At 52.3% G+C, this 57,671-nt stretch carries 50 protein-coding genes and 4 tRNA genes (2 of these 54 cut by a window edge); 24 read left to right on the top strand and 30 right to left on the bottom strand.

All coding sequences use genetic code 11. The features are described 5' to 3' along the window. The 9 genes from IAD09_07215 to dnaB form a co-directional block, all read right to left on the bottom strand. Nucleotides 1-225: the beginning of a sigma-70 family RNA polymerase sigma factor gene (locus tag IAD09_07215; GenBank protein ID HIT82008.1), read on the bottom strand. 300 nt of this gene lie to the left of the window's left edge; only the first 225 of its 525 coding nucleotides appear in the window; it begins with the start codon at nucleotides 223-225; its stop codon lies beyond the left edge, outside the window. A 131-nt stretch (nucleotides 226-356) separates the two neighbouring features. After that, nucleotides 357-1,601: a DUF1015 domain-containing protein gene (locus IAD09_07210; protein HIT82007.1), complete on the bottom strand. Its 1,245-nt coding sequence runs from the start codon at nucleotides 1,599-1,601 to the stop codon at nucleotides 357-359. 83 nt (nucleotides 1,602-1,684) lie between these two features. Next, nucleotides 1,685-2,605 carry a 3-phosphoglycerate dehydrogenase gene (locus tag IAD09_07205; protein ID HIT82006.1) on the bottom strand — a complete coding sequence of 307 codons (921 nt, stop codon included), beginning with the start codon at nucleotides 2,603-2,605 and terminating at the stop codon, nucleotides 1,685-1,687. Nucleotides 2,606-2,617: 12 nt separating this feature from the next. Then, nucleotides 2,618-3,685 carry a 3-phosphoserine/phosphohydroxythreonine transaminase gene (gene serC / locus IAD09_07200; protein ID HIT82005.1) on the bottom strand — a complete coding sequence of 356 codons (1,068 nt, stop codon included), beginning with the start codon at nucleotides 3,683-3,685 and terminating at the stop codon, nucleotides 2,618-2,620. A 209-nt stretch (nucleotides 3,686-3,894) separates the two neighbouring features. Next, nucleotides 3,895-5,166 carry a replication-associated recombination protein A gene (locus IAD09_07195; protein ID HIT82004.1) on the bottom strand — a complete coding sequence of 424 codons (1,272 nt, stop codon included), beginning with the start codon at nucleotides 5,164-5,166 and terminating at the stop codon, nucleotides 3,895-3,897. Between the two features lie 42 nt (nucleotides 5,167-5,208). Next, nucleotides 5,209-6,486 carry an adenylosuccinate synthase gene (locus IAD09_07190; GenBank protein HIT82003.1) on the bottom strand — a complete coding sequence of 426 codons (1,278 nt, stop codon included), beginning with the start codon at nucleotides 6,484-6,486 and terminating at the stop codon, nucleotides 5,209-5,211. Nucleotides 6,487-6,505: 19 nt separating this feature from the next. Continuing rightward, nucleotides 6,506-7,003 (bottom strand): transcriptional repressor, encoded by a 498-nt coding sequence (locus tag IAD09_07185; GenBank protein ID HIT82002.1) that lies wholly within the window; start codon nucleotides 7,001-7,003, stop codon nucleotides 6,506-6,508. A 154-nt stretch (nucleotides 7,004-7,157) separates the two neighbouring features. Beyond that, a complete protein-coding gene (locus IAD09_07180) occupies nucleotides 7,158-7,832 on the bottom strand; it encodes a DNA alkylation repair protein (GenBank protein ID HIT82001.1) in 675 nt (224 codons plus the stop codon). Nucleotides 7,833-7,841: 9 nt separating this feature from the next. Next, nucleotides 7,842-9,374: a replicative DNA helicase gene (gene dnaB / locus IAD09_07175; GenBank protein ID HIT82000.1), complete on the bottom strand. Its 1,533-nt coding sequence runs from the start codon at nucleotides 9,372-9,374 to the stop codon at nucleotides 7,842-7,844. Nucleotides 9,375-9,614: 240 nt separating this feature from the next. Between dnaB and IAD09_07170 the strand changes: the two genes are divergently transcribed. The 3 genes from IAD09_07170 to dnaJ all read left to right on the top strand — a co-directional run bounded on the left by IAD09_07170 (nucleotide 9,615) and on the right by dnaJ (nucleotide 12,368). Then, the gene (locus IAD09_07170) at nucleotides 9,615-10,442 is read left to right on the top strand and encodes a 4-(cytidine 5'-diphospho)-2-C-methyl-D-erythritol kinase (protein ID HIT81999.1); all 828 of its coding nucleotides are present in this window, start codon (nucleotides 9,615-9,617) and stop codon (nucleotides 10,440-10,442) included. Nucleotides 10,443-10,602: 160 nt separating this feature from the next. Next, complete coding sequence (gene grpE / locus IAD09_07165) at nucleotides 10,603-11,175, top strand: nucleotide exchange factor GrpE (GenBank protein ID HIT81998.1); 573 nt, start codon at nucleotides 10,603-10,605, stop codon at nucleotides 11,173-11,175. 38 nt (nucleotides 11,176-11,213) lie between these two features. Then, nucleotides 11,214-12,368: a molecular chaperone DnaJ gene (dnaJ, locus tag IAD09_07160; GenBank protein HIT81997.1), complete on the top strand. Its 1,155-nt coding sequence runs from the start codon at nucleotides 11,214-11,216 to the stop codon at nucleotides 12,366-12,368. 80 nt (nucleotides 12,369-12,448) lie between these two features. Here dnaJ and mgtE read toward each other — a convergent pair whose 3' ends face one another. Beyond that, on the bottom strand, nucleotides 12,449-13,798 hold the full coding sequence (mgtE, locus tag IAD09_07155) for a magnesium transporter (GenBank protein ID HIT81996.1): 1,350 nt from the start codon (nucleotides 13,796-13,798) through the stop codon (nucleotides 12,449-12,451). A 10-nt stretch (nucleotides 13,799-13,808) separates the two neighbouring features. Beyond that, nucleotides 13,809-14,597 (bottom strand): 16S rRNA (adenine(1518)-N(6)/adenine(1519)-N(6))-dimethyltransferase RsmA, encoded by a 789-nt coding sequence (gene rsmA, locus IAD09_07150; protein ID HIT81995.1) that lies wholly within the window; start codon nucleotides 14,595-14,597, stop codon nucleotides 13,809-13,811. Between the two features lie 123 nt (nucleotides 14,598-14,720). Between rsmA and IAD09_07145 the strand changes: the two genes are divergently transcribed. Further along, nucleotides 14,721-15,755, top strand: a complete 1,035-nt coding sequence (locus IAD09_07145) for a flippase-like domain-containing protein (GenBank protein HIT81994.1) — start codon at nucleotides 14,721-14,723, stop codon at nucleotides 15,753-15,755. Nucleotides 15,756-15,927: 172 nt separating this feature from the next. On the opposite strand, the gene mnmA is transcribed toward IAD09_07145, so the two are convergent. From mnmA to IAD09_07125, 4 genes are all read right to left on the bottom strand, one after another. Continuing rightward, complete coding sequence (gene mnmA / locus IAD09_07140; GenBank protein ID HIT81993.1) at nucleotides 15,928-16,995, bottom strand: tRNA 2-thiouridine(34) synthase MnmA; 1,068 nt, start codon at nucleotides 16,993-16,995, stop codon at nucleotides 15,928-15,930. A gap of 165 nt (nucleotides 16,996-17,160) precedes the next feature. Further along, a tRNA-Arg gene (locus IAD09_07135) sits at nucleotides 17,161-17,234 on the bottom strand. A 45-nt stretch (nucleotides 17,235-17,279) separates the two neighbouring features. Further along, nucleotides 17,280-17,353: transfer RNA gene (locus IAD09_07130), tRNA-Arg, on the bottom strand. A 120-nt stretch (nucleotides 17,354-17,473) separates the two neighbouring features. After that, nucleotides 17,474-19,744 carry a patatin-like phospholipase family protein gene (locus tag IAD09_07125; GenBank protein HIT81992.1) on the bottom strand — a complete coding sequence of 757 codons (2,271 nt, stop codon included), beginning with the start codon at nucleotides 19,742-19,744 and terminating at the stop codon, nucleotides 17,474-17,476. 239 nt (nucleotides 19,745-19,983) lie between these two features. Here IAD09_07125 and IAD09_07120 point away from each other — a divergent pair, with 239 nt between their 5' ends. Both IAD09_07120 and IAD09_07115 read left to right on the top strand, forming a co-directional pair. Further along, nucleotides 19,984-20,541: a 30S ribosomal protein S16 gene (locus IAD09_07120; GenBank protein HIT81991.1), complete on the top strand. Its 558-nt coding sequence runs from the start codon at nucleotides 19,984-19,986 to the stop codon at nucleotides 20,539-20,541. A 77-nt stretch (nucleotides 20,542-20,618) separates the two neighbouring features. Further along, nucleotides 20,619-21,194 carry a flavodoxin family protein gene (locus IAD09_07115; protein HIT81990.1) on the top strand — a complete coding sequence of 192 codons (576 nt, stop codon included), beginning with the start codon at nucleotides 20,619-20,621 and terminating at the stop codon, nucleotides 21,192-21,194. A 16-nt stretch (nucleotides 21,195-21,210) separates the two neighbouring features. Here IAD09_07115 and ruvC read toward each other — a convergent pair whose 3' ends face one another. Continuing rightward, nucleotides 21,211-21,849, bottom strand: a complete 639-nt coding sequence (gene ruvC, locus IAD09_07110) for a crossover junction endodeoxyribonuclease RuvC (protein HIT81989.1) — start codon at nucleotides 21,847-21,849, stop codon at nucleotides 21,211-21,213. A gap of 1 nt (nucleotide 21,850) precedes the next feature. Then, entirely contained in the window at nucleotides 21,851-22,156 is a 306-nt protein-coding gene (locus IAD09_07105; protein ID HIT81988.1) for a DUF4286 family protein, read from the bottom strand. A gap of 109 nt (nucleotides 22,157-22,265) precedes the next feature. On the opposite strand from IAD09_07105, the gene IAD09_07100 reads away from it, so the two are divergent. Continuing rightward, nucleotides 22,266-22,339, top strand: a tRNA-Ala gene (locus IAD09_07100). A 265-nt stretch (nucleotides 22,340-22,604) separates the two neighbouring features. On the opposite strand, the gene IAD09_07095 is transcribed toward IAD09_07100, so the two are convergent. The 4 genes from IAD09_07095 to queD all read right to left on the bottom strand — a co-directional run bounded on the left by IAD09_07095 (nucleotide 22,605) and on the right by queD (nucleotide 27,162). After that, nucleotides 22,605-25,052, bottom strand: a complete 2,448-nt coding sequence (locus IAD09_07095; protein HIT81987.1) for a YfhO family protein — start codon at nucleotides 25,050-25,052, stop codon at nucleotides 22,605-22,607. A gap of 268 nt (nucleotides 25,053-25,320) precedes the next feature. Beyond that, the gene (locus IAD09_07090) at nucleotides 25,321-26,247 is read right to left on the bottom strand and encodes a transporter (protein HIT81986.1); all 927 of its coding nucleotides are present in this window, start codon (nucleotides 26,245-26,247) and stop codon (nucleotides 25,321-25,323) included. Between the two features lie 53 nt (nucleotides 26,248-26,300). Further along, nucleotides 26,301-26,843, bottom strand: coding sequence for a radical SAM protein (locus IAD09_07085; GenBank protein ID HIT81985.1), 543 nt, complete (start codon nucleotides 26,841-26,843; stop codon nucleotides 26,301-26,303). Beyond that, the gene (queD, locus tag IAD09_07080) at nucleotides 26,830-27,162 is read right to left on the bottom strand and encodes a 6-carboxytetrahydropterin synthase QueD (GenBank protein HIT81984.1); all 333 of its coding nucleotides are present in this window, start codon (nucleotides 27,160-27,162) and stop codon (nucleotides 26,830-26,832) included. Before queD ends, IAD09_07085 begins: the two co-directional genes overlap by 14 nt. Before the next feature lie 641 nt (nucleotides 27,163-27,803). On the opposite strand from queD, the gene IAD09_07075 reads away from it, so the two are divergent. The 15 genes from IAD09_07075 (at nucleotide 27,804) to IAD09_07005 (ending at nucleotide 46,750) form a co-directional block, all read left to right on the top strand. Continuing rightward, a complete protein-coding gene (locus tag IAD09_07075) occupies nucleotides 27,804-28,634 on the top strand; it encodes a diaminopimelate epimerase (GenBank protein ID HIT81983.1) in 831 nt (276 codons plus the stop codon). Between the two features lie 47 nt (nucleotides 28,635-28,681). After that, nucleotides 28,682-29,914 carry an LL-diaminopimelate aminotransferase gene (locus IAD09_07070; GenBank protein ID HIT81982.1) on the top strand — a complete coding sequence of 411 codons (1,233 nt, stop codon included), beginning with the start codon at nucleotides 28,682-28,684 and terminating at the stop codon, nucleotides 29,912-29,914. Nucleotides 29,915-30,143: 229 nt separating this feature from the next. Then, entirely contained in the window at nucleotides 30,144-30,854 is a 711-nt protein-coding gene (locus IAD09_07065; GenBank protein ID HIT81981.1) for a hypothetical protein, read from the top strand. Between the two features lie 32 nt (nucleotides 30,855-30,886). Beyond that, the gene (locus IAD09_07060) at nucleotides 30,887-31,243 is read left to right on the top strand and encodes a P-II family nitrogen regulator (GenBank protein HIT81980.1); all 357 of its coding nucleotides are present in this window, start codon (nucleotides 30,887-30,889) and stop codon (nucleotides 31,241-31,243) included. A gap of 93 nt (nucleotides 31,244-31,336) precedes the next feature. After that, nucleotides 31,337-32,716 carry an ammonium transporter gene (locus IAD09_07055; GenBank protein HIT81979.1) on the top strand — a complete coding sequence of 460 codons (1,380 nt, stop codon included), beginning with the start codon at nucleotides 31,337-31,339 and terminating at the stop codon, nucleotides 32,714-32,716. 99 nt (nucleotides 32,717-32,815) lie between these two features. Further along, nucleotides 32,816-35,002: a glutamine synthetase III gene (locus IAD09_07050; protein ID HIT81978.1), complete on the top strand. Its 2,187-nt coding sequence runs from the start codon at nucleotides 32,816-32,818 to the stop codon at nucleotides 35,000-35,002. 121 nt (nucleotides 35,003-35,123) lie between these two features. Further along, nucleotides 35,124-39,638, top strand: coding sequence for a glutamate synthase large subunit (gene gltB / locus IAD09_07045; protein HIT81977.1), 4,515 nt, complete (start codon nucleotides 35,124-35,126; stop codon nucleotides 39,636-39,638). Nucleotides 39,639-39,671: 33 nt separating this feature from the next. Further along, complete coding sequence (locus IAD09_07040; GenBank protein ID HIT81976.1) at nucleotides 39,672-41,102, top strand: glutamate synthase subunit beta; 1,431 nt, start codon at nucleotides 39,672-39,674, stop codon at nucleotides 41,100-41,102. Nucleotides 41,103-41,109: 7 nt separating this feature from the next. Beyond that, nucleotides 41,110-42,774 carry an asparagine synthase B gene (gene asnB / locus IAD09_07035; GenBank protein HIT81975.1) on the top strand — a complete coding sequence of 555 codons (1,665 nt, stop codon included), beginning with the start codon at nucleotides 41,110-41,112 and terminating at the stop codon, nucleotides 42,772-42,774. A 195-nt stretch (nucleotides 42,775-42,969) separates the two neighbouring features. Beyond that, entirely contained in the window at nucleotides 42,970-43,473 is a 504-nt protein-coding gene (locus IAD09_07030; protein ID HIT81974.1) for a flavodoxin, read from the top strand. Further along, the gene (locus IAD09_07025) at nucleotides 43,470-43,853 is read left to right on the top strand and encodes a DUF2023 family protein (protein HIT81973.1); all 384 of its coding nucleotides are present in this window, start codon (nucleotides 43,470-43,472) and stop codon (nucleotides 43,851-43,853) included. The genes IAD09_07030 and IAD09_07025 overlap by 4 nt, the downstream gene beginning before the upstream one ends. Before the next feature lie 79 nt (nucleotides 43,854-43,932). Then, complete coding sequence (locus IAD09_07020; protein HIT81972.1) at nucleotides 43,933-44,631, top strand: hemerythrin domain-containing protein; 699 nt, start codon at nucleotides 43,933-43,935, stop codon at nucleotides 44,629-44,631. Next, entirely contained in the window at nucleotides 44,628-45,236 is a 609-nt protein-coding gene (locus IAD09_07015; protein ID HIT81971.1) for a response regulator transcription factor, read from the top strand. Before IAD09_07020 ends, IAD09_07015 begins: the two co-directional genes overlap by 4 nt. 132 nt (nucleotides 45,237-45,368) lie before the next feature. Further along, the gene (locus IAD09_07010) at nucleotides 45,369-46,343 is read left to right on the top strand and encodes an alpha/beta hydrolase (GenBank protein HIT81970.1); all 975 of its coding nucleotides are present in this window, start codon (nucleotides 45,369-45,371) and stop codon (nucleotides 46,341-46,343) included. Beyond that, nucleotides 46,340-46,750 carry a hotdog fold thioesterase gene (locus IAD09_07005; protein ID HIT81969.1) on the top strand — a complete coding sequence of 137 codons (411 nt, stop codon included), beginning with the start codon at nucleotides 46,340-46,342 and terminating at the stop codon, nucleotides 46,748-46,750. Before IAD09_07010 ends, IAD09_07005 begins: the two co-directional genes overlap by 4 nt. A gap of 92 nt (nucleotides 46,751-46,842) precedes the next feature. Here the strand turns inward: IAD09_07005 and IAD09_07000 are convergent, their stop codons facing one another. From IAD09_07000 to IAD09_06960, 9 genes are all read right to left on the bottom strand, one after another. Then, nucleotides 46,843-47,259 carry an amino acid-binding protein gene (locus IAD09_07000; protein HIT81968.1) on the bottom strand — a complete coding sequence of 139 codons (417 nt, stop codon included), beginning with the start codon at nucleotides 47,257-47,259 and terminating at the stop codon, nucleotides 46,843-46,845. 20 nt (nucleotides 47,260-47,279) lie between these two features. Continuing rightward, a complete protein-coding gene (locus IAD09_06995; GenBank protein HIT81967.1) occupies nucleotides 47,280-48,581 on the bottom strand; it encodes a phenylacetate--CoA ligase in 1,302 nt (433 codons plus the stop codon). A gap of 22 nt (nucleotides 48,582-48,603) precedes the next feature. Beyond that, entirely contained in the window at nucleotides 48,604-49,929 is a 1,326-nt protein-coding gene (locus IAD09_06990; GenBank protein HIT81966.1) for a pyridoxal phosphate-dependent aminotransferase, read from the bottom strand. Between the two features lie 10 nt (nucleotides 49,930-49,939). Continuing rightward, nucleotides 49,940-50,521: an indolepyruvate oxidoreductase subunit beta gene (locus IAD09_06985; protein ID HIT81965.1), complete on the bottom strand. Its 582-nt coding sequence runs from the start codon at nucleotides 50,519-50,521 to the stop codon at nucleotides 49,940-49,942. Next, nucleotides 50,518-52,134: an indolepyruvate ferredoxin oxidoreductase gene (locus IAD09_06980; GenBank protein HIT81964.1), complete on the bottom strand. Its 1,617-nt coding sequence runs from the start codon at nucleotides 52,132-52,134 to the stop codon at nucleotides 50,518-50,520. The genes IAD09_06985 and IAD09_06980 overlap by 4 nt, the downstream gene beginning before the upstream one ends. A 14-nt stretch (nucleotides 52,135-52,148) precedes the next feature. Beyond that, the gene (locus tag IAD09_06975) at nucleotides 52,149-52,910 is read right to left on the bottom strand and encodes an amidohydrolase (GenBank protein HIT81963.1); all 762 of its coding nucleotides are present in this window, start codon (nucleotides 52,908-52,910) and stop codon (nucleotides 52,149-52,151) included. Between the two features lie 185 nt (nucleotides 52,911-53,095). Continuing rightward, entirely contained in the window at nucleotides 53,096-53,635 is a 540-nt protein-coding gene (locus IAD09_06970) for a phospholipase (protein ID HIT81962.1), read from the bottom strand. Nucleotides 53,636-53,818: 183 nt separating this feature from the next. Then, a tRNA-Ser gene (locus IAD09_06965) sits at nucleotides 53,819-53,908 on the bottom strand. A gap of 231 nt (nucleotides 53,909-54,139) precedes the next feature. Beyond that, entirely contained in the window at nucleotides 54,140-54,610 is a 471-nt protein-coding gene (locus tag IAD09_06960; protein HIT81961.1) for a CYTH domain-containing protein, read from the bottom strand. Between the two features lie 143 nt (nucleotides 54,611-54,753). Here IAD09_06960 and IAD09_06955 point away from each other — a divergent pair, with 143 nt between their 5' ends. Next, entirely contained in the window at nucleotides 54,754-57,330 is a 2,577-nt protein-coding gene (locus tag IAD09_06955) for a carboxypeptidase-like regulatory domain-containing protein (protein ID HIT81960.1), read from the top strand. Between the two features lie 207 nt (nucleotides 57,331-57,537). After that, a protein-coding gene (locus IAD09_06950) for a hypothetical protein (protein HIT81959.1) crosses the window boundary here: on the top strand, nucleotides 57,538-57,671 show its start. It continues 778 nt past the right edge of the window; only the first 134 of its 912 coding nucleotides appear in the window; its start codon is at nucleotides 57,538-57,540; the stop codon falls past the right edge of the window.

The following is a 57,671-nucleotide window of genomic DNA, read 5'->3' as shown; positions in this document are numbered from 1 at the left end:
AAATATTTTTCTCACCCAACCCTCAAAAGAGCCATTGCCCGTGTAGCTGTCGATTGCCGTAAAAACCTTGATAAATCCCTCTTGCATCAAGTCTTGTGCCGTGTCGTAGTCGCGACCGTAACGCATACACACCGCCATCATTTTGCGGGCGTACAAGTCGTAGAGGGCACGTTGCGCCTGGGGATTGTTTTTTCTGCAATTGTCGATCAGCTCTTTTTCTGTCATGAGAAAGTGGCAGGGCTTTTTTGACAAGCAGCTATTAGTCAGATGTGGAAAATCGACTAATAGCTGCATGATGAGATGTTTTTTTTGAGGTTTTTATGACCTCTTGTGTTTTTTATGCTCTTTTTAAAGCATCAGGCAAGTTTGTGTATGACGAGACCCGACCGCAGTTTGGGTTCGAACCAAGTCGTCTTGGGGGGCATGATGTTGCCCGAGTCGGCAATATCCATGAGTTGTTTCATCGAGACGGGGTAGAGGGCGAGAGCCACTTTCATCTCTCCGCTGTCGACACGGCGTTTCAACTCTTCGAGACCGCGTATGCCGCCTACGAAGTCGATGCGTTTGTCGCTGCGCAGGTCGGTGATGCCCAAAATGTCGCGCAGAATCAAGTCCGACGAAATCGTGACATCGAGTACCCCGATGGGGTCGTTGTCGTTGTAGGTGCCGGCTTTGGCTGTCAGCGAGTACCAATCGCCGCCGAGGTAGAGCGAGAAGTTGTGAAGGGCGGTGGGGTGATAGATTTCCTTCCCTTTTTTCTCGACGGTGAAATTTTCGGCCAGTCGGGCGAGGAAGGCTTCATCGCTCAGCCCGTTGAGGTCTTTTACCACACGGTTGTAGTCGATGATGTGCAGTTGCGATGCCGGGAAGCACACGGCCAGGAAATAGTTGTACTCTTCGTCGCCACGGTGGTTGGGGTTTTGACGGGCTTTTTCGGCACCGACAAGAGCGGCGGCAGCGGTGCGGTGATGGCCGTCGGCAATGTAGAGGTAGGGAATGGCGGCAAACAACTCGGTGATGCGCTGTATGGTGGCCGGGTCGTTGATGAGCCAGAAGTGGTGTCCGAATCCGTCGGGAGCCGTGAAGTCATACTCGGGCTCTCCTTTTACGGTTTCGGCCACGATGGCGTCGAGTTCGGTATTGTCGGGGTAGGCAAAGAATACCGGTTCGATGTTGGCATTGTTGATGCGGACATGTTTCATGCGGTCTTCTTCCTTGTCGCGGCGGGTAAGCTCATGTTTTTTTATCACGCCGTTGAGGTAGTCGTCGACGTTGGCGCATACGACGAGGCCATATTGGGTGCGGCCGTTCATCGTTTGGGCGTAGACGTAGTATTTTTCGCTCGGGTCTTGTACCAGCCACCCTTTTTCCTGGAAAAGGTTGAATTGCTCGACAGCCTTGTCATAAACTTTGGGGTCATGTTCGTCGGTACCCGGTGCGAAATTGATTTCGGGTTTTATGATGTGGTAGAGCGATTTCTCGTTCCCGGCAGCTTCGGCGCGGGCTTCTTCCGAATTGAGCACGTCATAGGGGCGTGAAGCGACCTCTTCGACCAGTTCACGAGGCGGTCTTATTCCTTTGAAGGGTTTGATTTTTGCCATACGGTTTTGTTTTTAAAATAAAAGAGGGTGAGCTATTGCATAGCGTGCGATAGTATCACCCTCTTATAAATAGTGTCAGGTCTTTATTTGTTCACTCTGAATTTGTCGATGCCCTCTTTGAGGTATCCTACCGATTGTTTGGCGGCGGCGATACCGGCATTGATGTTGGCTTCGGCTGTCTGTGCACCCATTTTCTTGGGGGTGAAGAAGTAGCGACCGGCGAGTTTCTCGGCGAATACGTCGGCGTTGGTGGGGGCAATATCGGAGATGTACCGGAAGTCGGCGCGTTCTTCCATGAGGGCCACCAGTTCTTCTTCGTTGATAACCTCTTTGCGGGCGGTATTGATGAGGACGGCGCCTTTGGGCATCTGTTTCAACAGGTTGTAGTTGATCGATTTTTTGGTCTCATCGGTAGCGGGGATATGCAACGATACATATTGGCAGGTCTTGTAGAGCTCGTTGATGTCTTCGATGGGGGTGACACCGGCTTCTGCAATGACGTTTGAGGGGCAATAGGGGTCGAATGCATATACGTCCATACCGAAACCTTTGGCTATGCGGGCCACATTGCGGCCTACCTGTCCGAAGGCGTGGATACCCAGTTTCTTGCCTTTGAGTTCGGTGCCCGACGTGCCGTTGTAGAAGTTGCGAATCATCATCACGGCCATGCCGAATACCAGTTCGGCGACGGCGTTGGAGTTTTGACCCGGGGTGTTCATCACGCACACGTTGTGTGCCGTGGCGGCAGCCAAGTCGATGTTGTCATAGCCGGCACCGGCGCGCACGACGATTTTCAGGTTTTTGGCGGCGTCGAACACCTCGGCGTCGATGATGTCGCTGCGCACGATGATGCCTTCGACATCTTTCACGGCTTCGAGCAGTTTGGCTTTTTCACCGTATTTTTCGAGGAGCACCAGTTCCAGTCCGGCACCTTCGATTTCTTTTTTGATACCTTCTACCGCAACGGCTGCAAAAGGTTTGTCGGTTGCAACTAATATTTTCATGATGCGATAAGATTAGTGTTTTCTTTCAAATTCCTGCATCGTGGCGATGAGGGCTTCGACGCTCGATTTGGGCAGCGCGTTGTAGAGCGAGGCGCGGAATCCGCCCACCGAACGGTGACCCTTGATGCCTACCATGCCTTGTTCGGCGGCAAACTTGGCAAATTCTTCTTCGAGTTCCTTGTATTCATCGCTCATGACGAAGCATACGTTCATGATTGAACGGTCTTCGGGAACCACCGTTCCGCGGAACAGTTTGTTGCGGTCGATTTCGTCGTAGAGGAGAGCGGCTTTTTCGATGTTCATCTTTTCGAGCACCTTTACGCCACCCAATTCTTTGTAGTATTTGAGGGTTTGCAGGGCGGCGAATACCGGCAGGCAAGGAGGTGTGTTGAACATGGAGCCTTTCTTGATGTGGGTGCGGTAGTCGAGCATCGTGGGGATAGCGCGGTCTACATGACCCAAAGCCTCTTCGCGCACGATGGCAACCGTGACGCCGGCAGGGGCGAGGTTCTTCTGTGCACCGGCATAGATGATGTCATATTTCGACACATCGACGGGGCGGGAGAAGATGTCCGACGACATGTCGGCTACCAAAGGTACTTTCACGTCGGGATCTTGACGCAACTCGGTTCCGAAGATGGTGTTGTTGGTCGTGATGTGGAAGTAGTCGGCGTCTTCGGGTACGGTGTAGTCTTTGGGGATATAGGTGAAGTTGGCTTCTTTCGACGATGCAACGACGTCGACTTCGCCAAACAGTTTGGCCTCTTTGATGGCATTGACGGCCCAAGTACCTGTTTCGAGGTATGCGGCTTTCTTTTTCAGCAAGTTGAAAGGCACCATGCAGAATTGCAGGCTGGCTCCGCCGCCGAGATATACGACATCGTAACCGGCCGGTACGTCTAATAATTCTTTGACCAGAGCGCGGGCTTCGTCCATAACGGCCGAAAATTCTTTGCTACGGTGTGATATTTCCAGCAAAGAGAGTCCTGTCCCAGCGAAATCCAGTACAGCGTCTGCTGTATTTTTAATGGTGTATTGGCTCAGAATTGAGGGGCCTGCATAAAAATTGTGCTTCTTCATTTTGAAATATTTTTAGTGTATCGATATTCTGATATATGGTTCTCAAATGAAATTTTCGAGGGAACAAATTTATGTTTTTTTTTGACCTTTGCCAAGAAAATGTCAAATAAAAAGGCCGTAAAAGGAACATATTTTCCTTTTTGCGGCCTTTTTGGCATATCGGCTTTACAAAATATCGGTTTGCGCCCTTTTTCTTGTTTGGAGAGGCTTTATTTGTATTTGTCGCCCCACAAAGCACGCAGGCGTTCTTTGTGTCGCTCTTCGGCGGCATTGGCCTGCGGTTTCCATATCGTGGCGTTTTTGAGCTCGTCGGGCAGGTATTGTTGTTTTACGAAATTTCCGTCGTAGTCGTGGGCATAGAGATACCCTTTCCCATAGCCCAGCTCTTTCATGAGGGAGGTCGGCGCGTTGCGCAGGTGGAGGGGAACAGGCAGGTTGCCGGTCTGTTCGACGCAGGCGAGTGCGTCGTTGATGGCTTTGTAGGCCGAGTTGCTTTTGGGGCTGCATGCCAGATATACGGCCGCTTCGGCCAGGGCGATGCGCCCTTCGGGCCAACCGATGTTTTGCACGGCTTCGAATGCGGCGTTGGCGATGAGCAGGGCGTTGGGATTGGCCAATCCGATGTCTTCCGAGGCCGAGATGACCAGTCGCCGGGCGATAAACTTGGGGTCTTCTCCTCCTGCCACCATGCGGGCCAGCCAGTAGACGGCTCCGTCGGGGTCGCTGCCGCGTATCGACTTGATAAAGGCCGAGATGATGTCGTAGTGCATTTCGCCTTCCTTGTCATAGGCCATCGGGTTTTGTTGCAGACGGTCGGTCACCACGGCATCGTCGATGACGAGCGGCTCGCTTTCGGGGGTGGCGTTGGCAATGAGGTCGATGATGTTGAGCAACTTGCGGGCGTCGCCGCCGGCGTAGCGGAAGAGGGCGGTCGTCTTGCGCACGTCGACCTTGCGTTTTTGCAACTCTTTGTCGCTCTTCAAGGCCCGGTCGAGAAGCTGTTGCAGGTGGGCGGCGTCGAGCGATTTGAGCACATAGACTTGACAGCGGGAGAGGAGCGGGCGTATGACTTCGAACGACGGGTTTTCGGTCGTGGCACCGATGAGGGTCACCGTGCCGTCTTCTACGGCGCCCAGCAGCGAGTCTTGCTGCGACTTGTTGAAGCGGTGTATTTCATCGATAAACAAGATGGGGCGGCTCTGCCTGAAAATGCCGTTGCCTTTGCATTTTTCGATGACTTCGCGCACCTCTTTTACCCCTGAGTGTATGGCACTCAGGGTGTAGAAGGGGGCTTTGAGTTGCACCGAGATGATGTGGGCGAGTGTCGTTTTGCCGACACCGGGAGGGCCCCACAGTATAAAGGAGGAGATTTCTCCGCTGTCGATCATGCGCCGCAGCACCGCCCCTTTGCCCACGAGATGTTCCTGCCCGATGTATTCATCGAGCGTTTTGGGGCGCAGTCGTTCGGCTAAGGGGGTCAACATCGGTGGTCTGGTCGCGTTGGGGTCGGAAAGGGTGGGCAATCAGTTCTCTTCGGTGTAGCGTTCGATGGTTTGAGCCCGGTCGGGACCTACCGATACGATTTTGATGCGTACTCCCAGCTCCTCTTCGAGGAAGGTGAGGTAGGCATTGAATTCCTCGGGGAACTCATCTTCGCTCTGCATGTGGGTCATGTCGCATTTCCAGCCGGGTAATTCGACATACACCGGTTCGATTTTGTCGTCGATTTCGAAGGGGAACTCATCGGTCTCTTGTCCGTCGATGCGGTATGCCACGCAGGCTTTGATGGTGTCGAAGGTGTCGAGTACGTCGCTCTTCATCATGATGAGGTCGGTCACGCCGTCGATCATGATGGCGTATTTCAGGGCGACGAGGTCGATCCAGCCGCAACGGCGTTCACGGCCGGTGACGGCACCGTATTCGTGACCGATGTCGCGGATTTTCTTTCCGGTCTCGTCAAAGAGCTCGGTGGGGAAGGGGCCGCTTCCCACGCGGGTGCAATAGGCTTTGAATATGCCATAGACTTTGCCGATGCGGCCGGGGGCTACGCCCAGGCCGGTGCAGGCTCCGGCACAGATGGTGTTCGACGAGGTGACAAAGGGGTAGGAACCGAAGTCGACGTCGAGCAGCGTGCCTTGTGCTCCTTCGGCCAGTACCGACTTGTCGTCTTTCAGCAGTTTGTTGATTTCGTGTTCGCTGTCGATGAAACGGAACTGTTTCAGGTAGTCGAGCGAAGCAAACCACTGGGCTTCGAGTTCGGTGATGTCATAGGTGTAGTGGAGCGATTGGAGTATGGCTTCGTGGCGCGCCTTGGCCTTGGCATATTTTTCTTCGAAGTTGTGGAGCAGGTCTCCCACGCGCAATCCGTTGCGGCTCACCTTGTCGGTATAGGTGGGGCCTATGCCTTTGCCCGTCGTGCCTATTTTGCCGGCGCCCTTGGCTGCCTCGTAGGCGGCGTCGAGCATGCGGTGGGTGGGAAGTATGAGGTGGGCTTTCTTCGAGATATAGAGTTGGCGGGTGATGTCGTGGCCACTGGCTGCCAGCGCTTCGGCTTCCTGCTTGAAGAGTACCGGGTCGAGTACGACACCGTTGCCGATGATGTTGATTTTCCCGCCCTGGAATATGCCCGAAGGTATGGAACGGAGCACATATTTCTCGCCGTTGAATTCCAGCGTGTGGCCGGCGTTGGGGCCACCTTGGAAACGAGTGATGACGTCGTATTTCGGAGTGAGAACATCGACGACTTTGCCTTTGCCTTCGTCGCCCCATTGCAATCCTAATAATACATCTACTGATTTCATAATTGATGTGTGAGGTTATTTATTGTTGTTTTGATTCTTTTTCGTTGTTTTTCTTGCGTAACTCTTTTTGTTCGGCTTGCATGCACGATGAGCAGATGCCGTAGACATAGAGGGCATAGTAGGCCGTGGTGAATCGTGCGAATTTTTTTTGCGACAGCACTTCGAGCAGTTTGGGGTCTTTTACCTCTCTTATCTTTCCGCAGCGGGTGCAGATGAGATGGTGGTGATTGGCCATATTGTACGATTTCTCATACTGTGTCGGGTGGTTGCTGAACTGGTGTTTGCGCACCAAACCCGCATCGACCAGCAGGTCGATGGTGTTGTAGACTGTGGCACGGCTCACCCGGTATTCGCCTTTCGCCATCATCTTATAGAGCAAGTCGACATCGAAATGCTCGCTTGTCGCATAGATGGTGTCCAGTATCTCATATCGCTCGGTCGTCTTTCTCAGCTTCTTCGCTTCGAGATATTGGGTCAACTTTTGTCTGACGATTTCTCGGGTTTTCTCCTCAATCATGGCGCTTTCGTTATGCCAAACGAGGCAAAGATAAAAAATAAAACCGAAATATCGCCTCGAATGGCCAGATACTTGCGATTAAAAAATAGAATGTTGGCCGCGTGTCGTCACTTGTGGATTGTCGAGGCACCGGTTCCCGGCCGCGGAATGCGGTTTATTCGGCTTCCTGCTCGTGGCAGAGGTCGATGAGGGCATCGGTCAGATGGCGCCTCTCTTCGGGTATGGCCGCGGTGGAGAGAATCTCCGCCGTGGCGGTGGCATTTCGAGGCGAGGCAATCACCAGCCGTTCGATGCAGCCTGTCGCCGCCGATAACGTGTGGACGGGAACCTGGCCGCACAGGAGGGCGAGATAGGCGGCGAGGAGGTGGCGTGTCTCTTCGGACGACGGTTTGTATTTCCGGGCGAACAACCGGCTCCATAATTGGTATCCCGTGTATCGTGCCATGTCGTTTGCCGACCCGATGCAGTCGGCTGCCAGTCGTCCCGCCTCGGCGATGTGGGGAAAAAGGTTCATGCAACACACGTCGGCGATTTCGGTATAGGGAATTTCCTCGACCCATTTCCGTGCGGTGGGCAGTTCCATCTCCGCGGCAGGATAGAGCCAGGTGGCCAGCATCTTCGATTCTCTCACCGATTCGTTCCATAACCGTTCGGCCAGTTCCTTTTGTGGCGGAATGGCGGCGGCGATACGGCGCAGTAACGGGAGGGTGAGGCCGAAGTTTGCCCGGTAGGTTATTCCCTTTTCCCGCATGCTGGCGGCGACGATTCCGTTCATGGCTTTGCGGAATTGCCGTTTTATATCTCTTGTTTGCTCCTCGATGGTGCTCATGGGTGTGGTTTAGAAGGGGGTGGAATCGTCTTGCTGGTTCAAAAAATCGGCGTTGGGGTCGATGTTTTTCGCCGCTCCGTTCTCGGCTTGTTTCTGAGCCGATTTTTTATTGATTTTAGAGGGTATGATTGTGTCGTCTTTCAGGTTTTGGAAACGGGCCAGCTCGGCGCGGAAACGCAGCCGCACGTCACCCACGGCGCCGTTGCGGTGCTTGGCGATGATGATTTCGGCCAGTCCCACGAGGGAGTTGCCCTTGGCGTCTTCGGTTATTTTATAGTATTCGGGGCGGTGTATGAAGCATACCATGTCGGCATCTTGCTCGATGGCTCCCGACTCGCGCAGGTCGGCCAGTTGCGGGCGTTTGCCTTCGTCTCCGGTACGCGTTTCCACGCCACGGTTCAACTGCGAAAGGGCGATGATGGGAATGTTCAATTCCTTGGCCAATCCTTTGAGCGAGCGGGAAATGGTGCTCACCTCTTGTTCGCGGCTGCCGAAGTTCATGCCGCTGGCGTTCATCAGTTGCAGGTAGTCGATGATAATCATCTTTATGCCGTGTTCCCGTACCAAACGCCGGGCCTTGGTGCGCAACTCGAAAACCGAGAGGCTGGGGGTATCGTCGATGTAGATGGGGGCGTCGAACAGGTCGTTGATTTTGGCGTTCAGCTGTTCCCATTCGTGGGGAGCGAGCTGCCCGCTTTTGATTTTCTCTCCGGGAATTTCGCAGGTGTTGATTATCAGGCGATTTACAAGCTGCACGTTCGACATTTCGAGCGAGAAGATGGCCACCGGCGTGTTGTAGTTGATTGCCATGTTTTTGGCCATCGAGAGGACAAACGCCGTCTTTCCCATGGCCGGACGGGCTGCGATGATGATGAGGTCGGAGTTTTGCCAGCCCGATGTCATTTTGTCGAGGTCGGTAAATCCCGATTGCAGACCGCTCAGTCCGTCTTTCCGGTTCGATGCGATTTCGAGTATGCGCAAAGCCTCGTTGATGATGGGGTTGATTTGCGTGAAATCTTTCTTGACATTCCGTTGGGAAATCTCAAACAACTGGCCTTCGGTCTTTTGCATCAGGTCGTCCACGTCGACGGTGGCGTCGTAGGCATCGCCCAGCACTTCTCCGGCAAAGCGTATCAATTCCCGCGCCAAGTACTTCTGCATGATGATGCGGGCGTGAAATTCGATGTTGGCGGCCGACGATACCCGGCTGGTCAGCTCGGTGATGACATATTCGCCCCCCACCTCTTCGAGGCTTCCGTTGCGGCGCAACTGTTCGCACACGGTGAGCATGTCGATAGGCTCCTGCTTCATAGCCAAGTCGACAATCGCCTTGTAGATGAGCTGGTGTTTGTATTCGTAGAAGCATTCGGGTTTCAGTATGTCACTGATGATGGAGTAAGCATCTTTTTCGAGCATCAAGGCACCCAGCACGGCCTCTTCGAGTTCGCGGGCCTGGGGTTGTAGCTTCCCCATGTCGGCCATCGGGGTGAGAGCCTGGGGTTTCTTGCGGGCAGGGGTTTTGCGTCCGGATATGATTTCCATGTCTTTGAGAGTAAAAAACGGAATTTCGTTGGGGCTACAAATATACAAAAAATAGAATTGCTATTCCTTTTGGAAGAACAGTCCAAATCTTTTTTTTGATTTCCCTGATGTCGGGATTCCCGTGGGGAATCTTGTTCCGTGAGCGGTTCGCCGCTTTCTGCCTTGCCCCGATTGTGGGGAGGGAATCCGTGTTATTTCAGATAAAATTCCTACATTTGCCCCGCAACAGAAATCGTTTATATGTTACTCTTTCCCAATGCCAAGATAAATCTTGGGTTGAACATCTTGTCCCGACGTCCCGACAAGTATCACGACATAGCAACCATATTCTATCCCGTGGGGTGGTGCGACGCTCTCGAAGTCGTTCCCGCGGCAGACCGGGAATCGGGTTGCGATTTGCACCTTTCGGGGCTTGCTATCGACGGCAGAGCAGAAGACAATCTGGTCGTCAAGGCTTATCGTATTCTTTCCCGACGTTATCCGATGCCTCCCGTCGAAGCCTACCTTCACAAGGTCATACCCTTTGGTGCCGGGCTGGGAGGCGGTTCGTCCGATGCCTCGACGATGTTGCTGCTCTTGCGCCGACTGTTTTCTCTCCCGGCCGATGACGATGAGTTGGCGGCATGTGCGGCGCAACTCGGAGCCGACTGCCCGTTCTTCATCTACAACCGACCGATGTTGGCCGAGGGTATCGGCGACCGTCTGTCGCCTGTCGGCCTCTCTTTGCAGGGATACACGCTTTTCCTGGTGAAGCCCCCGATAGCCGTCTCTACGGCCGAAGCCTATTCCCGGGTAGTCCCGGCACTGCCCGACGAGCCTTTGTCGGCCGTCGTGCAGAGACCCGTGGGCGAATGGAAAGATTGCCTGGTGAATGATTTTGAGAAGAGTGTTTTTTTCCATTACCCCGAGTTGGCCCGTTTCAAAGCTCGCCTGTATGCGTGCGGGGCCGTCTATGCTTCGATGTCGGGCTCGGGTTCCACGCTATATGCCCTTTTCCGTTCCCTGCCCGAGGACATTGAGCGAGAATTCCCCGGCTGTTGTATCTGGTCGGGACCTTGCCAATATTGATAGAGAGTCGGGCCGACCCCTCCAAGGCTGACAAAAAGACCTCTTGCCGGCCTGGCAACGTTTTTGCTCTACTCTGTGTGACACATCACACAGGGTTGGCCCGAAGAAGTGATGCCTATTCTTATAAATTATTGATAATGAAATATAAATAAAATACAAAATGAAAGAACAAACATCTGAAACTCCCGAAAAAGAGATTGAAAACAGCGAGGAGCTGACAGAAGATCAGACCCAGAATCCCGTCGAGGAGCCATCTCCTGCCGAAGAGACTGACACTTTGGCAGCCGAGAATGAACAGTTGCGGGCTCAGGTCGAAGAACTCAAAAAAGAGTATCTGCTGGCTCGTGCCGACCTTGAAAACTTCCGCAAAAGAACGCTGAAAGAGAAAGCCGAATTGATAAAGAACGGCGGAGAGTCGTGTCTTAAAGACATCTTGCCTGTCATCGACGATTTCGAGCGCGCTTTGCAGGCCGTGGGCAAGAGTTCCGATGTAGAGGCTCTGAAACAAGGTGTAGAATTGATATACAATAAATTCAAAACCTATCTCGACCAGCATGGAGTGAAAGAGATTCCTACCGAGGGTGCCGATTTTGATACCGAGTTCCATGAAGCGGTGACCACATTCCCGGCTCCCGCGCCCGAGCAGAAAGGCAAGGTCATCGATTGTGTGCAAAAAGGGTACACAATGAACGACAAGGTCATACGTTATGCCAAAGTCGTGGTCGGTGAGTAGAACGGGAAAATCAAAGGTAAAAAAACAAGAACACACCCATGAGCAGCAAACGAGATTATTATGAAGTGCTGGAAGTCACCAAAACAGCGACAGCCGAAGAGATAAAGAAAGCCTATCGCAAAAAAGCCATACAATATCACCCCGACAAGAATCCCGGAGACAAGGAGGCCGAAGAGAAATTCAAAGAAGCAGCCGAAGCCTATGAGGTGCTGAGCAATAGTGAAAAAAGAGCTCGATATGACCAGTTTGGCCATGCCGGAGTCAATGGCGGAGGCGCCTCGGGATTTGGAGGCGGCGGAATGTCGATGGAAGACATCTTCTCCCAATTCGGCGATATATTCGGCGGCGGGTTTGGCGGTTTCGGCGGATTTGGCGGTTTCAGCGGCAGCCGCAGCGGGAAACGGGTCAATCGAGGTTCCGACCTGCGCGTGCGCGTAAAACTCAATTTGCAGGAGATAGCCACCGGCGTTGAGAAGAAAATCAAAGTCAAGAAATATGTCCCCTGTCCCGACTGCAAAGGCACCGGCGCCGAGCATGGCACCGATTACGAGACCTGTTCGCAATGTAAGGGAAGCGGGGTTGTCACGCAAGTGCGGCAAACCATTTTGGGTACAATGCAATCGACCACGACCTGTCCCAAATGTGGGGGCGAAGGCCGTATCATTACCCATAAATGTCCCAAGTGCAACGGAGAGGGAATCCTCAAAGAAGACGAAGTCATCACCATCAACATACCGGCCGGCGTTTCAGAGGGTATGCAACTGTCGATGAGCGGTGCCGGTAATGCCGCACGCCACGGTGGCGTCAACGGTGACCTCCTGATACTCGTGCAGGAAGAGCCGCACCCCGAATTGCTGCGGGACGAAAACGACTTGATATACAATGCTCTCATCGACTTCCCCACCGCGGCTTTGGGCGGTACGCTCGAAGTGCCCACCATCGATGGCAAGGCCAAGGTGAAAATCGATCCCGGTACCCAACCCGGCAAAGTGTTGCGGTTGAGGGGCAAGGGGCTTCCTTCGGTCAATCGATACGGCGTGGGTGATTTGCTGGTCAATCTCTCGGTGTATGTGCCCGAGAATCTCACGGCCGAGGAGCGCAAGAAAATCGAAGAGTTGCGTACACCCGGTTTCACGCCGAGCAAATCGGTAAAAGAGCGCATATTCAGCAAACTGCGCCACATGTTTGAGTAAGCTCTCACGGGGAGAACCCAGTAAAAGGAGCGGCCTTTCCATCGAGGAAAGGCCGCTCCTTTTACTGGGGGTCACCTTTGTTAAAGCAATAATTGGCAGATGCCCATGTAGATGAGCATGCCGATGATGTCGTTTGATATGGTGATGAACGGGCCGGTCGCGATGGCCGGGTCGAGTCCCACTTTTTCGAGGGCGATGGGGACGCAAGTGCCGAATATCGAGGCGAAAATCACCACCGAAAAGAGCGACAGGGAGACGCATATCGTGAGTGCGTCGCCGCCGAGCAGGAAGAAATAACAGGCGGCGAATATCAATACCGAAATCGTGCAGGCATTGATGATGGCGACTCCGAGCTCTTTCAGAATCTGTTTTCCGGCATGGTTGAGGGAGAGCGATTTGTTGGCAAGGCCCTGCACGATGATGGCCGACGACTGTATGCCGACGTTTCCGCCCGTACCGCCAATGAGGGGAATGAACAGGGCCATGGCCGGATTGATGGCAAAACTTCCTTCGAAATTGCCCAAGATGACCGAGTTGGCCAAACCTCCTATCATGCCGATGAGCAGCCAGGGAAGTCGGGCCGATGTCTGGGTGAGAATGGTATCGGTCGTCTCCACGTCTTGCGAGATACCCGAAGCCAGTTGGTAGTCGCGTTCGGCTTGCTCGCGCACTTCATCCATGACGTCGTCGACGGTGATGCGACCCACCAGCCGGCCTATGCTGTCGATGACGGGGAGGGCCACCAAGTCATATTTTTCAATGGTTTGGGCCACCGTCTCGATGGTATCGTCGGTGCGTACCGAGACCGGGTCTTTTTTCATGACGTGCTTTATCTTCGAGGCCGAAGGGTGGGTAATCATCTTTTTCAGCGGGAATACGCCGCGCAGCTTGTTGTCGTCGTCGACCACATACACATAGTATATTTCGTCCATGTATTCGGCTTGGCGGCGCATCTCTTTTATGCACTCGGGCATACTCCAATTCTCGTTTACGATGACCATTTCGGTACCCATGAGACCACCGGCCGTGTTCTCGTCATATTTCAGCAGGTCGACGATGTCTCCGGCCTGTTCCACGTCGTTGATGTGGGCAAGCACCTCTTCTTGTGCATCTTCGTCGAGGTCGCGTATGAGGTCTACCGCATCATCGGTTTCGAGGTGGTCGATGTATTCCTTGGCGATGGTTTCGCTCGGCATCTCTTTGAGGAGCTTTCGTCGGTCGTCTTCGTCAAGTTCCATCAGCACGTCGGCGGCGGTTTCCTTGTCGAGCAGTTTGTAAAGGAACTCCGACTCTTCGATGTCGAGATTCTGGTACAGTTCGGCAATATCGGCCGGGTGCAGGTCTTTGAGTATTTCTTTGGCCTGCCCGGTATTGTTTTCGGCAATGATATTGCGTATGTTTTCGATGTATTCTTCGGTAAATTTTTCCATGACGGGAGGGTTATTGTCCGGGAAGAATGGTTTCGATGTCTCGTGTGAGGGCGATAAATTGTTCGACCGACAACTGTTCGGGGCGTTTGTCGAAGAGCTCGTTTTCAAGAAGCGGGCAATCTTTCCCGAGCAGGGGCTTCAATGAGTTGCGCAATGTCTTGCGCCGCTGGTTGAAACTGGTCTTCACGACTTGTTTGAAGAGGCGTTCGCTGCACCCCAGGTCGGTGACGCGGTTGCGTGTCATGCGTATGACGGCCGATTTTACTTTTGGGGGCGGGTCGAAGACCTGTTCCGAGACGGTGAACAAATATTCTATGTCATACCAAGCCTGCATGAGCACACTCAGTATGCCGTAGTCCTTGTTGCCCGGCCCCGAGGCCATGCGTTCGGCGACCTCCTTTTGTATCATGCCGCTGCAACAGGGTATGCGGTCTTTGTAGTCGAGCACCTTGAAAAATATCTGGCTCGATATGTTGTAGGGATAATTCCCGATGACGCAGAAGCGGTCGGGGAATATGCGGTCGAGAGGCAGTTTCAGGAAATCCTCTTCGAGTATGCGTCCGTCGAGGGCGGGGAAGTGGGCGCGTAGATAGGCGACCGATTCCCGGTCGATTTCGACGACCGTGAGATCGTGCCCCGCGGACAGGAGAAATTGCGTGAGAACCCCTGTGCCCGGGCCGATTTCGAGTATCGGCATTCCCCCGTAATCTTTTACCGTGTCGGCGATGCGTCGGGCTATGTCCAGATCTTTCAGGAAATGTTGTCCCAAAAATTTTTTAGGTTTTACGGGCGAGCGCATAATCGGGATTATTTTTGATGTATATATAAAGGTGACCCTCGGCCTATTTTCGCAAAAAAGCTTACCTTTGCACCATACAAAGGTACAATAATATTTTTTTTAATCAGACAAGTTGAGGAAAAGTTGAAAAAAATAGTGCGTAACATATTGAAGTTCTTGATTCCCCTGTGTTGCGGAATCGCCATATTTTGGGCGCTTTACAGTCGACTCGACATGGAGCAGATTGCGCGCATTCTGCAATCGGAAATCAAATATGGCTGGGTCATTTTGTCGATGGTCGTAGGTGTGGTGAGCCACATCGTGCGGGCTTTGCGCTGGCAGTTGCAGTTGCGGGCTTTGCAACACCCGGCCTCGTTCCGTACCCTTACCAATGCCATTTTCGGCACTTATGCCATGAATCTCTTGTTTCCCCGCCTGGGGGAGGTGTGGCGGTGCGGTTATGTGGCACGGCGTGAGCAGATGTCGTTTACCCTTTTGCTGGGTTCGGTTGTTTCCGACCGGCTTATGGACACTGTGTCGGTAATCTGCCTCATCGTGGCGGTCTTTTTCTTGCAGATGCATGTCCTGCTCGATTTCCTGAAACAGTATCCGGTTATCGAAGAGACCCTCTTCTCTGTCATTACATCGCCATATCCCTATCTTTTCGTTGCTGTGGTGGTGGGTGCGCTGGTGTGGATTTTCCGTCAGAAAAACGAGTATCGCTGGGTCTCGAAAATCAAGGAGATGATGCGTAATTTGTGGTATGGGTTCCGCACGGTCCTTACCATGAAGCAGAAGAAACGTTTTATCGTCTACACCATTTTGTTGTGGCTGTGTTACTATCTGCAACTTTACTTATGTCTTTTTGCCTTTGCCGATACGGCTCATTTGGGGGCATTGGCGGCTCTTTCGCTTTTTGTGATGGGCAGCATAGGCATGGGTATTCCCGTGCAGGGCGGCTTCGGTCCATGGCATTTGGCCGTGATGGCGACATTGGCCATCTATGGCGTGACCGACCCCAATGTGGCCGGCTCGTTTGCCTTGGTGGCTCACGGCTCGCAGATGGTGGTCATTGTGCTTTTGGGTATTTATACCTTCTTTTCGATATTGTTGGAGAAGAAACACCCTGAGAAGAAGTCTCCGGGTGAGGTCTCTTCTGATGCGGAGTCCCGTCCATAAAGCGTTTGCCGTTGCGCTTGCAGCGGCTCGATGATAAAAAGCACCGGCGACACTTGCGTGTCGCCGGTGCTTTTTGTGTGTGGCGTGTCGCCGGTGCTTTTTGTGTGTGACGTGTGGCGGGGTGTCTGTCGTGTAATATGAAATTCGGAGCCCCTTTTCAATGGCCGAGGGGTCACTCGATGACGCCGCTGGCCAAGCAGAGCCGGCGGTCGGCGCTATAAATGACGCCGAACTGTCCCGGAGCGATGCCCTGTATGCGTTCGTCCGAAACGATACGCACTTTGTCTTCACCGGTACGTTGCAAGGTACCTCCGGTAAATTCGGGCGTGTGACGGTTTTTGAATGTGATGCGGGTCGGTTCGGTAAGGTCGCCCAACGGATTTCCGGTGATGAATCGGAAACCGGTGAGGTTGAGCTCGGTGCCGTATTGTGTGTCGGGGTCAAAGCCGTTGGAGACATAGAGCCGGTTGTGTTTGATGTCCTTGCGTATGACAAACCACGGGCCGCCACTCAGGCCCAATCCCTTGCGTTGCCCGATGGTGTGAAACCAATACCCTTTGTGTTTGCCCAGTTTCTTGCCTGTTTCGAGCTCGATGATGTCACCTTCTCTTTCTCCCAGGTAATTGCGGATAAACTCGTTGTAGTTGATATTTCCCAAGAAGCAGATGCCTTGGCTGTCTTTGCGTTTTGCACTGGGCAATCCGGCTTTTTCGGCGATGGCTCGCACTTCGGTTTTCATGAGTCCGCCCAGCGGGAACATCAGTTTCGAGACTTGCAATGTGTTGAGTTGTGAAAGGAAGTCGGTCTGGTCCTTTACCGGGTCGATGGCCGTTCCCAGGTAGGTGATGCCGTTTTCTTCAACGATGCTGGCATAGTGCCCCGTGGCTATCTTGTCAAAGTCTTTTCCCCAATATTGCTCGAAGAATCCGAATTTGATGTATTTGTTGCACATCACATCGGGGTTGGGGGTGAATCCGCGTTTTATGGCGTCGAGCGTATAGCCCATGACATATTCCCAATATTCGTTGTGGAGCGATACTACTTCGAGGCGGCAACCATACTTGCGGGCCATGTAAGAGACGATTTCTATATCCTCTTCGGAGTGGCAGTGAAGGGTCTTGTCCTTGTCTTCCATGCCGATGCGTATGTAGAAGAGGGTGGGGGTGTATCCGGCTTCCTTCAAGAGGTGCACGACGACCGAACTGTCTACTCCGCCCGATACCAAAGCTGCAATTTCCATGGGTGTAATTTTTTGACGGAACAAAGATAATGCAATCCGGAATGAGAATAAAACGAAGCCGTCTGTTTTTTGATGCCGGATAGATGGGACTTCGCCTGTTTTTTATCTTTGGGGTGTGAAACAAAAAGGATAGGGCGAAGATTCTAAAATCTTCGCCCTATCTCGTGACTCCGACAGGATTCAAACCTGTAACCTTCTGATCCGTAGTCAGATGCTCTATTCAGTTAAGCTACGGAGCCATTCCCCATAAAATATTTCACCTCAAATGAGGCCATGAAAAAGTGTGACTCCGACAGGATTCAAACCTGTAACCTTCTGATCCGTAGTCAGATGCTCTATTCAGTTAAGCTACGGAGCCATTTTTCGGACGCAAAGATAGGGAGAATTTTATTCCCTGCAATAGAAATATCCCATTTTTTTTGAAAAATATTTCCTCTTTTTTTTCTAAGGCTTATGTATCAATGATTTGTTGCCAAGCTTATGGATACAGGAATCGGGGGTTATAGAGCAGGAAACCCAGTGCAAAGCCGAAATTCCAGTTGTTGCTGGGGTAGGTGTAGTAGTTGGCAAATGCGCTGAGGGTTGCAAACGGTAACTTGTAGACGAGTGATATTTCACCGAGAAATTCGATATGGGTAAAATATCCGTCGGCATACTTGGCGCTGTAATCGTTGTCTCTCAATATCTTTCGGAACGGAGAGAAAGCATAAAATTCTCCTCGTAATTGCATGTTTTTGAGAATTTTGTATATGGGCATGACTCCACCGGCGATATACTGGTTGGCATGAAAACCTTCATTGAAAACCATTTGACTGTGTGGGGTGGGAGTGAAACCGGGCGCTTGTACGATGGTGCCCGTATAGCTTTGCAGGCGTTTCTTGGTAGAAGCGAACAGTTCCCCCCTGATGCCTACGGTGATGTGGGGCAGCATTTGAAAATAGTGCTCGATTTTGGCCGAGAGTTGGAGCCAGGTATGGAATTGTTTGCTGCGAGTTTCCCAATAGGGGGTATAAGTTTCGGTTCCGTATACGACCGACCCGGTAATCCGGTATCGGCTTCCTGCGGTGGCGTATACAGGAGCGTTGAGCGTGTTGTAGTCAAAGTCGGCCGAAGTAATGCCCAACCAATATGAACTACGGTCGGCATTTATGGTATAATCGTAGACGTTTGTCGGGTAATAGGTGTCCCATAAATAGCCATATCCACTCGATATTTCCGTGCGGGCGGGTATGCCGACAGGTATGCCGAAATGTAATCTGATGTAACTTTCGTTGGTGGTGATGAAGGTCGGGAGCTCTTCGATTTTAAAGAGCTCTTCACTTTCATAATATTTTTTGCGGGATACTACACCGTTGAGTTTCAGGTAGGTGGGAATATGCGTGGGGAGTTCAAACCGCACCGCAAACCGTCCCGAATAATAGGATCGCCCCACATATCCGTTCAGGGCCAATGTCGATGACAATACTTTAAGCGTTTGGTATTTTGCATCGAGGTAGATAAGATTGGTGTTACCCGACGAGATGTATCCTCCGAATCCTATCGAATGCTTGGGCTGCATTTTCCCTTGCAGGGTCAATGTATATTTCCCCGTGGTGTCGTTGTAGATACCGTGAGGAATGAGGTCGGACAACCTGGCATCGGAGAGCAGTTGATAATAGGCTTGCTTTACTTCGCCGATGTCGAGAGAATCGCCCTCCCGCAAGTCGAATTGTCGGGAGATGTAACTTTTCACCCGGTTCGACTGGGTGCCTGTCACCTCGATTTCGTCAAAAATGAGAGGCGGGACTTTTTCTTTGAAATTTTGCCGTTTCTCATTGCGCTCTTCTTGGCTTTCTTCCCGTTTTACCCTGACTTTTATGGAGTCGATGTATTCCAAGGCGGTATTATATCCGATTTGCATGATTTCATCGGCTTTGGGGAAGTCGAGCAATGAATACTTGTGCAAGTCGGAGTGTATGGAGATGCCTACCTCGTCGGGAATATGATAATCGGTTTTCTGCATCACCATGCTTTCGATTTGCCCTATGATGTCTTTTGTATTGTGATCTTTCTTCTTTTCGGTGGTCACATTGCTTCCGATGATGAAGTCGGGGGCAAAATCTTCCTTCATCACATCGACGGGATAGTTGTTGTAGATACCCCCGTCAAACATCGGTATGCTGTCTATTTCGAGGGGTTTGAATACGAGCGGAAATGTCATGGAGGCTCTCACGGCATCGCCCAGGTCGCCCGAGGAGAAAACCACCGCCTTTTTATCGAAAATATCTGCGGCCACGGCCCTGAACGGGACAAATAAATTGTCGAAGTTGCCTCGACACGCAGCGGTATAAGGCGCGAATACGACCAGGAAGCCGAGATTCATGGGCAATGGATTGATATAACTATCGGGCAGTACGTTCGAGAGCCCTTTGGTTCCGCTCAATTTGAAGGAAATAAAAGCCGGGGTGGGGTCGGGTTTCCGGAAATAATACATGTTCGACGGGCTGATTTCACCCGTCGACCAAGTCGAAAATTCTTTCGACTTGATGAGCTCGAGCATCTCTTTGGGGGTATAGCCCATGGCATAGAATGCGGCGACAATCGCCCCCATGGACGTCCCTGTCACATAATCGATGGGTATGTTGTTTTCTTCCAAGGCTTTGATGACGCCAATGTGTGCAATGCCCTTGGCGCCGCCCCCGCTGAGGACAAGCCCTACTTTCTGCCCGTGAATGATATACGGGCAGAGACAAAGAATCCCAATTAACAAAAATCGTTTGAAAAGCCTTGCACCCATCTTCGTTTTTTTACCTCGATTTTCAAAGATACGGAAACTTTGCTGCATTCGCAATATTTATGAACGGAATATTTGGTCGAAATGTCGCATTCTCTACCCCGTATGAGACGCGAGAAAAAATAGAAAAATATCATTCTCAAATTTGTGTAATAAAAACATTTGTCCTACCTTTGCGCCGCTAATGCAAAATAACTAACTAAACAAAATTTCAAATGGCAACAAGAATCAGATTACAAAGACACGGTCGTAAAGATTATCCGTTTTATCAAATTGTAATCGCCGATAGCAGGGCACCACGTGATGGTAAGTTTATTGAAAGGATAGGTTCTTATAATCCGAACACTAATCCTGCTACAATAAATTTGGATTTCGAAAGAGCTTTGTATTGGCTGCAAACCGGTGCTCAACCCACCGATACCGCTCGCAACATTCTCTCGGCACAAGGCGTGCTCCTGAAAAAACACTTGCTGGGTGGTGTGAAAAAAGGTGCTTTCTCGCTCGAAGAGGCCGAGAAACGTTTCCAGGCTTGGTTGACCAACAAACAATCGGCTACCGAAGCTGTGAAGGCTAAACTGAAAGACGCCAAGGCTGCTGACGCCAAAAAACGTCTCGAAGCTGAAAAAGAGGTGAACAAAACCATCGCCGAAGCCGTCGCTAAGAAAAAAGCCGAGAAAGCTGCTGCCGAAGCCGCCGCTGCTGCTGAGGCTGCTCCCGCCGAAGAAGCTGCTCCTGCCGAAGAGGCTCCCGCAGCCGAACAGAGTGCAGAATAATTTTAAGGCAGATATGCAACGATGAGGCGACCACAGTAAGGTCGCCTCATTTTTTTGTGCCGGGAAGAACAGAAAGTGTGAAAATGCTGATTATTAATGCCGGTCCTCGTCCCCAGGGGAATCTTTCGAAAATGCTCGAAGCTATGCGTGTAGAAGCTATTGGGGCGGGTGTTGAGTGTGAATGTGTGTCGGTGTCGCATCTGCAAGTAGCTCCCTGCGTGGGGTGTATGGATTGCCGGCAAAAAGGAGCATGTATATTGCCCGAAGATGATTCTCTGCGGGTATTGCGGTTGATGCAGTGGTGCGATGTTATGGTAGTGGGTGCGCCTTGTTATAGGGGAAATATGCCCGGAACATTGAAATTGCTGTTTGACCGGCTGGTGTATGGATTGATGCAGAATGGCGCGAGTGGGTTGCCGAAGTCCTTGCATCGAGGGAAAAAGGCTATTGTGGTGAGTACCTGTACGACCTCTTATCCGTTTAATATTTGGTTCAATCAATCCCGAGGGGCGGTGAATGCCGTGAAAGAGATTTTGAAGTGGAGTGGCTTCAAGGTGGTGAAGTGTATTGAGCGTGGAGGAACTCATACATCTCCTGTCGGAGAAAACGACTTGGCGCGCTGTCGTCGCCTTGTGCGTCGATTGATCGGATAATGTCCGGTGGCAGCCCTTATTCGGCCTCGTTGCCGTTGGGGGTGGAGGAGTGTCGGGTGCTTCGTCGGGGGGCCGTTTCGCCGACTACGCGCGAAGGGTGTTGGTTGATGAAGTCTTTCCAGCTCTTGTAGGCTTTCTCACAAGAGGGGCGGTTGGTCTGGTAGAAGTGACATAGAGCCGCAGCCAACCCGTCGGTCGCGTCGAGTTGGGGCAGCATGTTTTCCTCGGGAATATGCAAGATGCGGCGCAACATGTCGGCGACCTGTTCCTTGGCGGCACTTCCGTTGCCGGTGATGGCCATTTTTATTTTCAACGGAGCATATTCGGTGATGGGAATGTCCCGGTATAAGGCCGCCGCCATGGCGATGCCCTGAGCCCGTCCCAGTTTGAGCATCGACTGGACGTTTTTCCCGAAAAACGGGGCTTCGATGGCCATCTCGTCGGGGTGGTATTGCTCGATAAGTCCCAATACCCGCTCGAAGATGCGTTTCAATTTCAGGTAGTGGTCGCCCATTTTCCCCAGTTGCAGAACACCCATCGTGAGCAATTCGGGTGTGTTGTTGCGTACACGCAGCACGCCATATCCCATGATGGTGGTTCCTGGGTCGATGCCGAGAATGATGCGTTCCTGGGGTATGGTCGTTTTTGCCGGCATGTCAATCGAGAATTTCGAGGAGGGTATTGAAACCTAATACCCGGTCGCCATATTTTTCGCGAATGGCCAAGTCGAGGTCGGCTCCTATCTCATTGTACCAGGTTTCGAGCCGGTCGGGGTCTGCGACGTGAAATTGGAGGGAGAAATTTTCGCCATCGGTTTCTTCTCCCGCGATGACCCGGCATAATTGCGGTTCGCTCAATTCGTCGCGACGCATGGCCGAGGGGATATATACTTCACGCAACCAGTCGAGAAACGATTCTTTTATACGGTTTTCGATGTGGTAAGTTGTATTGAATATATACATGGCGTATAGGGTGTGAAAATAAAATCTGCATACAAAGATAAAAAAAGTTTCGCATGCTATTGCGTGAATAGAAAAAACTTCTTATCTTTGCATCGCAAAAATGAAACACGGGGTATTAGCTCATCTGGCTAGAGCGCAACACTGGCAGTGTTGAGGTGAGCGGTTCGAGTCCGCTATACTCCACTTCAAAAAAGGGTCATGCAAGTGCATGACCCTTTTTTTGTGTCCTGTCGTGAACGGCGTTCTGCTCAACCAGCTCTCCCCCCCTTGAAACGCAAAGCGCATTCGGCATGGGCGATTGGCCGAATTGTTGTCGTTTTGTTCTCCGATTTTAGCAGGTAGCCATGAGTTGCCGGGTGGCTTTGTCGCACCGATGAAAGATGGATATATACGAGAAAAGCCGAGCGCATTTGGCTCGGCTTTTCATCTTGATGCGAGGGCGATATGGTTATTTGACCGCCAGTGTGGCTTTTTTCTTGCGATATGCCACGATGAGGTTCCATGCGATGATGAGGGCGAATAGGCCGAATCCGCACCATGCGATGGTCTCGGTCGTTTTGATTGATGTCGGGTGGAACGTCATGACCACTTCATGGGTGCCGGCGGGGACATAAATGGCTCTCAATACATAATCGGCGCGAGCGATTGCGGTCTCGATGCCGTCCACGGAGGCTTTCCAGCCGTGGGGATAGAATATCTCCGAGAAGACGACTACGCCGCCTTGTCGGGAAGTGACGGTGTAGTGGAGCTCTTCGGGGTGGTATGAGGTGAGTTTCACTTGTGCGGTGCTGTCGGGCACGACGTTTTTGCCTTCAAAGACCGAGGCGAATCGTTCATCGACGACGGCGGTTTTCTCCGGGTCGAAGTGGTCGAGAGCCGACATCTCTTCGTTGGCGTTCTTCACCCATTTGATTTCATCGACAAACCAACCGTTGCCCAAAGCCTCGGGATTGGGTATGGCTTGCGGCTGACGGTTTTCGCCGGGAACAATGTAATATTTGGCATTCAGCATGTTGAGTACCTCTTCATTGCCCGTGCTTATCTGCCGTTCGATAAGTTCTTGGTAACGGCCCAGTTTGGCGGCATGGTATCCGCCGATGGATTTGTGGTAGAATGAGGTGGCTCCGTCGTTGAATGTGTTGGTGGTCAGATTGAAGACTCGATAGTGCGGGTCTTTATCCTGCAAAATAGCTCGGTCGGCCGGGCTTTGGGGGTAGAAGGCTGCGAAGTCTTGGGTGCTGCGTTTCGGAATGAACTGTTCGCTATTGAGATAGCGCTTGTCGACCGACCACATGTCGCCGAGGCAGAGCAGAATCAAACCGATGACGAAGAGGTTCTGGTTGAGAGTCTTGCGGGCAAAGAGGTAGATGAGGAGACCCCCGATGGCGATGATGATGACCGAGCGCCAGGCGTCGCTGCTGAAAATGTGCATGCGCACCTCTTCCAATGCTCCGACGAAGACAGCGATTTGACGGTCTTGCGCAGCCTGTGGCAGGAAATTTTGACTCTCTTGTTCACTTAGAAAATTGAAGAACAGGTTGGGCGCCAAGGCAAAGAGCAGGGCGATGCCCCCGGTGAGGCCGAATGAGATATAGAGCGCCTTCTTTTTCTCTTTCAGAACAGCGGGATTCTTGACGATTTCCACCACGGCCAAGGCGGCCATCAGGGGGATTATCAACTCGGCGACGACGAGAATCGAAGATACCGAACGGAATTTGGAGTACATCGGGAAGTAGTCGGCAAAGAGGTCGGTAAACCACATCATGTTCTTTCCCCAAGAGAGAAAGACCGTGATGAGTAAAGCTCCGAGCAGGTACCATTTGAGTCGTCCCGGCAGCAGGAAGAAGGAGAGGACGAACAGGGTCATGAAAAAGGCTCCCACATAGACCGGCCCCGAGGTAAACGGCTGGTCGCCCCAATAATGGTTCTGCTGGGCAATGATTTGACGGTATTGGGCCGGTGCCGCTTGTGCCTCTTCTCTGCCGATGGGGGCCGTTGCGCCCCCTTTGACATCGGGAATGAGCAGGCTCCATGTCTCGCCTATGCCATAGCTCCACTGCGTCATGTAGTCACGGTCGAGTCCGTTGGCAGTCTGGTTGGCGGCATCGGCATCGACCAGTTCCGATTTGCCCCGCATGCTTTCCTGGCTGTATTCCCAGGTATGGTAGAGATTCGACAGGTTGACCGACACGGCCAGCAACAAAGCCGCAACACACACGCCGGTAGCTTTGGCGAAGTCGGCCAGTTTGTGCATGCGGATACTCTCGCTCAGTACCCACAGGGCATAAGCCCCCATGATGAAGCAGGAGTAGTAGGTCATCTGTATGTGGTTCGACTTGATTTGGAACATGAGGAACAGGGCCATGACCAGTCCGCCCGCCAAATACCGTTCCCGATAGATGAGAACCATGCCCGCAATGGTCGGCGGGATATAGGCCAAGGCCAGAACTTTCCAGATGTGACCGGCCATGATGATGATAAAGAAATATGACGAGAACGCATATCCGATGGCTCCCAGTATGGCGATGTCGCTTCTTGCCCCCATGACACACAGGAGAATATAGAAACCGAGCATCAGGATAAACACATACGACACCGGTGCGGGCAGGAAGAGCGAGTAGACGCGGCTCAATGCATTGATGAAAGAGCTGCTTTCATAGGAAGGGGCAATCTGATAAGTGGGCATGCCCGAGAACATGGAGTTCGTCCATCGAATGGTTTTTCCTGTCTGGGCACCATATTCTGTGATTTCTTGGCTGGTGCCTTGCCGGCTGTCATGGCCGAGGATTGTTTTGTTCTCGAAAATCTCGGGAGAGAAGTAGGCCACCGATATGGCCACAAAAACAATGATGGCATAGAGATGCGGCAAGATGGGTTTTAGAAAATGCTGATACATGGTAATCGGTATTTTTTTGAGAAAATAGCATATTTGGAGCCAAAGATAACGAAAAAAGGGAAGTGCACCAACCTTGCGCTTCCTTTTGCCGGTCGTGCCGCCAAAAATCTTGCTTTTTGTGAACCGTTTCTTGCGCAGCGTGACAGTTCTATTGTCGGCTCATCTCCCGGTGGGGGATATACCGCTTTTTTACGATGGTATGGGTGCTCTTTTCTGCCCAGGGAATGCCCCGCTCAGTTCTCGACGTGACTGTTCCTGCGCAAAAGGTTTATTGTTCTTGCTGGGCTTTGACGCGGTCACGTTTGTTTTTCTTCCACAGTTGCCACGAGTTGATGATGTTTTGCCACACGACATAGGAGGCCGGGCCTATCGAGGCGATGGGGTGGACATAGGTGAGGGCCATCCAAATGGCAAGGACGGTGTTTTTCTGCCCGAGAGCCTGTCCGCCGGCGATGCGGTCGTTGTAACGTTGTCCGATAACCTTCCCCAGTAGAAATTGGGCCGAGCAGGCTACCAGGGAGAAGAGCGCGATGAGAATCTCTTCTCTGACATTTTCGCTTCCCTGGTCGATGATAAAGGCGGCCGTGCGTCCCATGACAATGGTGAGCGAGATGGCCCACAGGTAGAACGAGAGGCTTTGGCTTTTACTCAGCGTGTAGTGGACGCTTGGCAACAGATACCGTAAGAGTATGGCTGTTATGAAGGGGAAAATGAGGAGCGGAATCATCTGTCGGCAGATGGTGAAAAACGACTGCATAAAAGGTATGTCGGTGTGTATGCCGATAAATGAGAAAATAAAAGGGGAGAGAAATGCTACGGTCATGTTGCTCAGCAGGCTGTATGTGGCAAGTGTCGTGAGGCTGCCGCCGAGCATGAATGTGATGACGGCTGCCGCCGTTGCCGTGGGGGCAAGAATGCATATCAAAGTGCCTTCGGCCACGAGCGGGTCGATGAGTAACAGCATGCCATACACGGCGAGGCTGCCAAAAATTTGTATGGCGATGAGCCACCAATGCAGCTTTTCTATGCGTAATTCCCGCAGGGAGATGCGGCAGTAGGGCACCAGCAGCATGGCAAAAATGAGAACCTGGGTGAGGTACGGAAGTTTCTCGTTGAGGATTGTGATGGGTTGGTATAGAACGGCGCCGAGTATCATGGCCACCGGGAGCATATACATTTTCAGGCGTTGCAACATGGTGTGCTTTCTTAGAAGTATATATTATATAATGTGGGAGTATTACAATGCGGTCAGGGTATGTCGATGTATTTGTGGGTTTGGAGACTGAGCGACCAAACCGGGTGATTGAGGATATATTGCACGACCTCGGCGGTGTTGCGGCAGGAACAGGGTTGCAGGTAGTGGTGTGTGGCGTCGAAGGCGAGCCAGGGCTCGACCGCTTCGCCGGTGAAAACGATTTTCAATTCATCGGCGTGGTCGAGAGCCACGGTTGGCGTTTTGGGACTCAGGGTAATCCAGTCGATGCCGGCCGGTAGTGCACGGGTGCCGTTTGTCTCGATGTGTATGAGGTATCCGTTGCGATGTAACAGGTCGATGAGGTCGCTGTCGATTTGCAGGGACGGTTCACCGCCGGTGAGGCATACGCGGCGAGCCGGGAATTTTTTTATGGTCTCAATGATGGCCTCGTCGCTCATTTCGGTGTAGGTGTGGTGCGCGGTGTCGCAGAAGTCGCATTGCAGGTTGCACCCCGAAAACCGGATAAAAATGATGGGTGTCCCACTCCAAAAACCTTCTCCCTGCAATGAGTAGAATATTTCGTTAATCCGCCTCATAGCAAGCTATGTTGTTTTCCGATTCCTGCACTTCGACCTTGTAGCAGCCGGGCACTTGCTCGCAAATCCATCGGGCGATATTTTCGGCCGTGGGGTTGAACGGGAGTATGTCGTTGAGATTCTTGTGGTCGAGTTTTTCTTTGACGAGGTGTTTTATTACCGAGAAATCGATGACCATGCCGTCGCTGTTCAACTCGTGGGCCCGGCAATATACGGTAATAATCCAGTTGTGGCCGTGCAGATTCTCGCATTTGCTTTCGTAGGAGAGTCGCAGTTGGTGCGAGGCACTTATTTCGAGGCGTTTTCTGACGTAATACATGTTATTGAATTTGCCTGCAAAGATAGTGAAAGGCGAGGGCAATGACAAAGCGAAAACAAAGTTTTCGGATTTTAACCCCTCCTGCCTTCTGCAAAGATGCGCAAGGACGAGTGCAAAAAAAACGCACTTGTCTGTGGCTTTTGTCCGGGACGTCTCCTGCTTTCGGCATAAAGTGAGAATCCCTTCCGATTTCAATTATGGAAATCGTTGCCCGACTTTTGTTTTTATTAGATACAAAATGCTTGAAATAGTTTTGAATTGCTTTCTTTTTGTCTTATTATATGATGAATCATATGGTATCTATTTGCATGAAAAATTAAAGAAAAGTTGTGCCGGTGTACCTGTTTTTGCTTTTTGTATATCATATATCCATTCTTGCCTGGGGCTTGATTTGGGGTGTTTTTGTATACTTTTTCTCACATGAAAGTTTTTGATATTATAAATTGTTATAATAACAACATGATTATGTTTATATTTATAATAAAATATGACATATATATTATTAAATGAAACCATCATGAATTTGCTATATATTTGTCTTGATGAAATTTTTATATTAATGGCATAATGCCTATTTTTGCAGAAAATAATTAGCAAAAAGATATTTTTATATACCTATTGCTTTCTTTAAGACAGAAAATATGGAATTTACCAAAATGCACGGAGCCGGAAACGATTATGTATATGTCGATTGTACGAGACACCCCCTTTCCTGTCCCGAACAATGGGCCAAAAGCATTAGTGACCGTCATTTTGGCATTGGATCCGATGGCTTGGTGTTGATTCTGCCATCGGCGGTGGCCGATTTCCGTATGCGCATGTTCAATGCCGATGGTTCCGAAGCACAGATGTGCGGTAATGCATCACGTTGTGTGGGTAAATATGTATATGACAACGGTCTTACCGACAAAACCGAAATCTCACTCGAAACCAAAGCCGGAATCAAAAAGCTGAGCCTTGCAATTTCCGACGGGAAAGTTTCGTCGGTATGTGTCGATATGGGGGAGCCGGTGTTGGACCCTTGTCGCATTCCTGTCGCCTTGTCAGCAAAAGATGCTGTTGCGGTGCCCATCGAACTCTGTGGGACGACCTACACGATGACTTGTGTCTCGATGGGAAATCCGCATGCAGTTATTTTTGTCCCCAGTTTGGGTGCAATTGATGTCCATGCCTTGGGGCCGGTTGCAGAGTGTCACCCGCTTTTCCCCGAACGCTGTAATATCGAGTTTGCCGAGGTCTTGTCGCCCGAGAGAATTGCCATGCGAGTGTGGGAACGGGGAGCCGGAGAGACCCTGGCTTGTGGAACCGGGGCATGTGCCACGCTGGTTGCGGCTGTTTTGAATCGTCTCACAAGAAGGAAAGCCCGTCTCGAATTGTTGGGCGGGAATCTCGATATAGAGTGGGGTGACGACCACCATGTCTACATGACCGGTGGGGCGGTGACCGTTTTCAAAGGAGAGTGGTTGTTGTGAATCGAATCCCTTTAAGATAGGCAATAGAAAAAGGAGTAAAAAAGATTATGGCATTAGTAAACGAACAATTTTTAAAACTTCCCGAGAGTTACCTCTTCACCGAGATTGCACGCAAGGTCAATGCCTTCAAACTGGTGCACCCCGAAGCCCGCATCATACGACTGGGTATAGGCGATGTGACCCGTCCGCTTCCGCCCACCGTCATTGCCGCTTTGCACAAGGCCGTAGATGAGATGGCTCATGTCGAGACGTTCCGTGGGTATGGCCCCGAGCAAGGTTATCGTTTTCTCATCGATGCCATTATCAAGAACGATTATGAGTCGAGAGGGGTGCGTCTCAGTCCCTCGGAGGTATTCATCAGCGATGGTGCCAAGAGCGATACGGGAAATATTGGTGACATACTGAGCAAAGACAATCGTGTGGCCATTACCGACCCGGTTTATCCGGTTTACGTCGATACCAATGTCATGGGTTGCCGGGCCGGCGATTTGCTGCCCGACGGCAGATGGAGTGACATAGCATACATTCCCTGTTGCGCCGAGAATAATTTCGTCCCTGCACTGCCGACGGAAAAACCCGACATCATCTACCTCTGTTACCCCAACAATCCTACGGGAACCGCACTCACCAAAAGCGAATTGAAGAAATGGGTCGATTATGCGCTGAAAAACGATGTGCTTATTCTTTTCGATGCGGCATACGAGGCATTTATAACCGACAAAGATGTGCCCCACAGCATTTACGAAATCAGAGGCGCCAAACAGGTCGCCATCGAGTTCCGCAGTTTTTCCAAAACAGCCGGGTTTACCGGATTGCGATGTGGATATACCGTCATACCCCGGGAGTTGAATGCCTACCGCTTCAATGGCGAACGTGTCGACCTGAATCGCCTGTGGAACCGGCGTCAGAGCACGAAGTTCAATGGTACGGCCTACATCGTGCAACGGGCGGCCGAGGCGATTTACACCCCGCAAGGGCAGAAAGAGATACGCGAGAATATCGCCTATTATATGGATAATGCCCGCATTATTCGGGAAGGACTCTCTTCGCTGGGGCTCGACGTGTATGGCGGCGTGAATGCCCCCTACATTTGGTTGAAAACACCGGGCGGAACCGACTCGTGGAAATTTTTCGACCGCCTATTGTTTGAGTGTCACATCGTGGGAACTCCCGGCGTAGGATTCGGCCCCGGTGGTGAAGGTTATCTGAGGCTCACCGCATTTGGCGATAAAGAAGAGGTAAAAGAGGCCGTGGAACGAATTAAAAAATGGAAAATATAGACCGATTTAATTATTAAGGAAAAGACACCCGATTTTATTGTAAACCTTAAAAAAGATTGTTATGGGAAAAGCAAATGTCTATTTATCGGCATCGAGAAAACAGAACCCCCTCGCGCGGGGGACAGGTCGAAGCAAAACAGGCAGAAGAGAATTTTAGAAAGGCTCTCTGCCGGGATAGGTTTTCAGAGAAAAAAATAGGATTACAAGAAACACAAAAAAAAGATTGGTTATGAATGCGAAAGCAATATCGGTAGTGATGGCTTTTGTCATTGCATCGACAACCGTAAACACTCGATCCGAGGAATTATCGATTGATAAAGAAAAAGATTTCTCCGTTACCATAGGTGCCGATGTCGTCAGTTCGTATGTCTGGCGTGGTTCATTTCTCGACGGAGCGTCGGTACAGCCGGCTATTTCGCTCGACGTTGCCGGATTTTCCGTGGGTATGTGGGGCAGTACCTCCTTCACCTCGTTTGCCGATTGGCGCAACTCCTACAAAGAGCTCGACCTCTACGTCAGCTATGGCATCAAAGGATTCTCGGTTACACTGACCGACTATTTCTGCGCTACGGAAAACGATATGTATTTCCGGGGCTGGGGCGATGTCCATATATTGGAAGGTACCGTAGGATATGATTTCTCCGAGTGTTGCAACTTCCCTCTTTCGGTAGCCTGGAATACCAACTTCGTCAACGATGACGACTATTCCACCTATATCCATCTGGGTTATGATTTTGCCGTCAAGAAGGTCGACCTGAGCGCCGGCATAGGTGTTACACCCTGGAAAGGCGTATATGCTTCGGACTTCAACGTAACCGACATATCATTGCGCGCTACGAGGGCATTCTCATTGAAAAACTTTGAACCCTCCATCTGGGTCGAAGGCGTTTTTGCACCGGCAGCCAATGATGCATTCCTGGTCGTGGGATTTTCGTTCTGACAAGATGAACAAACCTTTAAAAATTTAAGACAATGAAAAAAATAGAAGCAATTATACGCAAGAGCAAGTTTGACGATGTGAAAGACGCATTGCTCGAAGCCGACATCGAATGGTTTTCTTACTATGATGTGCGTGGTGTAGGCAAATCGCGTCAGGCACGCATCTATCGCGGGGTAATGTACGATACCAGTTCCATCGAACGCACCATGATTTCGTTGGTTGTCCGAGATAAGAACGTAGAGAAGACCGTGCAGGCCATCATGAAAGCCGCACACACCGGTGAGATAGGCGACGGCCGCATATTTGTCATGCCCATCGACGATGCCATACGCATTCGCACGGCCGAGCGCGGCGACATAGCGCTCTATAATGCCGAGCAGGAAGAGTAGGGGACTACCGCCTCTTCACCATTGGATTGTCGTGACATGAGGTTCACGATGAGACAGAGAAACCATATTCAAAATTTTCAAAAAGCATATCTTATGGATAAATATATAAAAAGCCTGATGCGATTGTTTATGATCGTGGCAATACTGGGCATCTCGGGAATATTTTCCGATGTAGTCGCCCAAGAACCGATGGCCGAAGTTGCGGTCGAAACCCTTGTCGACACTCCCACGCTCGATAGTGGAAATACGGCCTGGATAATGGTGGCAACCATTCTTGTGTTGTTGATGAGCATTCCCGGCATTGCTCTTTTTTACGGCGGTCTTGTACGCCAGAAAAACGTGTTGAGCGTGATCATGCAGACCCTTTTTATTGTCGGTGTCGTTTCGATTTTGTGGGTGGCTTTCGGGTATAGCTGGGCCTTCGGAACCGGTTTTATGGAGTCGGGCAACCCGTTGAAAGCCGTGATTGGAGGTTTCGACAAAGTCTTCCTGCGAGGCATAACCTTGGATACCCTCACCGTAGGGAACATTCCCGAATTGACCTTTGTCATGTTCCAATGTATGTTTGCCATCATCACACCCGCCCTTATCTTGGGCGCATTTGCCGAGCGCATCAAGTTCTCGGGCTATACCCTCTTCATCATCTTGTGGGTGATTATAGCCTATTTTCCCATGGCTCACTGGGTGTGGGGCGGTGGTTTCCTGCAACAAATGGGAGCCATTGATTTCGCCGGAGGAACGGTGGTACACATCAACGCCGGTATCTCGGCACTGGTCATGGCCATCATGCTGGGTAAACGCGAAGATTATCGCATCGGTCACCCTATCACGCCCCACAATATTACGTTTGTTTTTATGGGAACGTCGTTCCTGTGGCTGGGGTGGTTCGGATTCAATGCCGGTAGTGGTCTTGCCGCAGACGGATTGGCCGCCAACGCCTTCCTGGTAACCCATGTAGCCACGGCTGTTGCCGCCGTCACCTGGTTGGTTATCGATTGGCTTTGCAACAAGAAACCCACCACGGTCGGTGCGTGCACCGGTGCTGTGGCCGGATTGGTGGCCATTACACCGGCTGCCGGCACGGTTGATTTGCTGGGTGCCTTCTTTATCGGTCTCATTACACCCATTGTCTGCTTCTTTATGGTGGCCGTGGTAAAACCGAAATTCAAATACGATGACGCTCTCGATGCTTTTGGCGTACATGGTGTCGGAGGTATTGTAGGGTCGATTCTTACCGGTGTTTTTGCGACACGTTATATTACCGGTGAAGACGGAGTACAAGGAGCATTATATGGAGACTGGCATCAGTTGTGGATACAAGTTTTTGCCACAGTGGTGTCGATGGTGTTCAGTGCCGTGGTAACCTTCATCTTGTATAAGATAGTCGACAAGACGGTTGGTATCCGAGCCGACAGACGGGTCGAAGACGAGGGTCTCGACATTTACGAACACGGAGAGTCGGCCTACAACTAATCTCATATATCTCGTCGGCAGGAGTGAGGCTCCTGCGGGAAATCTCGCTCCTGCCATCGTATTACAAAAACAAACTTATCTCTAAACAATATAGTAAAAATGAGTACATTAAGATTTCAAGTCCTTGATGAAGCTTTTAAACGAAAAGCTGTTGTTCTTGATGCGGAAGACAAACGCCCGTCGGAATTTTTCGGTGAACATGTGTTTGGCCGTGCAGCCATGGCCAAATACCTCTCCAAGAGAACCTACAATGCCATCATCGATGCCATCGACAACGGAACGCCCCTGAGCCGTGAGTATGCCGACGGTGTGGCCACCGGTATGAAACAGTGGGCCATGGAGCAGGGGGCCACCCACTATACCCACTGGTTCCAACCTCTTACCGGAGGCACTGCCGAAAAGCACGATGCTTTTATTGAGTTTGACAAAGGCGCCGTTATTGAAGAGTTCTCGGGAAAAATCCTTATCCAGCAGGAACCCGATGCTTCGAGCTTCCCCAGTGGCGGTATCCGCAACACGTTCGAGGCCCGTGGTTATTCGGCATGGGATCCCTCGTCTCCCGCTTTTGTCGTGGGTGACACTTTGTGCATTCCCACCGTATTCATCTCATATACCGGAGAAGCACTCGACTATAAGACGCCGTTGCTCAAAGCCATCTCGGCCTTGAACGAAGCCGCTGTGAAAGTGTGCCGCTTTTTCGATGAAAATGTGACGAAAGTCTTCTCTTATCTCGGCTGGGAGCAGGAATATTTCCTCGTTGATGAGGCGCTCTATGCCGCTCGTCCCGACCTGGTGTTGACCGGTCGCACCCTCATGGGCCACGACAGTGCCAAGAACCAGCAGCTCGAAGACCACTACTTCGGTTCGATACCCACACGGGTCATCTCCTTCATGTCCGACCTCGAACGCGAATGCCTGAAACTTGGCATTCCCGTCAAGACCCGTCACAATGAAGTGGCTCCCAATCAGTTTGAAGTGGCTCCCATCTTTGAGGAGACCAACTTGGCCAACGACCACAACCTCCTGCTCATGTCGGTCATGAAGAAAGTGGCCCGCCGTCACAACTTCCGTGTCTTGCTGCACGAGAAACCCTTCAAGGGCATCAACGGATCGGGCAAACACAACAACTGGTCGATGGGCACCAATACGGGTGTGAATCTGCTTGCTCCCGGAAAGAGCGGTGTGGAGAATTTGCAATTTGTAACCTTCTTGGTGAATGTGCTGATGGCGGTTTACAAGCACAATGACCTGCTCAAAGCCTCTATCTGCTCGGCTACCAATGCTCACCGTCTGGGCGCCAATGAGGCACCTCCCGCCATTGTTTCGGTCTTCCTTGGCAAGCAGATTACCGAGGTTCTCGACAAGCTCGAAGTTGCTACGACCGACGAGGCCATCACGATGGACCCCAAGAGCGGTCTCAAAATCGGCGTGGCACATATTCCCGAGATATTCCTCGATAATACCGACCGCAACCGTACGTCGCCTTTTGCCTTCACCGGTAACCGCTTTGAGTTCCGCGCCGTCGGTTCGTCGGCCAACTGCGGTGCCGCCATGATTGTGCTCAATACGGCAGTGGCTGCCCAGCTCAATGATTTCTATGCCGAAGTGTCGAAGCTCATTGCCGCCGGTACTCAGAAAGAGAAAGCCATCTTCACCGTTATCCGTTCGCTCATCAAGGAGTGCAAGGCCATTCGTTTCGATGGCAACGGTTACAGCGATGAGTGGAAAGCCGAAGCGGCCCGCCGCGGTCTCGACTGCGAGACGAGTGTGCCTCTCAACTTCGATGCCTATCTGCGTCCGGAGAACGTGAAAATCTTCACCGACACCAAGGTGATGAGCGAGGTAGAGCTGCACTCCCGTTGCGAAGTGAAATGGGAAACATACACCAAGAAGATCCAGATCGAGGCCCGTGTGCTTGGCGACCTGGCCATGAATCACATTGTGCCGGTTGCTTCGCGCTACCAGTCGATATTGCTCGACAACATCGCCAAGTTCAACTCGCTCTTCCCGGCCGACGAGGCAAAAGCTCTCGCCGCCCAGGACGTGGAGGTGGTGCGCAAAGTGTCGAAGCACATTACCACGGTGATTACCAAGGTCGATGCGATGGTCGATGCTCGCAAGGTCGCCAATAAGATTGCCAACGAACGCGAAAAGGCCATTGCATATCATGATACCGTGGTACCTTTGATGGACGAGATTCGCTATCATATCGACAAACTCGAACTTATTGTCGACAATGAAATGTGGCCTCTGCCCAAGTATCGCGAACTGTTATTTATCCGTTAATGAATACTTTTTCCGGCACTCTTTTATAAGAGTGTAAAAGACCTGACCGGCAGATCGGATTTGAGGGCATTTGTCCGATTTGCCGGCAGGTTCCTTAAAATCAAACATTCATTTTATAATTATGCAACACAGTAGAAAACCCGAAGAACAAGGATTATACAGCCCGGCTTATGAACATGATGCCTGTGGTGTAGGTCTATTGGTAAATATCCACGGGGGCAAGTCACATCAGGTCGTGGAGAATGCTTTGCAGGTGCTTGAACACATGAACCATCGCGGTGCCGAAGGTGCCGACCCCAATACGGGCGATGGAGCCGGCATCATGGTGCAGATTCCTCACGAATTTATACTCTTGCAAGGAATCCCCGTTCCCGAGAAAGGCCGTTATGGTACAGGACTCATCTTCCTGCCCAAAGAAAAAAATGCACAAGCTGCCCTTCTCGACCTGCTCGAAAGTGAAGTATTCAACTCGGGATTGCAACTCTTGGCAACCCGCGACGTCCCCGTCAACAGCGACATTCTCGGCGAAGGCTCGTCGGCCACCGAACCGGCCATCAAACAGATCTTCGTCACCTCTCCCCACGACATCGACGAGGAGGAGTTGGGGCGTCAGCTTTATGTCTTGCGCAAGAAAATCGAAGCCCGTGTTTTGAAGTCGGACATTGATTATAAAAAAGATTTCTATATAGTCTCCCTCTCCAACCGCAACATCGTTTATAAAGGAATGCTTACCTCCTTGCAGTTGCGGTATTATTATCTCGATTTGATCAATCCCTATTTTACCAGCGGCATGGCCCTGGTACATGCCCGTTTCAGTACCAATACGTTCCCGACATGGAGTTTGGCACAGCCGTTTCGTTTGTTGGGGCACAACGGTGAGATCAACACCATTCGCGGCAACCGCAAGTGGATGGAGGCTCGTGAAAGCGTACTCTTGCCCGAACTTCTCGGGGGGGACCTCAGCGTGCTCAAACCCATTGTGCAACCCGACATGAGCGACAGTGCGTCGCTCGATAACGTGCTCGAATTTTTCATGATGTCGGGTATGAGTCTGCCTCATGTCCTTTCGATGATGATACCCGAGAGTTTCAACGAGAAGAACCCCATCTCCGAAGACCTCAAAGCCTTCTATGAGTATCACAGCATACTCATGGAGCCGTGGGACGGTCCGGCTACGCTGCTCTTCTCCGACGGACGGTATGCCGGCGGTATGCTCGACCGCAACGGCTTGCGTCCGGCACGTTACCTCATTACGCAGAACGACATGATGGTCATCGCTTCCGAGGCCGGTGTGCTGGCCTTCGATGGAGCCGACATCAAGGAGAAGGGACGTCTGCAACCCGGAAAACTCCTGCTTGTCGATACCGAGAAAGGGGTTGTATATCATGACAAAGAGCTGAAAGAACAGCTGGCCGGTGCCTATCCCTATCGCGAGTGGCTCTCCAAAAACCGGGTGAAACTCGACACCATCAGTTCGGGCCGCACCGTGCGCCACGACGTGGCCGACTATCCTGCCAGCCTGCACACCTTCGGCTTTCACAAAGAAGATGTCGAGCGCATCATCGTACCCATGGCCACCGACAGCAAGGAACCCATCGCCTCGATGGGTAATGACACGCCGCTGGCTCTCTTCTCCCAGAAACCCCAGTTGTTGTTCAACTATTTCCGTCAGCAGTTTGCGCAGGTCACCAACCCGCCCATCGACCCCATACGCGAAGAGTTGGTCATGTCGCTGAGCAGCTACATCGGCGTCATCAACAAGAACCTGCTGGTGCAGTCGCCCGAGTTGTGCAAGATGGTCAACATCAAATCGCCTGTTATCACCAACACCGATGTCGACATATTGCGTAATCTCCGTTACAAAGGGTTCCGCACGATAACCCTGCCCATGACGTTCGACATTGCCACCGGGGCCGAAGGTCTCGAAAAGGGAATAGAACGCCTTTGTTCCGAAGCCGAAAATGCCGTGAAAGAAGACTTCAACTATATCATACTTTCCGACCGCGGAGCCGACGAAACACAAGTACCCATACCGTCGTTGTTGGCCGTTTCGGCTGTCCATAACCACCTTATATCGAAACGTCTGCGGGTGCAGACGGCGATCGTCGTCGAGACCGGAGAGGCCCGTGAGGTCATGCACTTTGCCTTGTTGCTCGGCTATGGAGCCAGTGCCGTCAATCCCTATATGGCTTTTGCCGTCATCGACCGTCTGGTCAAAGACAAAGAAATACAACTCGACTATCATACCGCCGAGAAAAATTATTTGAAGGCTGTGAACAAGGGCTTGCTCAAAGTCATTTCCAAGATGGGAATATCGACCATGGGCAGCTACCGGGGCGCGCAGCTCTTTGAGGCCGTAGGTGTCTCGCAGGAGCTTATCGACCGCTATTTCTGCGGCACCACCTCGAAGATAGGTGGGGTGACGCTCGAAGAGATATACCGCGACATTGTCAAGTTCCATACCGACGCTTATGTCGAGCGTGAGCAGTACCTCGACCACAACGGCATATACAGTTTCCGCAAGAACGGCGAGTTCCATGCCTGGAACCCCGAGACCATATCGACCTTGCAACTGGCCACCCGCTTGGGAAGTTATAAAAAGTTCAAGGAATTCACGGCCATGGTCGACGGCAAGTCTCAACCCGTGTTCCTGCGCGACCGTCTCGACTTCAAGCGCAACCCCATCGACATCTCGCTCGTAGAGCCGGTCGAGGCCATTACCCGCCGGTTTGTCACCGGAGCCATGTCGTTCGGCTCCATCAGCAAGGAGGCTCATGAGGCAATGGCCATCGCCATGAACAAGTTGGGCGGAAAGAGCAACACCGGCGAGGGCGGTGAAGATGCCGAACGTTTTCACCCCCGTGAAGACGGAACGTCGGCGCGCAGTGCCATCAAGCAGGTGGCATCGGGCCGATTCGGTGTGACGGCCGAATACCTCGTCAATGCCGATGAAATACAAATCAAGGTGGCACAAGGAGCCAAGCCCGGTGAAGGCGGGCAGTTGCCCGGTTTCAAGGTCAACGAGGTCATCGCCCACACGCGCCACTCGATACCCGGCATCTCGCTTATCTCGCCGCCTCCTCATCACGATATTTACTCCATCGAAGACCTGGCACAGCTCATCTTCGACCTCAAAAACGTCAACCCGCGGGCCCGCATCAGCGTGAAACTCGTATCCGAGAGCGGTGTGGGAACCATCGCTGCCGGTGTGGCCAAGGCTAAGGCCGACATGATTGTCATCAGCGGTTGTGAAGGTGGTACGGGTGCCAGCCCGGCCAGCTCTATCAAGCACGCCGGACTTCCGTCGGAGATAGGTCTCTCGGAGACGCAGCAGACCCTTGTCCTCAACAATTTGCGCGGGCAGGTGACCTTGCAGGTCGATGGCCAGTTGAAGACCGGACGCGATGTCATCATACAAGCCCTGCTGGGAGCCGAGGAGTTTGGCTTTGCCACCAGTGCGCTCATTGTATTGGGGTGCGTCATGATGCGCAAATGTCACTTGAATACCTGCCCGATGGGTGTGGCCACCCAGAACGAAGAGTTGCGCCGCCGCTTCATCGGTCGCTCGGAATACCTTATCAACTTCTTTACTTTCCTGGCACAGGAGGTGCGGGAGTGGCTGGCCGAGATGGGCTTCACCCGCATGGACGATATTATCGGCCGCTCCGACCTGCTCGTTCCCAAACCTGCCGTAGGGGACCATACCATCGACAAACTCGACCTTTCGCGCATATTATACCGTCCTGTCGAGGCCGAAAAATATGCTTGTCGCAAAGTGAAGGAGCAGTCGCATCATATCGACGATGTCATCGACCAACGCCTGATAAAAGCTGCGCTGCCTACTCTCAAATCGCTGATGCCCATTGAGTTGCATTTGCCTATCTGCAATACCGACCGTTCGACCGGCGCCATGCTGTCGGGAGAGATCGCTTCGCGTTTTGGTAATGCAGGTTTGCCCGACGACACGATTCGTTGCAACTTCTCCGGGTCGGCCGGTCAGAGCTTCGGCGCTTTCCTGGCACACGGGGTCACGTTCAGCCTTTCGGGCGAAGCCAACGACTATCTGGGCAAGGGCCTCTCAGGAGGAAAGATTATTGTCGTTCCCCCCAAGGGCTCTACATTCCAGCCCGAGGCAAATATCATTGCCGGCAACACCCTGCTCTACGGAGCTACGGCGGGTGAGGTCTATATCAACGGCCGGGTAGGTGAGCGCTTCTGCGTGCGCAACAGCGGTGCGATAGCTGTTGTCGAGGGCGCCGGCGACCACTGCTGCGAGTATATGACCGGCGGACGCACTGTCGTCCTGGGAAGCGTGGGTCGCAACTTCGCCGCCGGTATGAGTGGTGGTATTGCTTATGTATGGAACAAGGACGAGAACTTCGACTTCTTCTGCAATATGGAGATGGTAGAACTTTCGCTCATAGAAGAAACTTCCGACAACAAGGAGTTGCATCGGCTCATTGCCCGCCATTATGAATATACCCAGAGTCCGCTCGCTTTGCGCATGCTCGAAAACTGGGAAGAGTATGTGTCGCAATTCATCAAGGTTATGCCCATCGAATACAAGAAGGTGATGAACGAAGAGAAGATGAAATTGCTGCAACAGAAAATCGCCAATGTCGAACGGGACTATTAACAACTCAGTGCAACCAGTAAAAAAGTAAGAATCATGGGAAATCCGAAAGCATTTCTTAGCATAAATAGAAAAGAGGCGGGATACAGGCCCGTCCAGCAAAGAAAATATGATTTTGCCGAGGTCGAGCTCACCTTCAACGATGAGGAGTGCCATCAGCAAGCCTCCCGGTGCATGGACTGCGGCGTTCCGTTCTGTCACTGGAACTGTCCGCTGGGAAACCGGCAGCCAGAGTGGCAGGACCAGGTCTACAAGGGCAACTGGCGCGAAGCCTACCGCCTGTTGCAGGAGACCGATGACTTTCCCGAGTTTACGGGCAGAGTGTGCCCGGCTCTTTGCGAGAAGGGGTGTGTACTCATGTTGTCGGCCGATGCGCCGGTTACCGTTCGCAACAACGAGGCCGCCATTATCGAAAAGGCTTTTTCCGAGGGATATGTCGAGGCTTGTCCGCCGCGTACCCGCACCGGCAAACGGGTGGCTGTCATCGGTTCGGGACCGGCCGGCCTGGCTTGTGCCAACCAGCTCAACCGCAAGGGCCACACGGTCGACGTGTATGAAAAAGATGAGCGCATCGGCGGCCTGTTGCGACTGGGCATACCCGACTTTAAACTGAGCAAAAACGTTATCGACCGTCGTTTGGCATTGCTCGAAAAGGAGGGAATCTCCTTCATCTGCAATACCCCGGTGGGCAAAGACAAGAAACAGTTGGCTACCCTGCTGGCCGACTACGATGCCGTGTGTGTGGCCATCGGTTCGGGAGAGCCCCGCAATCTGGCGGTCGAGGGGCGGGACCTGAAAGGCGTCTATTTCGCCCTTGAATTGCTGAAACAGCAGAATCGCATCATCGCCGGCGAAAAGATTGCGCCCGAGGCTCTCATCTCGGCCAAGGGAAAACGGGTCCTCGTCATCGGTGGTGGCGACACGGGCTCCGACTGTGTGGGAACGGCCATACGCCAAGGTGCCGAGAGCGTGATGCAAATCGAGATCATGCCCAAGCCGCCTGTTGGCAAGAATCCTGCCACACCCTGGCCCAATTATCCGCAGGTACTCAAAACCTCCTCTTCCCATCAGGAAGGGTGTGAGCGCCGATGGAGCCTCGATACCGTGCGGTTCATCGGAGAGAACGGCATTCTGAAACAGGTCGAGGTGGCACCCGTTACCTGGACCAAGGGCGAAGACGGCCGCATGACCATGCAACGGGCCGCCGATACCGAGATATTGAACGTCGACCTGGTATTCCTGGCCATGGGCTTTGTGCACCCCGTTTACGAGGGGCTGGTCGAGCACCTCGGCGTGGCACTCGATGCTCGCAAGAATATTGCCGTCGATGCCGAGAACAAGAGCTCGGTCGATAAGGTCTTTGCCGCCGGCGACGCCTCTTACGGTGCCGGCCTGGTAGTGAGAGCCATCGCGTCGGGTCGTAAGGCAGCTGCTGCCATCGACCGTTATTTGTCGGACAAAAAATAAGTATATCATGTGTGGAATAGTAGGAATATTCAATATAAGCAGCGAACCTGAGCAGTTGCGCTCGCAGGTTCTGACCATGTCGCGTCGCATTCGTCATCGCGGACCCGACTGGTCGGGCATTTATGTCGGTAAAACGGCGATATTGGCCCACGAACGTCTCTCGATTGTCGACCCCGCGTCGGGCGGGCAGCCTTTGAAGAGTCCCGATGGCAAACTCATTCTCTCGGTCAACGGTGAGATATATAACCACCGTGCCATTCGCAACGGCATCTGCAAGGATTATCCGTTCCAGACTGGTTCCGATTGTGAAGTCATCTTGGCCCTGTATCAGAAGAAAGGTATCGATTTCCTCGAAGACCTTAACGGCATCTTTGCCTTCGCTCTCTACGACGAAGAGAACGACCGTTTCCTCATCGCCCGCGATTCCATCGGTGTCATACCTCTCTACATGGGGAGTGACGATGCGGGGCGCATCTATGTGGCTTCGGAGTTGAAGGCGCTCGAAGGGTTCTGCTCCGAGTACAAGCCTTTCCTTCCCGGCCATTACTACGACAGCCGTTCGGGTCGCATGGAACGGTGGTACAAACGCGACTGGGAGCAATACGACAATGTAAAAGACAACGGCGCCGACATTGCCGAGCTGCGCGAAGCCCTTTGCCAGTCGGTTCAACGTCAATTGATGAGCGACGTGCCCTATGGCGTGCTGCTCTCGGGCGGGCTCGACTCGTCGATTGTGTCGGCGGTGGCCAAGCGGTATGCCGCCCGCCGTGTCGAGACCGACAACACCCGTGAGGCGTGGTGGCCGCAGTTGCACTCGTTTGCCGTGGGACTGAAAGGGGCCCCCGACTTGGAAGCGGCCCGCAAGGTGGCCGATTACATCGGAACCGTGCATCACGAGATAAACTTCACCATACAGGAGGGCCTCGATGCCCTGCGCGATGTGATTTACTACATCGAGACCTACGACGTAACCACCGTGCGTGCCTCGACTCCGATGTACCTGCTGGCGCGGGTCATCAAGTCGATGGGTATCAAGATGGTACTTTCGGGCGAAGGTGCCGACGAGATTTTCGGCGGTTATCTCTACTTTCACAAGGCCCCCAATGCACAGGCTTTCCATGAGGAGTGCGTGCGTAAAATCTCGAAGTTGCACTTGTATGATTGTCTGCGGGCCAACAAATCACTCTCGGCCTGGGGGGTCGAGGGGCGGGTACCCTTCCTCGACAAGGAATTTATGGACGTGGCCATGCGCATCAACCCCGAAGCGAAGATGGCAAAAAACGGAAAGATGGAGAAATGGGTGCTCCGCAAAGCCTTTGAAGATATGCTGCCCGAGAGCGTGGCCTGGCGTCAGAAGGAGCAGTTCTCCGACGGTGTGGGGTACAGTTGGATTGATGTGCTCAAACAGATAACCTCCGAACGGGTCTCCGACGAGGAGATGGCCCATGCTGTCGAACGCTTCCCCATCAACCCGCCCATGAACAAGGAGGAGTATTACTACCGTTCGATATTTGAAAGTCATTTCCCCTCGGCATCGGCTGCCCGCAGCGTTCCGTCCGAACGTTCGGTCGCTTGCAGCACCGCCACGGCCTTGGAGTGGGACGAGTCGTTCAAGAAACTCAACGACCCGTCGGGACGTGCCGTCAAGAACGTCCACATTAAAAGTTATTGAAGCTTTTTTACTCTGTTGCATAGAGAGAGGATTTTCCGAGACGAGCGGAAAATCCGGAATAAGCCTTGTTTGGAGAAACAGGGCTTATTTTTATACATACAAGTAGGTAGAAGTAGACTCTTTTTTCATGCGATTGAGGGATTTCCTTTTTCCCCGTATTTCTGTTCCTTTGCCATACACTTAAAAACAAAAGCCATGACAGGAATATTTTTTGGAAGTACGACCGGAACGACCGAGGAGTTGGCCGGAAAGATTGCCGCGGTACTTGGTGTTGCGGCTGCCGATATACACAATGTGGGCAATACCGGAGCCGATGTGGTGAACCGGTACGACCTCTTGTTGTTGGGTACATCAACTTGGGGTGACGGAGAGTTGCAGGACGATTGGTATGATTTTCTCGATGCACTGAAAAAACAGGATTTGACCGGCAAGAAAATCGGATTGTTTGGCTGTGGTGATGCCGAGTCATATCCCGATACTTTCTGCGATGGAGTGGGTCTCATCTATGAAGCCTTGGCCGGGAACGGTTGTCGTTGGGTCGGAGCCTATACGCCCGAAGGGTATGCGGTAACCGATTCCAAGGTATGCAAAGAAGGAAAATTCGTGGGGCTTGCCATCGATGAGTGCAATGAGAGCGCTTTGACCGACGGTCGTATCGAACGGTGGGTATCGGCACTTAAAAACGACGGCGCTTTATGAGCATGGAGGAGTATGACCGCTTCGGGGCGATGAAGCTCTATTTTCACCAGATTTATGAGTTGAAGAAGGGGGTACGTCATCTGGTCTTGTGTACCATGAGTGGCGATTGCGCCCGGCTTCTCATCGACCGTCTCAAAAGTCAGTGTATCGATTATGTGGAACAACCGGCAGGGACCGACAAGGTAAATCTCTACTTCGGCAGGCGACAGTGTCTCGATGTGGTGCGTCATTTTATCTCCAAACCTTTGCACCGGCTCACCCCCGAAGAAGATTTCATGTTGGGGGTGATGCTGGGATATGACCTGACGATGCAGTGCGAACGCTTTTGCAACCGTCGGTCGGATACCTTTTCGGAGCCCTCCTTGGCGGCCGTTTTATAGAAAAATGAAAATCGGAAAAAGAAACTACCTCTAAATGTGTTATATTTGTATGACCGATATACATGCAATACAACCGATGATGTACAGACTGGGCAAATACAAGAAAACCGACCCCATGAGCGTGTTGGTGTGCGAGAACTATCCGATATTGCTGGTTATGAGCCGATTCGGAATACCGCTGGGGTTTGGCGACAAAACGATAGAAGAAGTGTGCCGCGACAACGGTGTCGATGTCGATACTTTCTTGTCGATTACCAACTGCCTTCTCGACGAAGACCACACCGAGGCCGAAGCTTCCTCGTTTTCGATAGAGGCAATGATGCAATACCTGCACAACTCTCACGATTATTTCCTGCAATTCAAGTTGCCGGCCATTCGTCGCCGCCTTCTCGACGCCATCGATTGCGGGCAGAAAGATGTGTCGTTTGCCATCTTGTGTTTCTTCGACGAGTATGCGGCCGAAGTGCAGAAACACATGCACTACGAAGAGCAGACCGTCTATCCCTATGTTACGGCGCTTCTCCGTATGGAACCGCTGCCGTCGGGGTACAGCATCGATGTTTTCAGCCGGCAGCACGACCAGGTCGAGGCCAAGCTCGGCGAGTTGAAAAATATCCTCATCAAATACTATCCTGCCGAGAGCAGTAACGAGTTGAACTCGGTCTTGTTCGACATATTCACCTGTGAAGAAGATTTGGCTTCGCACAATTATATCGAGAACACGTTGTTTATTCCCGCCGTCATGAGGCTCGAACAGGAAAGGGCGCAAGGTCTATGAAGTCGTTGTTGAAAATTGCGGTTGTCGAGCCGTCGCTCATCATACGCAGCGGCATACTCTCGGTGTTGCGGCGTCTCCCGTCGCTCAATATCGAGATGATAGAGGTTACCGATGTGTCCCAGTTGCCGTCGACACTCTCTTGGCGCAAGCCCGACATGTTGATAATCAACCCGCTCATTCCCGGTGCCTTCTCGCTGCAACAGATAAGAAAAGAGTGTGAGGGACTGAAATGTATCGCATTGCAATATACGCTGGCCGATGTCTCCACACTGAAAGGGTATGACGAAATCATTACCATCTACGATACGGCCGAGGTTATTCGGGAAAAGATTGAAAAACTGCACAAAGCCGATGTGCAGGAGTCGACCCACGAACCGCTTACCGAGCGGGAGAAGGAGATTATCATCGGGGTCGTCAAGGGGTGGACCAACAAACAGATTGCCGAGAAACTGTGCCTCTCGACACACACGGTGATTACCCATCGTCGCAACATCGCTGCCAAGTTGCAGATACACAGCGCAGCCGGTCTCACCATATATGCCATTGTCAATCGCTTTGTCGACCTGAACGACGTGAAAGGGTCGATTCACCGCAAAGAAGAATAGTCCGCGTCATAATATTATTTGTGTTTGTTCCGAGTCGTTTTGGAAAAGAAAATTCCCTTCGGGGAATTTTTTTTGTAAATAATTTCTTCTTGCGGATTGTTTATGGGTATATCGGTGTATATTTGTATTTCTATGAGACGGATTATTTTACTTTTGTTTTTGATTCTGTTTGCTCTGCCGGGGCAACTTTTTGCCCGGCCGGTTGCCCCGGTTTGGCGTGATGTCGCCTATAAAACCGTCGACAGCCTCTCGATGAAACTCGACATCTATTTGCCGCCCGATACGACCCTGTCGCGGCCCTATCCTGTGATTGTGTATATACACGGCGGGTCGTGGGTGACCGGCAGCAAGGAGGCTTTTGTCATTCCTTATATGGAAGAGGTGCTTCGTGCTGTACTCGATGAAGGCTACGCCGTGGTGAGCATCGAATATCTCCTGGCCGACACGTTGAGCGGAGAAGCCTCGTTCCCGCGTGCTATTGCCGATTGCAAAGATGCCATTCGATGGGTGCGGGCGCATGCCCGGGAGTACCGTCTCGACCCTCATCGCATCGGCCTGTGGGGGGCCTCGGCCGGTGCGCATCTCTCGCTGTTGGCCGCTTATACGCCCGACACGCTTTTCCGTGGAGATTCGCTCTTGTCGTCCTATCCCGCACAAGTCGATTATGTGATAGACGATTACGGGCCTACCCATCTCAATAAGTTGTTCCGCACACACCTCGACCCCTTGTCGTTGGGGCTGGTGAAAATGGCGGCTCCGGCACTTTACCGCGAACGGGAGATGATGCTCTCGGTCTTTTCGGGCGACGAGCGGAGGCGGAGACGGGTCAATTCGACTTGCCGTTACTATTCTCCGATGACCTATGTGGGCGAAGGGGCGGTTCCCACCCTTTTGTTGCATGGCGACAAAGACAAGGTGGTGCCTTTGAAGCAGTCTCGCAAGTTGGCGCGGGCCCTTGCCAAGGCCGACACCCCACATCGTTTGGTGGTCTATCCCGGTGCCGGTCATTCATTCCGGACATTTACGACAGAAGAAATCGACGATATACGCCGCAATGTGTTGGATTTTCTCCATACCTGTGCGAACAAAAACACCGAAAAGCCATGACACTCAAAGAGTTCCTTTCAGAAAATGACCGCTTTGCCGCCGAGTCGGGTGTAGAGTTGCTCGAAATAAAAGAGGGCCAAGCCCGGGCCCGCATGCTCATTGAGCCGCGCCATCTCAACGGTGGCGGGGTGTGCCAGGGCGGAGCGCTCTTTACCTTGGCCGACTTGGCTTTTGCCGCTGCCGCCAACAGCCGTAAGGCTCTCACGCTCTCCGTCACATCGAATGTCACGTTTTTCCGTTCCGAGTCGGCCGGGTACCTCTATGCCGAAGCCGTGGAGGTGGTCAATCATAAAAAGATTCCCTGCATCGAGGTGCGCATAACCAATGAGCAGGGCGAGCTGGTCGCTTTGATGACTTCGTCGGGCTACCGCAAGAGTTGTGAACTTCCTGTCGAGGGGCTCGAATAGGTCGCAGTGAGCCATGCCGTAAAACCTGAAAAGCCGGATACTCCATATCATGGAGTATCCGGCTTTTGGACCTTTTCAGCGGGGGCGGGAAATCAGATGCTGTATTTGTCGAGAATGCGGCAGTCGTTCTTTTGGAGAATTTCGATGCACCTGGACAGGTCGGTGGGCCGAATGATGGTGCGTGCCGTGTCGCCCTCGGAGAAGGCGTACATATATTCGATGAAGATATTTTCGAGGGCAAGATAGTCGAGAATTTTCGACAGGGAGCCGGGGGTGTTGGCACATTGTATGCACACGACATCGGTGAGCATCACGGCAAAGTCGGCTGCCCGCAGGGCCGATACGGCTTTCTCCACGTCGGAGACGATGAGCCGCAGAATGCCGAAGTCGGCCGTCTCGGCCATGCTGAATGCCTGCATGTTGATGCCTTCTTTGGCCAGCACCTTGGCTACGTCGTTGATGCGGCCATTCTTGTTTTCCAGAAATATGGACAGTTGTTTGATGGTTATCATAGGAACTCTGTTTTATGTTATTCGATGACGCGTTTGTCGATGACGCGTTTTGATTTCCCTTCGGAACGTTGAATGCTGTTGGGCTCTACCAGTTTCACGTCGGCGCTTACGGTCAGTACGCTTTTCAGGCGGTCGGCAAGCCGTTTTTTCAGCGCGAGCATGGTACTCAGTTCGTCCGAGAAGAAGTCGCGACGGACTTCGACCTGCACCTGCAACGTGTCGAGGTTGTTGATGCGGTCTACCACCAGCAGGTATTGCGGCTCAAACTCGGGCATATCCAAGATGACACTTTCGACCTGTGAGGGGAATACGTTGATACCGCGAATGATGAGCATGTCGTCACTGCGACCCACGATGCGGGTCATGCGCACATTGGTGCGGCCGCAATCGCAGGTGCCTTCGATAAGCGACGTCAGGTCTTTGGTGCGATAGCGCAGCAGCGGCATACCCTCTTTGGTGAGCGTGGTCAGGACCAGTTCTCCGGTCTCTCCGTATGGGAGTTGTTGCAGGGTATCGGGTGAGATGATTTCGGGGTAGTAGTGGTCTTCGAGTATGTGCGAACCGTTCTTGCATTCGCATTCGTGCGCCACGCCGGGGCCCATGATTTCACTCAGTCCGTAGCAGTTGTAACCGTTGAGATGCAGTCGGCTCTCGATTTCTTTGCGCATGTTTTCGGTCCACGGTTCGGCTCCGAACATGCCCACTCTCAATTTTAACTGTTTGGCGTCGACCCCCATCTTTTCTATCGTTTCGGCGAGATAGAGGGCATAGCTCGGCGTGCAGGCGATGCCGGTGATGCCGAGGTCGCGAATGAGGCGCACATGTTTCTCGGTATTACCCGTGGAGGTGGGAATCACCGTGGCCCCCACATATTCGGCTCCGTAGTGGGCGCCCAGTCCGCCGGTGAAGAGGCCATATCCGTAACCCACCGAGAAGACGTCGTTGCGGGTGATGCCGTAGGCCGTGAGGCAGCGGGCAATGCTCTCCTGCCATATTTCGAGGTCGCGCCGGGTATATCCCACGATGGTGGGATTGCCGGTTGTCCCCGATGAGGCGTGAATGCGCACAATCTCCGAGGTGGGCACGGCTTGCAGGCCGAACGGGTAGTTGTCGCGCAGGTCTTGTTTGGTGGTAAACGGGAGTTTCACAATATCGTCGATGGAGCGTATATCATCGGGGGTAATGTCCATCTCCTGCATTTTGCGTCGGTAGAAAGGGGTGTTGTGATATACGGTCGTGACGAGTTTCCGCAAACGCTTGCTTTGCAGTTCGTGCATCTGTTCGCGGCTCATGCATTCTTTGCTTTCGTTCCAAATCATGGTATCAGTAGATTCTAAAAATTTATATTGATGAAACAGGGTGGTCGAGGTGGAATTTTTCCATGCGTTCTTGCAGTACGGGATAGAGGTCGTCACGCATGCGCGAGGTGCAGCCTCTCACGCCTTGCTGTTCGCTGCCGGTGGTCGACAGGGAGATGCTGCTCACCCCGTAGTAAAGCAGTTCGCGCATGAGTTCGCCGCTGGTCATGTCGCCATATCCGATGGTGAAGAAGAAGCCGTCGCCGACGGGGCGTGTGACGTCGCGGTCGTAGACGATGTGGAAACCGTTGTCGGTGAATATTTTTTTCATCTTGGCGGCTCTCTCGGCGTATGCCGAGACGTCGGCAACGAAGTCGATGGTGCCGTCGACCGAGCGGTTGAGCATCTCGGCGTAACCGTATTGGGTCGATGCCGTGCAGCCCGATGTTATCATGTAGAGAATCGATGCGATGAAGGTGGGGCCGAAGATGCCCGAGTCGGCATACCGCTCGGCCAGTGCCGGGAACTGGCGGTCGAACAGCCGGTCGGAGATGCAGGCCAGTGCGATGCGTTGTCCGGCATAGCTGAAAATCTTCGAGGCCGAGAGCATGATGATGTAGTTGTCGGTATAGCGCGACACCGTAGGCGGGTAGGGGGGCTCGTAGGGCTTGCCCATGTTCTGGCGGAAGTCCATGCAGAAGTAGGCCAGGTCTTCGAGCACGACGACGTCGTATCGGGTCGCTAATTCGCCGATGATCTGCAACTCGCTCTCTTCGAGGCATATCCAGGCCGGGTTGTTGGGGTTGGAGTAGATGATGGCGGCGATGTTGCCTTTGGAGAGAAACGATTCGAGCTTTTCCCGTAGGGCTTCACCTCTGAAATGGTAGATGTCGAACTGTTCCCACTTCACTCCCAGAATGCGCAGTTGCGATTTCTGTATGGGAAAGCCCGGGTCGATAAACAAGACGGTGTCTTTCTGCGGGTCGCGTTGGGTGCAGGCGATGAACGAGGCAAACGACGAGGCTACCGAACCGGTCGTGGGTATGCAGGCGCGGGGGGAGATGTCGGTGTTGATGAATGCTTTTACAAATCGCGAGGCGGCCTCTTTCAACTCCTGTACGCCGGCGGCGGCCGGATAGGTGGCGCCTATGCCGCGGTCGAGGGCGGCTTTTTCGGCCTCGATGCCGATGCGGTTGGCCGGGAGTCCCGGCGAGCCTTGGTCCATGCGGATAAACGGGATTCCTGTCTCGTTTTCGAGATAAGAGGCGACCAGCAGGACGTCGCCTATCGTAGCCTCTTGCAGGTTGGCCACTTTCATTTTGCGAGCCGCCTCTTCGACAAGCTCGGTGCTGAATATCTGATGTTTCATGGCAGGAGTATCATATTTTTTCGACGGCCCGGTAGCCTATCGACAGGGCTTTGATGTTCATCTCCACCACGGCTTGCCCTTTGCCGGCGAAGACGCGGGCGATGCTTTTTTCGAGGTCCTCGTATCCGATGATTTGCAAGGCTTTGGCCGCGGCACCGAGCAGAATGACGTTGGCGCTTTTCGGGAGGTTGTGTTCTTTGGCCAAGGCGTCGACATCGAGCATGACGACGTGCGGCAATTTTTCGAGCTCGGCTTTGAGTCGGTTTTCGTCGGGATAGTTGGGTATGTTCACAAATGGGGTCGACGAGGTGATAATCCACCCCTCCTGTGCGAGGTAGGGCAGGTAGCGGAGGGCCTCCATGGGTTCGAGCGATATGATGACGTCGGCACTTCCCGCAGCGATGAGGTCTGAGTTGATGGGTTGGTCCGAGAGGCGCAGGTTCGACTGCACGTCACCGCCCCGTTGGCTCATGCCGTGCACCTCGGCCTGTTTGATGTATAGGTTCTCGGCCAGGGCGGCTTCACCTATGATGGTGGCGACAGAAAGAATGCCTTGTCCTCCTACGCCCGATAATATGATGTCGGTTTTCATGCGTTAGCTTTTTTCTGTTTGAGTTTGCGGTTCAGGGTCTGGATACACTCCCGGCGGGGAATGATGACCGATGTGCCCGGGTAATTGATTTCTTCGCGCAATACCTGTTTTATCTCTTCCATGTTCTTGGGCAGCGGCACGACGACGCGCACATGTGCCGGGTCGACGCCCAATCCTATGCAGATGGCTTCGAACTTGTTGGTGCCGGCCGAGTCCTGGCCTCCGGTCATGGCCGTGGTGAGGTTGTCCGAGATGATGACGGTGATGGGGCTGTTGCAGTTTACGGCATCGAGCAGCCCGGTCATGCCCGAATGGGTGAACGTGGAGTCGCCGATGATGGCGATGGCCGGGAACAGGCCGGCGTCGGCCGCACCCTTGGCCATGGTAATCGAGGCTCCCATGTCGACACAACTGTCGATGGCCTTGAACGGAGGCAGGGCCCCCAGGGTGTAACACCCGATGTCGCCAAACACTTTGGCCGTGGGCATTTCGGCTACGATTTCCTTTATGGCGGCATAAACGTCGCGGTGTCCGCACCCTTGGCACAAGGCGGGCGGGCGTGGCACGACCACCTGCGAGGCGGCATAAGGGGCGGTGTGTGTCATGCCCAAGGCTCGTGCCACATTGTCGGGCGTCAGTTCTCCGGTGCGGGGCAGGAGCCCTGTCAGTCGGCCCGTGATGGAACAGCGGGTAGGCAGAATCCCGCGCAACTGTTCTTCGACAAAAGGCTGTCCGTCTTCGACGACGACAATCTCGTCGCATTGTTCGGCCATGTCGCGGAGCAATCCTTCGGGAAGGGGATATTGGGAAATTTTCAGGCAGGGGAGAGGGCACCCCTCGGGAAAACATTCGTTCACATAGTTCCAGCCGATACCGCAGGCCACGATGCCCCGGGGAGAGGTCTTGCCCGAAGAGAGGTAGCGATTGTAGGCCGATGTCTCGGAAAGCTGTTCGAGAAGAGGTTGCTGGTCGACCAGCTCGGCATATCGCCGGCGTGCATTTACCGGCAATAAGATGAAGTTGGCAGCCTGTGCTTGGTGGTTCATGGCATTGGGCTCACGCACGGGACCCGTCGCCACGGCGGCCCGCGAGTGGGCCATGCGGGTGGTCACGCGCATGAGAATGGGCAGTTTCACCTGTTCCGACAGGTTGTAGGCATAACTCATCATGTCGTAGGCTTCTTGCTGCGACGACGGTTCGAGAATGGGCATGAGGGCAAACTTCCCGTAGAAGCGCGAGTCCTGCTCATTTTGGGAAGAGTGCATCGACGGGTCGTCGGCCACCAGCACCACGAGGCCGCCGTTCACGCCGGTAATGGCCGAGTTTACGAATGCGTCGGCCGCCACGTTGAGGCCCACATGCTTCATGCACACCAGGGCGCGTTTGCCCATGTAAGACATGCCGAGAGCCGTTTCCATGGCTGTCTTTTCGTTGGTGCACCAACGGCAGAAAATGGCTCTTTCGCGGGCAAGTTCGTTCTCCTGTATATATTCGGTAATCTCGGTCGAAGGTGTGCCGGGGTAGGCATAGACGCCGCTCAGGCCGGCATGAATGGCTCCTAATGCGATGGCTTGGTCTCCCAACAATAGGAGTTTGTCAGATTGTTCACTCATCATAATAAAGTCTGTTATTTCAAGGCAAAGTCGTCTCCGTCGGCCAATACGGGAAATTTGTGCCGGAATTTTGCCAGTTCGTTCATGTCGATGTAGGCATAGGCCACGCACTCTTTTCCCGGAGTGCAGGCAGCCAAGGTGTGTCCGTAGGCGTCGAGCACGACGCTGTCGCCCGAGTAGGAGCAGGCGGGGTCGTCGCCCACGCGGTTGACGCCCACCACGAAACATTGGTTCTCGATGGCACGGGCACGCAGCAGCGCTTTCCAGGCTTCGGCTCGCGGTGACGGCCAGCTGGCCACATACAACACCAGGTCGTAGTCGTTGCGGTTACGCGAGAAGACCGGGAAACGCAGGTCATAACAGATTTGCAGCAGTATGCGCACCCCCATGTAGTCGACGGTGACCCGTTTGTCCCCGGGGGTAAAATGCTTGTCCTCGCCGCCGAAAGTAAAAAGATGATGCTTGTCGTAGCAAGTCGTTTCGCCGTTGGGTTTTACAAAGTAGAATCGGTTGTAGTATCGTCCCCCGTCTTCCACGGCCACGCTGCCTGCCACGGCGCAGTCATACTGTGCCGCCCACTCTTTCATTTGGAGCAGGGTAAGATTGTCGGCCGGCTCGGCCAAACCCTCGGGCCGGGTGCAGAATCCGGTCGAGAACATCTCGGGCAGCACCAGCAGGTCGACCTGCTCGCAGTCGGCCAATATCTCCGCCACATGTTCGCGGTTGGCGGCCGGATTGCCCCAGACAATGTCGTTTTGAATTATGGCAATTTTCATGGTAATTTCGATTAAGAATCGACAAAGTTAATGATTTTGTTGACAAATAAAAGAAATCTTATAGATTTTGGACGAATTGACGATTAATTTTGTTTTTTTTGTTGGGAAATACACCTGAGGGGACGTACCCGTTTGCCTTGGCGCGACGACCTGTTGTTTGTAAGAATGAAGAAAAATGAGGAATTTTATTTTATGCGGTCGGCGCAGAATTTCTTGCGCCCGCATTTCTGACAGTAAGCCCCACGCCATACAGCGTCGAACTGTTCAATGGCTTGTGATACCAAAACCGGGTCGGTCGTTAAAATCCCGGCCTCGAAATTGCGTCGTGCGTCGCTCTTCATGCCGATGCCGGCACCGGTCATGTTGGCCGAACCGATGTAGGCGGTCTCGAAGTCGAATACGATGATTTTGAAATGTACGCGTGGACAGAGTGCGCGTTCCATGCCGTGAATCAATGATGGATAACGGTCGAAATCGTCTTGGAAAGCCGGTCCGGGTTCCTTGGCGTGGAGCAGTCGTATTTCGACATTCCTTTTTACCAGTTTGTCGAGAACACCCAACAGTGGAATTGCGTTAGCACCCGATTTCACATACACATCTTTCAGGTCGGCCGTACCTATCCATAGGGAACGTTCGACAGTGGCAAAGCGGGCAATCACTTCGTCATAGTGATGTTCATTGTCGATATATCGGGTAAATGGCGAGGTCGGAGGCTTGGCGTTCATTGTATTGTTAAGGGGCTTTTCTTGATAAACGCCGGAGGAGGCAGATTATTTTGTGTTCCCTTGTTTTGGGGATAATTGGTCAGTTTACAAAATTGAGCGGAGAAATGTCGATGCGGGGAGATTTGAGACAATGACGATGAAAATGCTATAAACAAAACAACCCAGCCAAGGTGGCTGGGTTGCTGGCGGAAAGACAGGGATTCGAACCCTGGGTACCCGTAAGGGTACAACGGTTTTCGAGACCGTCCCGATCGACCACTCCGGCATCTTTCCATAGGTCGTTCTTGAAATCGGGGACAAAAGTATAAACTATTTTTCAATTCTCCAATCGAGAACCGAAAAATATTTTGTTCATACCCGATTTTTTCGACGTGTCATGCAACCGTGTCGCTCACGGGCAACCGGGCTATGCTGTTGCAATTCTTGACAATGGCTTGGTAAATGTGAAAGAGCTTTCCTACTCGCCGTTGTCATGTCAGGAGCCATATCCGATTGTGACCGGGGCTATTTCCACCCTTTGTAGGGATTTTGCGACAGGTAGGAGTTGTAATAGCGCACGTCGCCGGTCACTTCTTCGCCCAACCAAGCGGGGCGGGCAAAGGGCTCGTTTTCGTAGGCAAGTTCTATCTCGGCCACGACGAGACCTTCGTTCTCGCCGAGAAACTCGTCGACCTCCCACACCTTGCCGTCGGGGCCGGTGCAGCGGTAGCGTATCTTCTCGATGAGGGGTTTTACACACAGCGTGTCGAGCATCGAGGCGGCGTCGGCAGCCGGTATTTCATATTCATATTCGGCTCGGCTGCACCCCGTGGTGTGCCCCTTTATGGTGATGTAGCCCTTCTCGCCCGCGATGCGTATGCGCACGGTGCGGTCGCTGTCGGTGCACAAATACCCTTGTCTATAATGCGTTGAGGAGGCCTCTTTCTTATAAAGATTGTTTATGACCAAAAATTTTTTTTCAATTTCTTGTCCCATAAAAAACATAATTGTCCGTTTGGTCGGTAAAGATAAATAAAATACCCGATTTGAATGTTAAGGAATCTATGATTCCCAATCTCGTGTAGGCGGGAGTCGATATTTTTTCTACCTTTGCCGCTTGAAGTGTAAGAAATTTGCCGATGAGTAAATATATCACGAGCATACTTGCGATGCTCACCCTTTTATTATTCCCTGTTTATCGGGCCGACGCGCAGACGACAACCATCACGGGTATCGTCACCGACTCGATTACCGAGGCTCCTCTTTCTTATATATCGGTATTTCTGGGCGGTACGACTTCGGGTGTGATGACCGACGAAAACGGCCGCTACACGATACGCACCTCGCGCACCGATTTTTCCGAGGTGGGAGCCACCTCGCTGGGTTACCGCGAGAAACGAATCCCCATCAAACCCGGTGGAACGCATGTGGTAAACATCGCTTTGCGGCCGTCGGACTATATCCTCAAAGATGTCAATATCAGCCCCAAGAAAGAGAAGTACAGCCGCAAGAACAATCCCGCCGTCGAATTTGTGAAAAAGCTCATCGACAGGAGAGACCTGAATAATCCCGAAAGCCATGATTTCTACTCCTATGAGCAGTATGACAAGATGACGATGGCGCTGAACGATTTTTCCGAAGAGAAGAAAGACAAGTGGATATTCAAGAATTTCCAGTTCCTCTTCGATTTTGTCGACACTTCGGAGATAACCGGCAAACCTATCCTTACCGTTTCCATTCGGGAGAAGGTGTCGAAGAGTTATTATCGCAAGAATCCCGAGCAGCGCCGTCAGAAGGTCGAGGGCGTTTACCACGAGGGCGTCGACGATATGTTCAGCCGCGAAGGTATCACGGCATTTTACAACGAGGTGTTCAAGGAGATAGACATTTTCCAGAACAACATCACGCTGATGCTCACCCGCTTTGTGAGCCCGCTTTCGACGTTGGGCCCTGCCTTCTATAAATATTATTTGGGCGACACGCTCATGCTCGACGGGGAGAAATGCCTCAAACTGCAATTTGTCCCGTTCAACTCCGAGTCGGCCGGTTTTGTGGGTACGATGTATGTGACGCTCGACTCGACCTACTTCATCAAGAAACTCGACATGGCCGTGCCCAAAGACATCAATCTCAACTTTGTCGAGGACTTGATTATCAGTCAGACCTTTACCCGCGCCGAAGACGGAACCCGCATCAAGACCAAAGACGACATGGTGGTGGAGTTCCAGATGATGCCCGGAACCCCCAAACTCTATACCCGGCGGTTGGCGATGTACCGGAAGCACAGTTTCGAACGCCCGGTCGAGAAAGATGTCCTGGCGCTCTTCAACCAAGAAAACCGGGTCGTCGTCGATGAGATGGCCGAAGTCATGCCGACCTCCTTTTGGGACGACAATCGGCAGGCCGAGTTGAAAAAGAAAGAGGGCATGGTGAGCCAACTGTTGGAGAAGTTGCGCTCCAACCCCGTGTATTATTGGCTCGAAAAAATCATAAAGATACTCATCACCGGATATGTCGAAACCAATGAAGACAAGGATTTGAGCAAATTCGACTTCGGCCCCATGAACACGACCATCAGCGGTAACACCGTCGAAGGCGCCCGTCTGCGGGTCGGCGGTTTCACGACGGCCAACCTCAACAAACACTGGTTTTGGAAAGGTTATGTTGCCTATGGATTCCGGGACCAACGCTTCAAATACTCTTCGCGTGTCGAGTACTCGTTCAACGAGAAGAGCTATTCGCCGGCCGAATATCAGATTCACTCCTTGGCCCTTACCCACACTTATGACATCAACCAGTTGGGACAGCAGTATGAGTACACCAACAAAGACAATGTCTTTTTGGCCTTGAAGCGTATGAGCGATACCAAGACTTCGTACCTCCAAAAAACCGAACTTTCTTACCAGCGCGAGCATGATTTTGGGCTCTCATACGGAGCCAACCTCCGCTATAAAATCGAAGAGTCGACCCGTTGGGTGCCTTTTGTCGAAAATAACGGCAAGAGCCATAAGTACTATAATTGGGCCGAGACCGAGGTGCATTTGCGTTACGCCCCCAATGAGAAATTTTATCAGACCAAGGGCATGCGTTATCCCATCAACCGCGATGCGCCCATTTTCTACCTGTCGCATACCTTCTCGCCCAAAGATTTCCTGGGCAGCTCCTATATGATAAACCGCACCGATTTCCGTTTCTCCAAAGACTTTTGGTTCTCGGCATTCGGCCATCTCGAAACCGAATTCCAGTTCAGCCATGTGTGGAACCAGGCTCCCTTTACCATGCTCATTCTGCCCAATGCCAACCTTTCTTACACCATACAGGAGGGGTCATATAGCTTGATGAGCCCCATGGAGTTTGTGCTCGATTCCTATGCCTCTTGGGACATTACTTACTTTGCCAACGGAATCCTCTTCAACCGCATTCCCTGGATCAAGATGTTGCGCATCAGAGAGGTGTTGTCGTTCAAGGGTTTCTTCGGGAATCTTTCCGACAAGAACAACCCGTTGCTTACCGAGCAGAATCCCAACCTGTGGCGATTCCCGGGTGAGAATGCGGTATATGTGATGGACCCGCGCCGCCCCTACATGGAGTTCGGTGCCGGCCTCGACAACATATTCAAGATTCTCCGCATCGAATATGTGTGGCGGCTTACCTATCGTGAGCATCAGAATGTAGCCAAAGGCGGCGTGCGCATCGCCCTGCACTTCTCGTTCTGAAAATCCTATTTAAAATCCTTGGACAGAGAGATACATCGCATCTTGACTGTTGAGAAGTGTAAACAAATGCGAAATTGTTGATAAAAACAAGGCGCAAATGTGTTTCGAATGTGAAGCGAAAATCGTACCTTTGTGAGCTAATAAATCGGTGCCGGTGGGCAAGTGGGCTCATGCCCTTTGACGCATGCGTCGATAGAACATGAATTTATGATAGATAATATTCATATTATTGCTTATGGTGATGACCTTTTGTCGCGTGTGGCTTATGCCATGCAAGAGAAAGGTCTGTCTGTTTCTTGTTCGGGTTGTGCTCCCGAATTGACGGCAAAACTTCAACAGGG

The organism is Candidatus Caccoplasma merdavium (assembly GCA_018715595.1).
GTDB lineage: Bacteria > Bacteroidota > Bacteroidia > Bacteroidales > UBA11471 > Caccoplasma > Caccoplasma merdavium.
This window is presented reverse-complemented; position numbering and strand designations above follow the sequence as displayed.

Excerpts from the sequence above, each read along its gene's own strand:
- rsmA (HIT81995.1), bottom strand. The coding sequence starts at position 14,597 with ATGCGCTCGCCCGTAAAACCTAAAAAATTTTTGGGACAACATTTCCTG.
- mnmA (HIT81993.1), bottom strand. The coding sequence starts at position 16,995 with ATGGAAATTGCAGCTTTGGTATCGGGCGGAGTAGACAGTTCGGTCGTC.
- grpE (HIT81998.1), top strand. The coding sequence starts at position 10,603 with ATGAAAGAACAAACATCTGAAACTCCCGAAAAAGAGATTGAAAACAGC.
- IAD09_07120 (HIT81991.1), top strand. The coding sequence starts at position 19,984 with ATGGCAACAAGAATCAGATTACAAAGACACGGTCGTAAAGATTATCCG.
- IAD09_07170 (HIT81999.1), top strand. The coding sequence starts at position 9,615 with ATGTTACTCTTTCCCAATGCCAAGATAAATCTTGGGTTGAACATCTTG.
- ruvC (HIT81989.1), bottom strand. The coding sequence starts at position 21,849 with ATGCCGGCAAAAACGACCATACCCCAGGAACGCATCATTCTCGGCATC.
- mgtE (HIT81996.1), bottom strand. The coding sequence starts at position 13,798 with ATGGAAAAATTTACCGAAGAATACATCGAAAACATACGCAATATCATT.
- IAD09_07090 (HIT81986.1), bottom strand. The coding sequence starts at position 26,247 with ATGTTGCAACGCCTGAAAATGTATATGCTCCCGGTGGCCATGATACTC.
- IAD09_07180 (HIT82001.1), bottom strand. The coding sequence starts at position 7,832 with ATGAGCACCATCGAGGAGCAAACAAGAGATATAAAACGGCAATTCCGC.
- asnB (HIT81975.1), top strand. The coding sequence starts at position 41,110 with ATGTGTGGAATAGTAGGAATATTCAATATAAGCAGCGAACCTGAGCAG.
- IAD09_07015 (HIT81971.1), top strand. The coding sequence starts at position 44,628 with ATGAAGTCGTTGTTGAAAATTGCGGTTGTCGAGCCGTCGCTCATCATA.
- IAD09_06985 (HIT81965.1), bottom strand. The coding sequence starts at position 50,521 with ATGAAAACCGACATCATATTATCGGGCGTAGGAGGACAAGGCATTCTT.
- dnaJ (HIT81997.1), top strand. The coding sequence starts at position 11,214 with ATGAGCAGCAAACGAGATTATTATGAAGTGCTGGAAGTCACCAAAACA.
- IAD09_07075 (HIT81983.1), top strand. The coding sequence starts at position 27,804 with ATGGAATTTACCAAAATGCACGGAGCCGGAAACGATTATGTATATGTC.
- IAD09_07005 (HIT81969.1), top strand. The coding sequence starts at position 46,340 with ATGACACTCAAAGAGTTCCTTTCAGAAAATGACCGCTTTGCCGCCGAG.
- IAD09_07060 (HIT81980.1), top strand. The coding sequence starts at position 30,887 with ATGAAAAAAATAGAAGCAATTATACGCAAGAGCAAGTTTGACGATGTG.
- IAD09_07205 (HIT82006.1), bottom strand. The coding sequence starts at position 2,605 with ATGAAAATATTAGTTGCAACCGACAAACCTTTTGCAGCCGTTGCGGTA.
- IAD09_07030 (HIT81974.1), top strand. The coding sequence starts at position 42,970 with ATGACAGGAATATTTTTTGGAAGTACGACCGGAACGACCGAGGAGTTG.
- gltB (HIT81977.1), top strand. The coding sequence starts at position 35,124 with ATGCAACACAGTAGAAAACCCGAAGAACAAGGATTATACAGCCCGGCT.
- serC (HIT82005.1), bottom strand. The coding sequence starts at position 3,685 with ATGAAGAAGCACAATTTTTATGCAGGCCCCTCAATTCTGAGCCAATAC.
- IAD09_07040 (HIT81976.1), top strand. The coding sequence starts at position 39,672 with ATGGGAAATCCGAAAGCATTTCTTAGCATAAATAGAAAAGAGGCGGGA.
- IAD09_07025 (HIT81973.1), top strand. The coding sequence starts at position 43,470 with ATGAGCATGGAGGAGTATGACCGCTTCGGGGCGATGAAGCTCTATTTT.
- IAD09_07050 (HIT81978.1), top strand. The coding sequence starts at position 32,816 with ATGAGTACATTAAGATTTCAAGTCCTTGATGAAGCTTTTAAACGAAAA.
- IAD09_07010 (HIT81970.1), top strand. The coding sequence starts at position 45,369 with ATGAGACGGATTATTTTACTTTTGTTTTTGATTCTGTTTGCTCTGCCG.
- IAD09_06955 (HIT81960.1), top strand. The coding sequence starts at position 54,754 with ATGAGTAAATATATCACGAGCATACTTGCGATGCTCACCCTTTTATTA.
- dnaB (HIT82000.1), bottom strand. The coding sequence starts at position 9,374 with ATGGAAATCATATCCGGACGCAAAACCCCTGCCCGCAAGAAACCCCAG.
- IAD09_06960 (HIT81961.1), bottom strand. The coding sequence starts at position 54,610 with ATGGGACAAGAAATTGAAAAAAAATTTTTGGTCATAAACAATCTTTAT.
- IAD09_07070 (HIT81982.1), top strand. The coding sequence starts at position 28,682 with ATGGCATTAGTAAACGAACAATTTTTAAAACTTCCCGAGAGTTACCTC.
- IAD09_07020 (HIT81972.1), top strand. The coding sequence starts at position 43,933 with ATGTACAGACTGGGCAAATACAAGAAAACCGACCCCATGAGCGTGTTG.
- IAD09_07105 (HIT81988.1), bottom strand. The coding sequence starts at position 22,156 with ATGTATATATTCAATACAACTTACCACATCGAAAACCGTATAAAAGAA.
- IAD09_06970 (HIT81962.1), bottom strand. The coding sequence starts at position 53,635 with ATGAACGCCAAGCCTCCGACCTCGCCATTTACCCGATATATCGACAAT.
- IAD09_07190 (HIT82003.1), bottom strand. The coding sequence starts at position 6,486 with ATGAAATCAGTAGATGTATTATTAGGATTGCAATGGGGCGACGAAGGC.
- IAD09_07065 (HIT81981.1), top strand. The coding sequence starts at position 30,144 with ATGAATGCGAAAGCAATATCGGTAGTGATGGCTTTTGTCATTGCATCG.
- IAD09_06995 (HIT81967.1), bottom strand. The coding sequence starts at position 48,581 with ATGATTTGGAACGAAAGCAAAGAATGCATGAGCCGCGAACAGATGCAC.
- IAD09_06990 (HIT81966.1), bottom strand. The coding sequence starts at position 49,929 with ATGAAACATCAGATATTCAGCACCGAGCTTGTCGAAGAGGCGGCTCGC.
- queD (HIT81984.1), bottom strand. The coding sequence starts at position 27,162 with ATGTATTACGTCAGAAAACGCCTCGAAATAAGTGCCTCGCACCAACTG.
- IAD09_07055 (HIT81979.1), top strand. The coding sequence starts at position 31,337 with ATGGATAAATATATAAAAAGCCTGATGCGATTGTTTATGATCGTGGCA.
- IAD09_06975 (HIT81963.1), bottom strand. The coding sequence starts at position 52,910 with ATGAAAATTGCCATAATTCAAAACGACATTGTCTGGGGCAATCCGGCC.
- IAD09_07185 (HIT82002.1), bottom strand. The coding sequence starts at position 7,003 with ATGATTGAGGAGAAAACCCGAGAAATCGTCAGACAAAAGTTGACCCAA.
- IAD09_07210 (HIT82007.1), bottom strand. The coding sequence starts at position 1,601 with ATGGCAAAAATCAAACCCTTCAAAGGAATAAGACCGCCTCGTGAACTG.
- IAD09_07085 (HIT81985.1), bottom strand. The coding sequence starts at position 26,843 with ATGAGGCGGATTAACGAAATATTCTACTCATTGCAGGGAGAAGGTTTT.
- IAD09_06980 (HIT81964.1), bottom strand. The coding sequence starts at position 52,134 with ATGAGTGAACAATCTGACAAACTCCTATTGTTGGGAGACCAAGCCATC.
- IAD09_07095 (HIT81987.1), bottom strand. The coding sequence starts at position 25,052 with ATGTATCAGCATTTTCTAAAACCCATCTTGCCGCATCTCTATGCCATC.